The following is a 57671-nucleotide window of genomic DNA, read 5'->3' on the forward strand; positions in this document are numbered from 1 at the left end:
CCCCGCAAGGACGTGGCGGCACTGCCCCCGTGGACGGTGGTGCACCTGCACGGCGCGTTCACCGGCGGCGGCAACGACGGCTGGGCCGAGAACGCGGTGCTGCCCGGCGCCGCGCAGCTCGCCGAATACCCCAACAGGCAGCGGGCGTGCGGTCTTTGGTACCACGACCACGCCATGCACATCACCCACCTCAACGTGGTCGCGGGGCTGGTCGCCGGGTCCTATCTGATCCGTGACGAGGAGGAGGCGGGGCTGGGGCTGCCCTCCGGGGAGCACGAGATCCCCCTGGTCTTCTTCGACCGCAATCTGGACCTGGACGGGGACGGCGCCTTCACCGGCGACCTGCTCTACAAGGGCATCGTCGTGGCCGACGACCCCTACGAGCTGACCCGCCCCTTCACCGGGCCGTTCAACACGGTCAACGGGGTCATCTGGCCGCATCTGGACGTCGAGTCACGCTGGTACCGCTTCCGGGCGCTGAACGCCTCCAACAACCGCCCGTATCTGCTGAAGGTCCTCGACGAGGACGGCGAGGAGCTGCCGCCCGAGGCCTTCGTGCAGATCGGGACCGACTCCGGGCTGCTGCCCCGGCCGGCGCGCATCACCGACGGCCTCCCGCTCACGCCGGGCGAACGCGCCGACGTACTCATCGACTTCTCCCGCGTGCGGGGTCAGCGGCTGCGTCTGGTGAACACCCTCCCCGAACCGGGCGCACGCCCTGACCTGATGCAGTTCCGGGTGGCCTCGCGCGCGGGAGGGGACGGCTTCGACCCGCCGGGAGTCGCCGCCCGGTCCTTCACGCCGCTCACCCGGAAGAAGACCGAGGGGGCCAGGGAACGCCTGGTGATCGTCACTCCGGTCTATCCCAAGGACCCCGAGCTGTGGGAGATGGAGGAGGTGGAGGCCCCGAAGGGCAAGCTGCCCGTCGACGGGATCGTGCAGATCCAGGACGCCGAGGGCACGGTGCGCACGTACAAGCGGGTCGCGGCCGACTTCCAGGACCCGGTGACGTTCACCGTGGCGGCCGGTTCGACCGAGAGGTGGACCTTCCTCAGCCTGGAGAAGTCCGAGGGCGCCTACCCCCACCCCATGCACCTGCACTCGGTCTCCTTCCAGGGGCTCAGCCGCGACGTCTACGACACCAGCGGCTTCGTGGCGTTCGAACTCGACGGCGGCGGCTGGGGCATGGGCACCAGGAAGCCGCTCAAGCTCAAGAAGAAGGGCGAGCTGACCGCGGCCGAGAAGGGTCCCAAGGACGTCATCTCCCTCAAACCCAGCGAGATGGTCACCGTGGCCGCCGAGTTCGACGGCCCGGCAGGGCGGTTCATGCACCACTGCCACATCTACGAACACGAGGACATGATGATGATGCGCCCCTTCCTCGTGCAGCCGAAGGCCGTACTGGACCTCGCACCGCACGACTCCGCGAAGCACAGCGGCCACCACTGACCCTGACGGCACACAGCCACGCCCGCGCGACCCGCCCGGGCGGTACCAGGCATGGCATCCGCATCCCGCCGCCCCTCACCCGGACCGTCTCCGGACTCGGATGAGCCGTTTCGCCAGGAGAACTCCGCATGAGCATCCGCCGTGACCGACTGCCGCTGACCGAGGCGCAGCGCGGGCTGTGGTCCGCGCAGCGACTGGATCCCGCGAGCCCGGCCCATCTCGCCGCCGAGTGCGTGGAGTTGACGGGCCCGCTGCGGCCCGGCGCGTTCACGGAGGCGATCGGGCGCACCGTGGCGGAGACCGACGGGCTCGGGGTGGGCTTCCACAGCGACGGCGAAGAGGTGTGGCAGGTGCCGCACTCCGTGGAGCCCCTGGAGACGGTACGGCTGGACCTCCGCGGCAGCGACGCCCCGCGGGCCGCGGCCGAGCACTGGATGCGCCAGGAGCGTTCCGTACCGGTGGAGTTGGAGGGCGGCAGGCTCTACCAGCACGCGCTGCTGCGCGTCGGGGAGCGGGAGTGGCTGTGGTATCACCGCTGCCACCACATCCTGCTGGACGGCTACGGCTTCCTGCGCTTCGCCGAGCGGGTGGCGGAGAACTACCGGGCCCTGGAAGCCGGAGAGGCGCCGCCCGCACCGCAGTCGGGGTCGATCCGGGACGTGATCGCCGCCGACGAGGAGTACGCGGGCTCGGCACGGGAACGGGCCGACCGGGAGCACTGGAAGGCGCTGCTCGCCGACAGCCCGCACCCGTCGGCCCTCGGCTCCGTGCAGAGCCGAGGCCCCGCGCACGGCTTCCTGCGGCACCGGGAGACGCTGGAGCCCGAAGTAGCCGCCGGGCTGGCCGAGTCGGCGGCCACCGTGAAGGCCACCTGGCCGGAAGCGGTCTGCGCAGCCTGGGCCGTCTATCTCACCCGCCTCACCGGAGCGGACGAGGCCGTCATCGGGATGCCGCTGATGAACCGCACCGGCGTCCTGGCGAGGGTGCCGGCGACCACCGTCAACGTCCTGCCGTTGCGCGTACGCGTCGAGCAGCGCGAGCCGCTGGGCGATCTGGTCCGGCAGGTCGTCAAGGCGCTGCGCGCCCAGCGCCGCCACCAGCGGTACCGGGGCGAGCAACTCCGGCGCGATCTGGGCCTGTTCGGGAAGGGGCGGCGGCTGTACGGGCCGCAGCTCAACATCAAGCCCTTCCCCTCCCGGCTCTCCTTCGGCTCCTGCGAGGGCCGCACGCGCTATCTGGCGGCGGGTGCCGTCGAGGACCTCACCGTGACCGTCAGCGGTCTCGGCGAGCGGGACGGCCTGGAGGTGACGGCCGACGGCAACCCGGAGCTGTACGGCGAGGACGAGGTCGCCGCGCACGGCAGACGCTTCGCACACCTGCTGGAACGCCTCTCCCGGACGGATCCGCGGCAGCCGGCCGGGCGCCTGGTGATACCGGACGAGCCCGAACTGCGCCGCGTACTGCCCGACTTGAGCCACGCCGAGGGAGACGAGGACGGCTGGGGCCCGGAGCTGGACCTGACCCGTGGCTTCGCCGCCCAGGTACGGCGTACTCCCGGGGCCGTCGCCCTGCACAGACCCGGGCGGGAGGTGACCTACGCCCAACTCGACGAGCAAGTCGGGGAGTTGAGCCGGGCACTGGCCGCGCGCGGTGTGGGCCGCGGAACGCTCGTGGCGGTGGCACTGCCCCGCACCGAGGCGCTGCCGGTGACGCTGCTGGCCATCGCGAGGCTGGGCGCGGGCAGCCTCCCGCTGGATCCGGAGCACCCCGAGGAGCGGGTGCGGCAGATGCTCCAGGACAGCTCGCCGCTTCTGATGGTCACCGGTCCGCGACAGGCACGGCGGCTGGAGGTGCCCACGCTGACGGTGGACGCCGAGGGCCGGGCCGAGGGGCCGACGGTGGCCTCCGCCGAAGCCGCAGCGAACGCAGCGGATGTAGTGGACGCAGCGGACGTTCCCGTCGCACCGTCGGCACCGGCCGCAACGGGCACGGCGGGTCCCCGGGACACCTCGCACATCATCTTCACCTCCGGCTCCACCGGCCGCCCCAAGGGCGTGGTGATCCCGCGCGGTGCGATGGCCAATCTGCTGGCCGCCGCCCGGGACACCCTCCGGCTGGGGCCCGGCGACCGGATGCTGGCCGTGACCACGGTCTCCTTCGACATCGCCGCGACGGAGCTGTTCCTGCCGCTGCTCACCGGGGGTTCGGTCGTCCTCGCCGAGTCCGAGGAGGTGCGCGACCCGTTCGCGCTGGGCGCCCTGATCGAGGCGACCGCGCCGACCGTGATGCAGGCGACGCCCTCGCTGTGGCGGGTCCTGCTGGAGGCCGTGCCCGAACGGCTGCGCGGTCTGCGGATGCTGACGGCCGGGGAGGCGCTCACCCCCGAACTGGCCCGGCGGATGGCCGAGTCGGGCACCGAGCTGTTCAACCTCTACGGGCCGAGTGAGACCACCGTCTACTCCACCGGCGCCCGCCTCAGCGGCGAGGACCTGCGCGCGCCGCACGTGGGCGGGCCGCTGCGGCACACCCGCGCCCTCGTGCTGGACCGGGCCGTCACACCCGTACCGGTGGGCGTGACGGGCGAGTTGTATCTCGCGGGTGACGGCGTGGCCGACGGCTACCGGGGACGGCCCGGGCTGACGGCCGAGCGGTTCGTGGCCGACCCGTACGGACCGGCGGGCTCCCGGATGTACCGCACCGGCGACCTCGCTCGGTGGCGGCCGGACGGCACCCTGGAGGTCCTCGGCCGGGCCGACGCACAGGTGAAGATCCGCGGCCACCGCGTCGAGCCCGGCGAGGTGGAGGCCGCGCTGCTGCGTCATCCGAAGGTGCGGGAGGCGGCCGTGGCGGCCCACCCGCTGCCCGACGGGCAGCTCACCCTGGTCGCCTACCACGCCGGGAGCGCCGACGAGACGGAGCTGCGGGACCATCTGGCGGGGCTGCTGGCCCGTCAGCTCCTTCCCGGCCACTACGTCGCGCTGCCGGAGCTGCCGCGTACGCCCAACGGAAAGACCGACCGGAAGGCCCTGCCGGACCCGCGGCCGGCGGGCTCCGGCGCTGCCACGACGCCGGGCCGTACGTCCGCTCGTACGCCCGCCACGGACACCGAGGCGCTGCTGTGCCGGCTGTTCGCCCAGGTGCTGGGCCTGGCCCAAGTGGCCCCGGACGCCGACTTCTTCGCGCTGGGCGGCCACTCTCTGAGCGCGGCGCGGCTGGTGACGGCGCTGCGTGCCGAGGCGGGCGTGGAGGTCGCGGTGCGTGCGCTCTTCGACCGGCCCAGCGCGGCCCGGCTGGCTCCGGTGGTGGAGGAGGCCCGCGGTGCGCGGGAGCCGCTGACCGCGCAGCCGCGTCCGGCGCGGCTGCCGCTCTCCTTCGGGCAGCGGCGGCTGTGGTTCCTCCACCAGGCCGAGGGCGGCGGCTCCTACAACGTGCCGCTTGCTCTCGACGTACACGGCCCGCTGGATCCGGACGCGCTCCGGGCCGCGGCCGGTGATCTGCTGGAGCGGCACGAGGTGCTGCGCACGGTCTTCCCCGCGGACGAGGGCGAGCCGTACCAGCGGATCCTGCACCCCGGCGAGGCCGTCCCGGAGCTGATCAGCCGTCGCGTGGACGAGGGCCGACTGGCCGCCGCCGTACGGGAGTCGGCCGCCGAACCCCTCGATATCGGCGAACGGCTGCCGCTGCGGCTTGCGGTGCTGACCACCGCGCCCGACCGGCACACGCTGCTGGTGGTCCTGCACCACATCGCGGGCGACGAGTGGTCGCTGCCGACGCTGCTGAGGGAGCTGTCCGAGGCGTACACGGCGCGGCTGGCGGGCCGTGCCCCCGGCTGGGAGCCGCTGCCCGTCCAGTACGCCGATTTCACGCTCTGGCAGCGGCGCACGCTCGCCCGCCAGGAGGAGGCGCAGGCCGCGTACTGGCGGGAGCGGCTGGCCGGTGCGCCCGAGCAGCTCGCCCTCCCCTGGGCCGCGCCGAGGCCGCCGCACCCCGGTGGTCCGGCCGCCGAGCTGGACTTCGAGCTGACGCCCGAACTGTACGAGGACGTCAGGAAGTTGGCGCTCGCCACGCGCACCAGCACCTTCATGGTGCTGCACGCCGCGTTCGCTGCCACGCTCTCGCAGCTGGGCTGCGGTGAGGACATCGTGCTGGGCTCGCCCGTCGCCGGACGGGACGACGCGGCGCTGGCCGGCTCCCTCGGCTTCTTCATCAACACCCTTGTCCTGCGCACCGATCTGTCCGGCGCTCCCGGCTTCCGTGAGCTGCTGGAGCGGGTGCGGGAGAGCGACCTGGGCGCGCTCGCCCATCAGGAGCTGCCGTTCGAGCGGATCGTGGAGGAGGTGGCGCCGCCGCGGCTGCCCGGCGTGAGCCCGCTGTTCCAGGCGCTGTTCGCGCTGCGCTCCGAGCTGCCCGCCGAACCGCTCTTCCCCGGGCAGCAGGGCCGTCCACGGCTGGTCAGCACCGGAGAGGCCAAGTTCGACCTCCAGTTGACGGTCAGCGAGGACACCGCCGCCGCGCGGGCCGCCGGACAGCTGGAATACCGCACGCAGTTGCTCGCCGACGAGGACGCGGAACGGCTGGTGACCGCCTTCACCTCCGTGCTCGAACAGGCCGTCCGCGACCCCGAACGTCCCGTGGTCACCCTGGAGCCCCTCCCCCGCGCCGGCGCCGACGACGGCGAGCGCCGCACCCTGCCGCGGCAGGGCCTGGCCGCGCTGTGCGCCCGGCACGCGGCATCGCATCCCGGCCGTACGGCGCTCATCAGCGGCGAAGTGCGGCTCAGCCACGGGGAGTTGGACCAGCGGGCGGCCCGGCTGGCGCGGCTGCTGGCGCAGCGCGGCGCGCGCCCCGGCACCCTCGTCGGCGTCAGCCTGCCCCGCGGCCCGCACCTGCTGGTGACGCTGCTGGCGGTGGCCCGCACCGGGGCGGCCTATCTGCCCGTCGATCCGGGCTTCCCCGCGGAGCGGATCCGGCAGCTCCTGGACGATGCCGCGCCCACGCTGCTGGTGACCGAGGAGGACAGCGCCCCCGGCGAGGAGTACGGCGCCCCCGGCTTCGACGCCGCACGTACGGTGCGCCTCGACGACCCCGCCACGGCACGGGAGTTGGCGGCGCTGGAGCCGCTGCCGCTGCCGGAGCCCCGCCACGGCGGCCACCTCGCCTACGTGATCTACACCTCCGGCTCCACGGGCCGCCCCAAGGGCGTGGCCGTCACCGAGTCGGCGGTCGTCAACTTCCTGCTCAGCATGGCCGATCAGCTCGGCTTCACCGGCGAGGAGCGGCTGCTGGCGGTCACCACCGTCGGCTTCGACATCGCCGTGCTGGAGCTGTTCCTGCCGCTGGTGACCGGCGGCACGGTGCTGCTGGCCGACCGCGAGGAGGTGCGCGACCCGCTGGCCCTGGCCGCGCTGGTGCGCACCGGCGGCGCGACGGTGATGCAGGCGACGCCGTCCCTGTGGCGTGCCCTGACGGAGGCGGCACCCGAGGCGCTGCGGGGACTGCGGGTGCTGGCCGGGGGCGAGGCGCTGCCGCCCGATCTCGCCGTCCGGCTCGCCGAGTCGGGCGCCGGTCTGGTCAATCTCTACGGCCCGACCGAGACCACCGTCTGGTCCACCGTGGCCGCCCTGGACGAGAGTTCCGCCGCCGCCCCGCACATCGGCCGCCCGCTGTGGAACACCCGCGCCCTGGTGCTGGGCCGCGGTCTGCGTCCGCTGCCCGCCGGGGTGGTGGGCGAGCTGTATCTGTCGGGCGACGGGCTGGCACGGGGCTATCTGGGACGGCCCGCGCTGACGGCCGAGCGGTTCGTGGCCGACCCGTACGGACCGGCGGGCTCCCGGATGTACCGCACCGGCGATCTGGCCGTGCGGCGGCCCGACGGCACCCTGGAGATCGTCGGCCGCTCCGACCAGCAACTGAAGATCCGCGGCCACCGCGTCGAGCCCGGCGAGGTGGAGGCCGCGCTGCGCGCCGACGAGCGCGTACGGGACGCGGCCGTGCTCGCCCACACCTCGCCAGAGCATCCCGCGCCTCGGCTGGTGGCGTATCTGGTGGGCCCCGGCACCGAGGACGAGGCGCGGCGGGTGCAGCGGTCGCTGGCCGAGCGGCTGCCCGAGTATCTGGTGCCCGCGCTGTGCCTGCCGCTCGCGGAGCTTCCCCGTACGCCCAACGGCAAGCTGGACCGCGCGGCGCTGCCCGCCCCCCGCTTCACGGGCTCCGCGGGCCGTGCGCCCCGTGGCGAGCGCGAGAGCTTGCTCGCCGGTCTCTTCGCCGAGGTCCTGGGAGCCGAACAGGTCGACGCGGACGCCGACTTCTTCGCACTGGGCGGCCACTCCCTGCTGGCCGCGCGGCTGGCGGGCCGCGCCCGGCGGGTGCTGGGGCCGGGCCTGACCGTACGGCAGATCTTCGAGACCCCCACGGTGGCGGGACTCGCCGCACGCACGGGCGCGACGATCGCCGAGGGTGAGGCGCTGCCGGAGCTGACGGCGCGCGAACTGCCCGCCAGACCGCCGCTGTCGCCCGCCCAGGCACGGCTGTGGTTCCTGGACCAGGCCGGGGGTGGCGCCCGGTCCGCCTACCATCTGCCGTTCGTGCTCGGCCTGCGCGGCCCGGTCGACCTGAGAGCGCTGCGCGCGGCGCTGGAGGATCTGGTGGAGCGGCACGAGGTGCTGCGCACGGTCTTCCCCGCGGACGGGGGCGAGCCGTACCAGCGGATCCTTCCGGCCGGTGCGCCGGTCGCCGAACGCGCCCTGGACGAGGGCGAGTCGGAGCAGGAGGCGCTGGACGAGCTGAGCGCCCGGCCCTTCGCACTCGACCGCGAACCGCCGTTCCGCGTGACCGTGCTGACCCGGGGCGAGCAGTGCACCGTACTGCTGCTGCTCCACCACATCGCCGGTGACGAATGGTCCGTCGAGCCGCTGCTGACGGATCTGCACACCGCCTACGCGGCACGGCTGGAGGGCCACGCCCCTGACTGGGAGCCGCTGCCCGTCGGATACGCCCACTACGCCCTGTGGCAGCGGGAGTTGACCGCGCACCCGAGCCGGCAGCGGGAGCTGGAGCACTGGCGTACGGCGCTGGCCGGTGCGCCCGCCGAGCTGGAGCTGCCCACCGACCGGCCCCGCCCGGCGCGGCCCAGCGGACGCGGCGGCTTCTTCCCCTTCGAACTCTCCGAGGAGACCGCAGGAAGGCTGCGGCAGGTCGCACGGGACGTCGGCGTCACCCCGTTCGTGATCACACAGGCGGCGGTGGCCGCGCTGCTCAAGGCGCTGGGTGCCGGGGACGACATCCCCCTGGGCGTGCCCACGGCGGGCCGCGGCGACGAGCGGACGGAGGCGCTGGTCGGCTTCTTCGTCAACACGCTGGTGCTGCGCTCCGACCTGTCCGGGGATCCCACGTTCCGGGAGCTGCTGGAGCGGGTGCGGGCGGTCACCCTGGACGGCTTCGACCACGCGGGGGTGCCGTTCGAGCAGGTGGTGGAGGAGCTGAACCCGGAGCGCTCCGGCGCCAATCCGCTCTTCCAGGTGATGCTCACCTACCAGAACCGGGCGCCCGTCCCCTTCCACAGCCCCGGCCTGGAGACCGGCTTCGGGCTGCACCCGCAGGACGTGGCCAAGTTCGACCTGATCTTCGGCTTCACCGACCACCGGGACACCGGCCGGCTGGAGGGCGCCGTCAACTACAGCGCCGACCTGTTCGACCGCTCCACCGCCCGGTCGCTGGCCGACCGGCTCGTGCGGCTGCTGGACGCCGCGCTGGCCGACCCCTCGGCGAAGCTCAGCCGCCTTCCCGTACTGGACGAGGCCGAGCGGCGCACCCTGCTCACCGGCTGGAACCCCGCCGGGAGGCACGAGGGGGCCTGGGACGTCGCGGAGCGCTTCGCGGCGCAGGCCGCCGCTCGTCCGGACGCGGTGGCGCTGCGCCACGAGGGCCGTTCGGTCACCTATGGCGAACTGGACGGCGCCGCCGACGCGTTGGCGCGGCGGCTGATCCGGCGGGGCGTGGGCGCGGAGGACCGGGTGGCGCTGCTGCTGTCCCGTACGCCGCGGATGGTGGAGGCCGTCCTCGCCGTCGCCAAGACCGGTGCGGCCTATGTGCCGGTCGATCCCCGCTATCCCGCCGAGCGCATCGCCTGGACCCTGGCGGACGCCGCGCCGCTGCTGGTGCTCGCCGAGGAGGGCGGCACCGTGCCGGGCGACGGAGAGGTGCCGGTACTCCGGCCGGACGGGAACGGGGGCTGGAACGAGCACGAGCACGGGAACGGGGACGGGCACCGGGACGGGGATGGGGCGCGCGAGGCGGGGGCGGTGGCCCGCGAGACCGCGGCGCGTGAGGCCAGGGCGGAGGTCCACGAGGACGGCGACGGCCAAGAGCCCCTGCGCCGCGCGGAGTTGGTGCGCCCCGTACGGCCGGACCACGCCGCGTATGTGATCTACACCTCCGGCTCGACCGGCCGCCCCAAGGGCGTGGTGGTCACCCGGCGCAACCTCGCCCGCCTCTTCGACGCCACCGCCGAGCGCTTCGGCTTCGGGCCCGAGGACACCTGGACCCTCTTCCACTCCTACGCCTTCGACTTCTCCGTCTGGGAGATGTGGGGCGCGCTGCTGCACGGCGGGCGCCTCGTCCTCGTACCGCACGAGACCGCCCGCTCCGCGCCCGACTTCCTGCGGCTGCTGCACGAGGAGCGCGTGAGCGTCCTCAACCAGACGCCCGCCGCCTGCTACCAGTTGACCGAGGCGATGGAGACGCCCGGAAGCAGGGAGGACCCCGCGAGTCACGGCGTGCCCGGCTCGCTGCGCTGGCTCGTCTTCGGCGGCGAGGCGCTGGACCCGGCCAGGGTCGCCCCCTGGCTGCGGGGCACCGACCCGCCCCGGCTGCTCAACATGTACGGGATCACCGAGACCACCGTCCATGTGACCGAGTACGAACTGACCCTCCCACGCGTCCGGATGGCGGAGGAACTGGCCGTCAGTCCCGTCGGGCGGGCCGTCGACGATCTGCGCCTGTACGTGCTCGACGAGGCGCTGCGTCCCGTACCGGCGGGCGCCGCGGGCGAGTTGTACGTGGCGGGCGGCGGACCGGCCCGCGGCTATCTGGGCCAGGCCGCCCTGACCTCGTCCCGTTTCGTCGCCGACCCGTTCGGGCCGCCGGGAGCGCGGATGTACCGCAGCGGCGATCTGGCCCGCTGGTCCCGCGACGGTCAACTGCGCTATCTGGGCCGCGCCGACACCCAGGTCTCCCTGCGCGGCTTCCGCATCGAGACCGCCGAGATCGAGGCGGTGCTGCGCACGCGGGGCGGTGCTGCGGACGCGGCGGTGGTGCTGCGGGAGCTGCCCGCCGGGCCGGTGCTCGTCGCCTGCACCACCGGCGGCGTGCCGGAGGAAACGCTGCGCAGGGCGTGCGCGGACACGCTGCCCGAACACATGGTGCCCTCCGTCTTCATGGACGTGGAGCGGCTGCCGCTGACCGGCAACGGCAAGCTGGACCGGGCGGCGCTGGCCGCGCTGCCGCTGCCGCGACCCCGGGGCGACGGGATGTCACGAGGGCCGCGCGACGCACGCGAACGGCTGCTGTGCCGCCTGTTCGGCGAGGTGCTGGAGCGCGAAGTGACCGGCGTCGACGAGGACTTCTTCGCGCTCGGCGGCCACTCCCTGCTGGTGACCCGGCTCGCCGGACGCATCCGCGGCGAACTGGGCGTACGGGTCGCGGTACGCACCCTCTTCGAGACGCGTACGGTCGCCGGGCTCGCGCGGCGCCTGGCCGCCGAGGAGCAGGCCGTACGCGCCCAACTGCCGCCGCTGGCCAGGGCGGAGTCCCGCCCGGATCCGCTGCCGGTCACACCGGCGCAGGCCCGGCTGTGGTTCCTGCACCGCCTCGCGGGCTCGGGCACCACCTACACCGTGCCGCTGCTGCTGCGTCTGGGAGACGGCCCTGAGGGCGCGGCAGCGGAAGGCCCGGCGGCCGAAGACCTCGTGACGGAACGCCCGTTGAGGGAGGAGACGCTGCGGGACGCCGTGGCCGCGCTGGTGGAGCGGCACGAGATCCTGCGCACCGTCTACCCCGAGGTGGACGGCCGTCCCGTTCAGCGCGTACTGCCCCGGGTGGAGCTGCCCTGGGAGCGCCGCGAGGTGGCCGACGCGGAGGAAATGGCCGCCGCCGCACGGGAATTGGCGGCCGAGGAGTTCGACCTGGAGCGTCTGCCGCCGCTGCGCTGCCGCTGGCTGACCACACCGCGGGGCGAGCGCGGCCTGCTGCTGGTGCTGCACCACATCGCCTACGACGAGGGCACCACCGCACCCCTCCTCGACGACCTGGCCGCCCTCTGCCGTGCCCGCCGCGACGGCGCCCCGGATCCCGCGCCGCCCGCCCTCCAGTACGCGGACTACACGCTGTGGCAACAGCGCGCGCTGGCCGGGCGCGAGGAGGCGCTGCTCGCCCACTGGCGGGAGCGGCTGCGGGGCGCCCCCGCCGAGGTACCGCTGCCGCTGGACAGACCGCGACCGGCGGAGGTGGACCAGCGGGGCGACTCGGTGGAGTTCCCGATAACCGCCGGGGCGCACCGGGCCGCCGCCCGGCTCGCCCACGAAGACGGCGCCACCCTCTTCATGGCGCTGCACGCGACGCTGGCGGCCTGGCTCACCGGTCACGGAGCCGGCACCGACCTGCCGCTGGGCACCGTGCTGGGCGGCCGGGAGGAGGAGCTGCTGGCCGGGATGCCCGGTCTGGTGACCGGCACGGTCGTGCTGCGCACCGACACCTCCGGCGATCCCACCTTCCGTGAACTGCTGCGCCGCGTACGGGAAGTGGACCTGGAGGCCTTCGACCACGGCGAGCTGCCCTTCGAGCGGCTGGTGGACGAGATCAGTCCCGAGCGGTCGCTCTCCCGCCACCCGCTCTTCCAGGTGGCGCTGGTGCACCAGAACGCGCCACGGGCCGAGGTGGACCTGGGCGGCACCCGGGCCGGGGTGGAGCTGCTGGAGACCCGCGGCGCCAAGTTCGACCTGACCCTGGCCGTGGTGGAGGAGGCCGGGCGCGACGGGCTCACGGCCGCGTTCAACTACCGTACGGCGCTCTTCGACCGGGAGTCCGTCGAGGCGTTCGCCCGCCGGCTGGTGGCACTGCTGGAGTGGCTGTGCGCGCACCCCGACGTGCCGCTGAGCCGGGCGCCGGTCATGGACTCCGGCGAGCGGACCCGCGTCCTGGAGGGGTGGGCGGGCGAACCGGTCACCGGGGAGGAGCCCTCCACGCTCTCCGAGCTGGTGCGGCGCCAGGCCGCCCGCACTCCGGAGGCGGAGGCGCTGCGGGACGAGCAACGCTCGTGGAACTACGCCGAGTTCGACGAGGAGGCCGACCGCCTCGCCCGGCGGCTGACCGACCTGGGCGTCGGACGTGGCGATGTGGTGGCCGTGGGGTTGCCGCGCTGCGCCGGACTGGTGCTGGCCGTGCACGCCGTGCAGCGGGCGGGCGCCGCCTACCTGCCGCTGGACCCCGAGCTTCCCCCGGCCCGCGTACGGACGCTGCTGGAGGACTCGGGCGCGGCGGCCGTGCTCACCACCCGCGCTCTCGCCGCGGGCACCAACCCGGACGAGGACCGTCCCACGCTCGCCGTGGACGAGCCGTTTCCGACGGACGAAGTACCGCCCGGCGTAACGGAGTTGGACACGGAGTTGGACACCCCACGGCCCGGGGACCCCGCCTATCTGATCTTCACCTCCGGCTCCACCGGGCGCCCCAAGGGAGTCCTGGTCGAGCACTCCGCCGGGGTGGACCGGCTGCGCTGGGCCCAGCGGACCTATCCGCTGCGCGCCGACGACCGGGTGCTGCTGAAGACCCCGGCGAGCTTCGACGTCTCGGTGTGGGAGCTGTTCTGGCCGCTTACGGCGGGCTCCACGCTGGTCGTCGCCGGGGCCGAGGACCACCGCGACCCCCAGCGCGTCGCCGGTCTGATCCGCCGGCACGCCGTCACCACGGTCTTCTTCGTGCCGTCCATGCTGGCCGCCTTCGCCTCGGTCGCCGCCCCGGAGGACTGCGCTCCGGAGGACTGCGCCGGGCTGCGGCGGATCTTCTCCAGCGGCGAGGCCCTGGCACCGGCCGTCGTGGCCGACGTCCACCGGCTGGCTCCGCATGCCGAGCTGCACAACCTCTACGGGCCCACCGAGGCGGCCGTACATGTCACGTACTGGCACACGCGGGCCGAGGACGCCACGGGCGCCCGGGTGCCCATCGGCCGTCCGGTGGGCGGCAGTCACGCCCTGGTGCTGGACGAGCGGCTGCGGCCGGTGCCGCCCGGCGTGGCCGGTGAACTGTATCTGGCGGGCGGGCAGTTGGCGCTGGGCTATTTGGGACGCGCCGGGCTGACGGCCGAGCGGTTCGTCGCCCACCCCTACGGTCCGCCCGGCTCCCGCCTCTACCGCAGCGGCGACCTCGCCCGCTGGCGCCGCGACGGAGTGCTGGAGCATCTGGGCCGGGTCGACGACCAGCTCAAGCTGCGCGGCCAGCGCGTGGAGCCGGGCGAGATCCAGGCCGTGCTGGACGGCCATCCGCACGTCGCGCACAGCGCGGTCGTGGCGCGCACGGAGGAGGCGACGGGGGCGACCCGGCTGGTGGGCTATCTGGTGCCGCAGGTGCCCGAGCCGGACCTCGCGGCGGTCGAGGAGCATCTGGCCCGCGAACTGCCCGCCCATCTGGTGCCGTCCGCGCTGGTGCCGCTCGATCGACTGCCCGTCACCGCCAACGGAAAGCTGGACCGGTCCGCGCTGCCGCCGCCACCGGCACCGTCGGGGCAGCCGGGCGGCACCGCGCCCCGTGGCGAGGACGAACGCCGCCTCGCCGCGCTCTTCGGCGAACTGCTGCGGCTGGACCCGGCGGCCCCGGTCGGCGTGGAGGACAGCTTCTTCGCCCTGGGCGGCGACAGCATCCTCTCCATCCAACTCGTCGCCGCCGCCCGCGCGTTGGGCCTGCGCTTCACCCCGCAGGACGTCTTCCGGCAGCGCAGCGTGGCAGGGCTGCTGTCGGTCGCCGAACGCGACGACGAGCAGCCGGTCGCGGAGGCCACCGCGGCCGCCCGTAACGCCCCGGCCGAGGGCGAGGCGTGGCCGGTCACCCCGTTGCAGCAGGGCCTGCTCTTCCTCTCCCAGTACGACGAAGGCGCCCTGGACCTCTACCAAGTGCAGGTGGTGCTACGGGTCGGCGGAGCGCTGGATACCGCACGGCTGCGCGAGGCGCTGCGGACCGTGGTGGCGCGGCACGCGCCACTGCGCAGCGCCTTCTCCACCGCGGAGGACGGCACGTGGACGCAGCGTGCGCACCCCGAAGTGGCCGCCGAGGTCGGCGAGTTGGACCTGCGGCGCCGCCCCGCGCGGGAGCGTCCGCGCAGGGCGCAGCGGCGCATCGAGGACGAGCGGCTGCGCCGCTTCGACCTGTCCGCCCCTCCCCTGCTGCGCTGCACGGTCATCCGACTCGGCGACGACAGCGCCGAGTTGGTGCTGACCGGTCACCATCTCGTCCTGGACGGCTGGTCGATGCCGCTGCTCGTACGGGAGCTTGCCCATGCCTACGGGGGCCGGGAGCTGCCCGCGGCGCCGCGCTACTCCGACTATCTGGCCCGCCTCGCCGACCAGGACCGGCCCGCCGCCGAAGTCGCCTGGGCGGAGGCCCTGGAGGGCGTGACCGAGGCGACGCGGCTGGTGCCGGAGGAGTCGCGCGAGGCGGAGGTGCCCGAGGAGCACACCCTCACCCTGGACGCGGAACTCACCGCGCGGCTCGGCGAGTTCGCCCGCCGCCACGAACTGACCCTCGGCACGCTGCTCCAGACCGCCTGGGGCCTGGTGCTCTCGGCACACACCGGCCGCCGCGACGTGGTCTTCGGCACGGTGGTCTCCGGCCGGGACGCCGAAGTGCCCGGCATCGAGAGCATGGTGGGGCTGCTGGTCAACACCGTGCCGGTACGGGTGCGGCTCGATCCGCGGCGGACCCTGCTGGAGCTGGCGCAGCAGGTACGGGACGACTTCGCCGCGCTTCTGCCGCATCAGCACCTGGCGCTGGCCGACATCCAGCGCGCCCTCGGCCGGGGCGTCCTCTTCGACACGCTCACCGCCCTGGAGAACTACCCCGCCGAGCGGCCCTCGGCGCTGGGCGAGGCCGCCGGGCTGGAGCTGGGCGACGTACGCGGCTGGGACGCCACCCACTATCCGCTGACCTTCGTCGCCCTGCCCGGCGAGCAGTTGACGCTGCGGCTGAAGTACCAGCCCTCCGCCCTGGACGAGGGCCTCGTACGGCGCCTGGCGCAGCGCGCGCGGCGGACGCTGGCCGCCCTCGTGGACTCCCCCGGCACCCCGCTCTCCCGCTTCGGCTCCCTGCTGGAGGAGGAACGCGCCGCCATCACCGCCGGCGGTCAGGGCGCCGAGGCCGCCGAACCCGTCACCTGGGCGGGGCTGTTCGAGCGGCAGCGCGACGGGCACCCCGACGCGGTGGCGCTCAGCGCTCCCGGGGGCGAGCTGAGCTACGCCGAACTCGGCGAGCGGGCAGGCGCGTTGGCCGCGCGGCTGGCGGCGCGCGGCGTCAGGCCCGGGGATCTGGTCGCCGTCGCGCTGCCCCGCTCGGTGGACATGGTCACCGCCCAACTGGCCGTGCAGCAGGCGGGAGCGGCCCATCTGCCCGTCGACCCCGACTATCCGCAGGCGCGGATCGCGGGAATGCTGGAGGACGCCGCGCCCGCGCTGGTGCTCACCCACCGTGCCCTGGCCGCCCGCTTCCCCGGCGCGCTGCTGACGGACGAGCCGGAGCGGGCCGGGCACGGGTCCGGGCAGACCGGACACGGACCCGGGAAGGCCGGGCACGGGCCGGAGCGAGCGGAACGTGAGCCGGAGGGGTCCGAACTCCCCCGGCCGCGCCCGGAGTTGACGCCCGAGCATCCCGCGTACGTCATCTACACCTCCGGCTCCACCGGCCGCCCCAAGGGCGTGGTGATCCCCCAGCGCGGCCTCGCCTCGCTGGCCCGCTCCCAGGCGGAGCGGCTGGCCATCGGCCCCGGCAGCCGGGTGCTTCAGCTCGCCTCCCCCTCCTTCGACGCGTCGGTGATGGAGACCCTGATGGCGCTGGCCACCGGAGCGACCCTGGTGGTGCCCGAACCGGGGCCGCTGGCCGGGGAGTTGCTGGGCGAGACGCTGCGCGCCCGCGAGGTCAGCCACGCGCTGATCCCGCCGACCTCGCTGACCGGGCTGGAGCCCGAGGGAGTGGAGGGCTTCTCCACCCTGGTCGTCGGCGGCGAGGCCTGCTCGGCCGCCCTGGCCGGGCGCTGGTCGCCGGGCCGCCGCATGGTCAACGCATACGGCCCGACCGAGGTGACCGCCTGCGTCACCATGTCCGCGCCGCTGACGGGAGCCGGCGCCCCGCCGATCGGCGGCCCGCTGCGCGGTGTGCGGCTGTACGTGCTCGACAGCATGCTGCGTCCGGTGCTGCCCGGCGTGGTGGGCGAGCTCTACGCGGCAGGAACCGGTCTCGCACAGGGCTATCTGCGACGTGCGGCCCTGACCGCCGAACGCTTCCCCGCCGACCCCTTCGGGCCGCCCGGCTCCCGTATGTACCGCACGGGCGACCTGGTCTCCTGGGACGAGGACGGGGTCCTGCGCTACCACGGGCGGGGCGACGGCCAGGTCAAGATCCGCGGCTTCCGGGTGGAACTGGGCGAGGTGCAGGCCGCGTTGACGCGGCTGCCCGGGGTGCGCTCGGCCGCCGTGGTGGTCCGCGAAGAGGCGGGCGGCGGGCCGCGCCGTCTGGTCGGCTACGTGGTGCCGGACATCGAGGGCGCCGAGGGCGCCGAGGGTCCCGAGGACGCGGGCGCGGACGGCCCGGACAGGCCGGGCGGCCTGGGGGGTGACGCCGGCCCGGACACCGAGGTCCTGCGTGCCGCGCTGGCCCGCACACTGCCCGGCCACATGGTGCCCTCGGCACTGGTCACCGTCGCCGCGCTGCCCACCACGCCCAACGGCAAGCTGGACGAGAAGGCCCTGCCCGCGCCCGACTTCGGCTCCGCCGCCGGAGGGGACCTGTGCGAGGGGCCCGAGGAGAAGGCGCTGGCCGAGGCGTTCGCCTCCGTACTGAACCTGCCCTCGGTCGGCGCGGAGGACAGCTTCTTCGCCCTGGGGGGCGACAGCATCCTCTCCATCCGACTCGTCGCCGCCGCCCGCTCGTCGGGCCTGCGCATCACACCCCGCGAGGTCTTCGAAGAGGGCACCGTACGGCGGCTGGCCGCACTGGTCGCCGGACGCGGGGAGAGCGCCGGGGAGACGGGCGGCGAGGCGGAGAGCGGCACCGCTCCGCTCACCCCCATCATGCGCTGGTTCACCGAACGCGGCGGCCCCGTCGGCCGGTTCAGCCAGTCCATGCTGCTGTGCACACCGGACGAGGCGACCGAGGACGGGCTGCGGAGTCTGCTGACGGCGCTGCTGCACGGCCATCCGCTGCTGGGGGCCCGGTTCGACCTGGCGGGCGGCACGTTCGAGGTCTCCCCGGCCGAGGAGCCCGTACTCGCCCTGGACGTACGGGACAAGCCGCCGTCGGAAACCGAACTCGCGGCCGAAACAGATGAGTTGGCGTCCGCGCTGGACCCGGTCGAGGGGCGTCTGCTGCGTGCCCGCTGGTACCGGGGCGGGCGGAGCGGCGCGGGTCGTCTGCTGCTGGTCGTGCACCATCTCGCCGTGGACGGCGTGTCCTGGCGCATCCTCACAGAGGACCTCGCCCAGGGCTGGGAAGAAGTCCGGCAGGACCGCGACCCGCGGCCCCAGGCCCCCTCCACCTCCTTCCGCCGGTGGGCCGCGGCGCTGCCCGCGAGCGCCGCCGCGCGCATGGACGAACTGCCGCTGTGGCAAGGCGTCTTGGATACTCCGGCCGGGCTCCCCCGGGTACGGACGGCAGCGCTGGGCACCGTCGGCGAAGCCCGGCACCGCACCGTGGTGCTGCCGCCCGAGCACACCGGGCTGCTGCTGACCGAAGCCGTGCGGCGGCACGACGCCCCCATCCACCAGCTGCTGCTGGCCGCGCTGGGCAGTGCGGTGGGGGCCTGGAACGGGGCGGGGAGCGGGGCGGACGCCTCCCCGTTCCTGGTGCATGTCGAGGGCCACGGCAGGGAGCAGCACATCCAGCCGGGTGCCGATCTCTCCCGTACGGTCGGCTGGTTCACCAGCCTCTATCCCGTACGGCTGCGTACGGACGCCGAGGTGGCCGAGTCGGTACGCCGGACGCGGGAAGAGCTGGAGCGCATCCCGGACAGCGGCATCGGCTACGGGCTGCTGCGGCATCTGCACCCCGAGGCGGGACGCTCGCTGGCCCAACGGCCGGGCCCGTCCATGGCGTTCAACTATCTGGGCCGGTTCACCGGTACGGACGGGCAGGGCGGGCCGTGGAGCGCAGCGCCGGAGGCCGGGTTGCTGGGCGGGTCGATCGACGCGGAGCTGCCGATGGCGCACGCGGTGGAGATCGACGCCATCACCCGGGACACGCCGCGGGGACCGTCGCTGCACACGCGGCTCACCTGGGCGCCCTCGGCGCTGGACGAGGCGGACGTGGCGGCGCTGGGCGAGTGCTGGCTCGCGGCGCTCATACGGACGGCCGGGGGCACGGGCGCACCGAACGGGGCGGACGGTCCGGACGGGGCGGACCGTATGCACGCCGCGGACCCGGCAGCCGATGCGACCGGCCCCGACGGCGCAGCCGGCCCGGACAGCCGGTCGCCCGCGGCCGGGCGGGCCTCCCGACTCCCCACGGCTGAACGGCCCTTGTCGCCCCTCAGCCCCGAACAGACGGCACAGCTCAAGGCTCGGTGGAGGAACCGGTGAGTGCGGACGACGGCGTGAGTGTGGACGACGGCCTGGACGACATCCTCCCGCTGGCGCCTCTTCAGGAAGGGCTGCTGTTCCACTCCGACTTCGACGCCGGAGCGCGGGACGTCTACACGATGCGGCTGGTCTTCACGCTGCACGGCGAGCTGGACGCCTCCGCCCTGCGGGGCGCGCTGGACGAGGTGCTGCGGCGGCACGCCAACCTGCGGGCGGCCTTCGTCCAGGAGGGCCTGGACCAGGCGGTCCAGGTCATCCCCGCGAGCTGGCAGGTGCCGTGGCGGGAAGTGGACCTGCGCGCTGCCGGGTCCGACGAGCGGGAGACCGAGCAGCGCCGCGTACTGGAGGAGGAGCGGGCGCACCGCTTCGACCTCTCCGATCCGCCGCTGCTGCGGATGGCGCTGCTGCGGCTGGGCGAGAGGGAGCACCGGCTGGTGCTCTCGGCACACCACATCCTCATCGACGGCTGGTCGATGCCGCTGCTGGGCAAGGAGCTGTTCACCTGCTACGCGCGGCTGACCGGCTCCGCCGACGCCGCCGAACTCCCGCCGGTCCGCCCTTATCGCGACTTCCTCGCCCATCTGGCGGGCAAGGACCAGGCCGCGGCCGAGGACGCCTGGCGCACCGCACTGGCCCGGGTCGGCGAGCCGACGCTGCTGACCCCCGGACCGAGCGCCGCCGTCGAAGAGCCGCCGCAGCAACTGGAGTTGGGGCTGCCGCCGCAGACCGCCTCCCGGCTCGCCACCCTCGGCGCGAGCCACGGGCTGACCACCGGCACCGTCTACCAGACCGCGTGGGGAGTGACCCTGGCCCGGCTGACCGGGCGGCACGAGGTGGTCTTCGGCACCACCGTCTCCGGGCGCCCCGCCGATCTGGACGGCGCCGAGACCATGATCGGGCTGCTGATCAACACCCTTCCGGTGGCGCTCCGTTCCACGCCCGGCCGTAGCCTCGCGGAGACGGCGCGGCAGCTCCAGGCGGAGCAGGCCGGTGTGCTCGACCACCAGCACCTGGGTCTGACCCGCATCCAGCAACTCATGGGCATGGGCGAGCTGTTCGACACGCTGCTGGTGGTCGAGAGCTTCGGCGTGGACAGCGAGGGGCTGGCCCAGGCGCAGTCCGCCGGTGGCCTGACCGTCGCCTCCGTACGCGGTGAGGACGCCACCCACTATCCGGTGACCGTGGTGGTGCACCCCGGCGCCGAGCCCCGTATCGCCCTGCGCTACCGGCCCGAGCTGCTGGAGCGGCAGCGGGCCGAGGCGCTGGGCGCGGCGTTCGTACGGGTGCTGGTTGCGCTGGCCGAGAATCCCGAACAGCCCGCCGGCGGCGTGGAGTTGCTGTCGGCGCAGGAGAGGCGGCGGGTGCTGGAGGACGGCACCGCGCTGGAGGAGCCTGGCGAGCCCGGCGCCACGATCCTGGACCTCTTCGACCGGGCGGTGCGCCGCGACCCCGACGCCCCCGCGCTCACCGACGGTGATCTCACGCTCAGCTACCGCAGGCTGGACGAGGACTCCACGCGCCTCGCCCACCTGCTGCGGAAGCGGGGAGCGGCCCCCGGCACGCTCGTGGCGCTGGCCCTGCATCCCTCCGCGCGGCAGATCACCGCCGTGCTGGCGGTCCTCAAGTGTGGCGCCGGCTATCTGCCGCTCCCGGCGGATGCCCCCGCCGAGCGGGTCGCCCGCCAACTGGACTCCGCCCGGCCGGTGCTGGGCGTGACCACGTCCGACGTACTGCCGGGGCTGCCGAACCTGCCCGGCCCGCCCGGGACTTCGGGACACGGGAGCGGGGAGGGGCGGGCGAACGGCAAGGGGCAGGCGGACGTAGACGGGACCGAGACCGGGGACGAGACCGGGGACGAGACCGGGACCGGGGACGAGACCGGGACCGGGGACGAGACCGGGACCGGAGACGAGACCGGGGCCGGGGAGGGCACCCCGTGGACCGTCCTGGACGGCGACGCCGTACGCGAGGAGCTGGAGCGGCTGCCGACCAGAGTCCCCGGCACGGCCGTCGATCCGCTGAGCACCGCCTACGTGATCTACACCTCCGGGTCCACCGGCACCCCCAAGGGCGTGGTGGTCAGCCACCACAACGTGGTGCGGCTGCTGGAGGCCACCCGGGAGACCTTCGCGTTCGGCCACCAGGATGTCTGGACCCTCTTCCACTCCTACGCCTTCGACTTCTCCGTCTGGGAGATCTTCGGATCGCTGCTGCACGGCGGACGGCTGGTGATCGTCCCCAAGGAGACGACGCGCTCCCCGGAGGACTTCGCCCGGCTGCTCCACCGCGAGCGGGTCACCGTGCTCAGCCAGACTCCGTCCGCCTTCCACCAGTTGGCCGAGGCGTATCTGGCGCAGCCGGAGCCGCCCCGGCTCGCTCTGCGTACCGTCGTCTTCGGCGGTGAGGCCCTGGACGCGGCGCGGCTGACCGGCTGGCAGCGCCACCACGGCCCGGACGGCCCCGAGTTGGTCAACATGTACGGCATCACGGAGACCACCGTGCATGTCACGCAGCACCTGCTGGAGCCCGAGCCGCAGGCGGGCGCCGCCGGCACCGTCGGACGGCCGATCGACGACCTGTCGGTGTATCTGCTGGACTCCGCGCTGCGCCCGGTCGCGCCCGGCGCGACCGGCGAACTGTACGTGGCGGGGCCCGGGTTGGCCCACGGCTACCTCGGGCAGCACGCGCTGACGTCGACCCGCTTCGTCGCCGACCCCTTCGGCGCTCCCGGAAGCCGGATGTACCGCAGCGGCGACCTCGCCCGCTGGAGCGAGGACGGCGACCTGGAGTATCTGGGGCGGGCCGACGAGCAGGTGCAGATCCGCGGCCACCGGGTGGAGCCGGGAGAGGCACGTGCCGCCCTCGCCGCCCTGGACGAGGTCGCCGAGGCCGTGGTGCTGGCCCGCCCGGCGCCCGACGGCAGCACCCGCCTGGTGGGCTACTACACCCCGGCGGCCCCGGGCGCCGACCCGCACCGGCTGCGGGAGGCGCTGCGCGGCGGGCTGCCCGAGTATCTGGTGCCCGCCGCCCTGGTGCCGGTGGAGCGCTGGCCGCTGACCGGCAACGGAAAGCTCGACTCGCACGCCCTGCCCGAGCCCGAGGACGCGGACACCGGCGGCGGCCGGGCGCCCGAGGGGCCGCAGGAGGAGCTGGTCGCCCAGCTCTTCGCCGAGGTGCTGGGACGGTCCGAAGTCGACGCGGACACCGACTTCTTCGCCCTGGGCGGGCACTCCCTGCTCGCCACGCGGCTGGCATCCAGGGTCCGCTCCGCGCTGCGCGTACGGCTGTCGGTACGGGACGTCTTCGAAGCGCCCACCGTCGCCGCCCTCGCCCGGCGCGTACGCTCCGCCGACGCCGCGGGCAGGCCGCTGACCGCACGGCCGCGGCCCGAGCGCGTACCGCTGTCACCGGCTCAGCGACGGCTTTGGTTCCTGCACCAGCTGCACGGGCCCGACGCCACGTACACCATCCCCTTCCTCGCCCGGCTCACCGGGCCGCTGGACGTCGCTGCGCTGCGGCGCGCGCTGCGGGACGTGCTGGAGCGGCACGAGAGCCTGCGGACCGTGTTCCCGTCGCAGGACGGCACTCCCTGCCAACACGTGCTGCCCATGGCGGAGTTGGACGATCCGCTGACCGTTCGCGAGATCGGCGGCGGCACGGTCGAGAAGGAGGTGGCCGCACTGCTGGCGGGCGCCTTCGACCTGGAGCGGGAGATCCCGCTGCGGGCCACGGTGCTGCGCCTGGACGAGCGGCAGCATGTGATCGCCCTGCTCGTCCACCACATCGCCGCCGACCAGTGGTCCGCCGGGCCGCTGCTGCGCGACCTGGCCACCGCGTACGGGGCACGCCGTGAGGGACGTGCCCCCGGCTGGGAGCCGCTGCCGGTGAGCTACGCCGACTTCACGCTGTGGCAGCGCGAGAACCTGGGCCTGGACGGCGGCGCCCCGACCCGCACGGGTACGGACACGGACGGCGGCGCGGACGGGGACGAGGCGGAGGAGGGCGGCGAACAGGCCGCGCTGGCCGGGCAGTCGGCGTACTGGCGCGAGCAACTCGCCGGGCTGCCCGAGGAGTTGCCGCTGCCCGCCGACCGGCCCCGGCCCGCTAGGCCCAGCCACCGCGGAGGCTTCGTCCGCTTCACGGTGCCCGCCGAAGTCCACCGGCGGCTGCGGGCGCTGGCGCGGGAGAGCTCCGCCTCGATGTTCATGGTGGGCCACGCCGCGCTGGCGGCGCTGCTGACCAAGACCGGAGCCGGGAGCGACGTGGTGATCGGCAGCCCCGTCGCCGGACGTCAGGACAGCGCCCTGGACGACCTGGTCGGCTTCTTCGTCAACAACCTGGTGCTGCGCGCCGACACCTCCGGCGACCCCGCCTTCCGTGAACTGCTGTGCCGCGTACGGGAGGTGGACCTGGCCGCGTACGCGCACGCCGACGTGCCCTTCGAGCAGTTGGTCGACGAGTTGAGCCCGCACCGGTCCCTGGCGCGGCATCCGCTGTTCCAGACGATGCTGGCCTGGGAGACCCGCGACACCGAACCGGTGGGGCTGCCGGGGCTGACGACCTCGCCGCTGCCCGCCACCGGCGAGGCCGCCAAGTTCGACCTGACCTTCACCCTCGCCGAGCGCCGCGGCGCCGACGGCATCGAGGGCCAACTGGAGTACGCCCGCGACCTGTTCGACCCCGCCACGGCCGAGGCACTGGCCGGGCGTCTCGTACGGCTGATGACCGCAGCGGCCGAGCGCCCCGACGCTCCCCTGCACCGGCTGGACGTGCTCAGTACGGAAGAGCGCCGGGAACTGCTGAGCACCGACCGGCACGCCGGGGACCCGCCCGCCCTGCCCGGCGCGCGGGGCACCCTGCCCGGCCTGTTCGCCGCCCAGGCTGCCGCCCACCCGCAGGCACCGGCGCTGGCCGGACCGTCCTGCCTGGCCGAAGGCGAATCCGGCGGCGACTGGGCCGAGTTGAGCTACCGGGAGCTGGACGAGGCCGCGAACGCGCTCGCCCACCGGCTCCTGGAGCACGGACTGCGCCCCGAGGACCGCGTGGCCGTGGTCCTGCCCCGTACCGTCGAGGCGGTCGTGGCGCTGCTGGCCGTGCAGAAGGCGGGGGCGGTCTATCTGCCGGTCGACCCCGAGTATCCGGCCGAGCGGATCGGCCACATGCTGGACGACGCGGCACCGGCGCTCGCCTTGACCGTGCCGGGCGCGGAGCTTCCGGGCGGCGACATCGTCCAACTGCCGCTCACCGAGGGGATGTTGGGAGCACGCCGGGAGGACCCCGGGAACTGGCGGGCGCTGCGCCCGGAGTCCGCCGCGTACGTCATCTACACCTCCGGCTCCACGGGACGGCCCAAGGGCGTGGTCGTCTCCCACGCCGGGCTGCCCGCCCTCGCCCGTACCCTCGCCGACGGCTTCGGCGCCGGACCCGGCTCCCGGGTCCTCCAGTTCGCCTCCCTCAGCTTCGACACCTCGGTCTGGGAGATCGTGATGGCGCTGCTGTCGGGCGCGGCCCTGGAGATGGTGCCAGCGGAGCGCCGACTGGGCGCCCCGCTGGGCGAGTTCCTGACCGAACGCCGCATCACCCACCTCACCGTGCCCCCGGCGGTGCTGGCCGCAATGCCGCAGGAGGCGGTGGCCGCGGAGACCACCCTGATCGTCGCGGGCGAGGCGTGCTCGCCGGAGCTGGTGCGCCGCTGGGCGCCGCGCAGCCGGATGTTCAACTCCTACGGGCCCACCGAGACCACCGTCGACGCGACCCTGTGGCACTGCGACCCGGAGGGGCTGCGCGGCGGCCCGGTGCCGGTGGGACGTGCGGTGGCCGGGACCGGTACATACGTCCTGGACGCGGCCCTGGAACCGGTGCCGCCGGGCACCCCGGGCGAGCTGTACGTCTCCGGCTCCGGGCTGGCGCGCGGCTACCATCTGCGGCCCGCGCTGACCGCCGAGCGCTTCGTCGCCGATCCATACGGCCCGCCCGGCACGCGGATGTACCGCACCGGCGACCTCGTCCGGCGCCGCTCCGACGGCGAGTTGGAGTATCTGGGGCGTGCCGACCACCAGGTGAAGCTGCGCGGCTTCCGTGTCGAACTGGGCGAGATCGAGAGCGAGTTGGCCGCGCTGCCCGGCGTACGTCAGGCGGTGGCGCTGCTGCGTGAGGACCGTCCGGGACAGCAGCGCCTCGTCGGCTACGTGGTGCCGCGCGAGGCGGAGCCCCTGCCGCTGGAGGAGCTGCGGGAGCGCCTGACGCTCCGGCTGCCGGACTATCTGGTGCCGTCGGTGCTGGTGGAGCTGGACCGGCTGCCGCTGAGCCCCAACGGCAAGGTGGACCGCGACGCGCTGCCCGAACCGGTCGCCGAGTCGCGGGACGCGGCGCCCCCGGAGGGTGCGGCGGCGGTCTTCGCCGGGCTCTTCGCCGACGTGCTCGGCCTGGAGTCGGGCGCCGTCGGCGGAGCCGACAGCTTCTTCGCCCTGGGCGGCGACAGCATCTCCTCGATCCAGCTCGTGGCCCGCGCCCGTGCCGCCGGTCACCGCGTCAGCGCCCGCCAGATCTTCGAGCACCGCACTCCGGACGCGCTCGCGCGGGTGGCCGGGCCGCAGGAGACGGGTGCCGAGGACGGCGCGGACGCGGCGCGTCAAACGGGGGGCACCGGCGCCGACTTGGGCGGTCCCGCGCCCCTGACGCCGATCATGCGCTGGCTCGCGCGGCACCCGGAGCACTGGCGGGGCTTCCACCAGTCGGTGCTGGTCACCACGCCCGCCGGACTGGCCGAGGACGAACTGCGGCGCGGGCTCGCCGAGTTGACGGCCGTGCACCCGTTGCTCGCCTCCGGGGTCGCCGGGGAGGACGGCGAGCCCGTGCTGGCGCCCGGCGGCGATTCCGGGCCGGTGCTCACCGTGGTGGACGCCTCCGATGCGGAAGCCGGGCGGCTGCGTGAACTGATCGCCCTGCACTCGGAGTCGGCCGTCGCCGCACTGGACCCGGACGCCGGTGTGATGCTGCGGGCGGTGTGGTTCCGGCGCGGCGACGAGGCCGCCGGACGGCTGCTGCTGGTGGCGCATCACCTGGTGGTGGATGGGGTGTCCTGGCGGATCCTCCTGCCCGACCTGGCCCTGACCGTCCGCGGCCTGACCCCCGAGCCGCCCGGCACGTCCTTCGCGCACTGGGCACGCGGCATCCTCGCCTCGGCCGCGGACCACGAGGGTGAACGGCCGTACTGGCGCGAGGTGTTGGCGACTCCGGGCACCCCACTGGGGGCCGCTCCCGGCGAGGTCACATCGGCCACGCTCCGCACCGAAATGCCGGTGGAGCTGACCGGGACGCTGCTGACGCGGGTGGCCGCGGCCTTCCACACGGGACCCGACGTGCTGCTGCTGGCCGCGCTGTCCGAGGCGTTGGCGCCCGAACGGGGCCTGCTCGTGGACCTGGAGTCGCACGGGCGGCACGAGGAGCAGGTGCCGGGCGCCGAACTCTCCCGTACGGTCGGCTGGTTCACCACCCAGTACCCGGTCCGGCTGCCCGCGCCCGCGGGCGGCGCGGGCCGCGGCGTGAAAAGCGTCAAGGAAGCCCTGCGGGGCGTGCCCGCGCATGGCACCGGCTACGGGCTGCTGTTCGGGCAGGCCGCCAGCGGCGCCCAGATCGGCTTCAACTACTTGGGCAGGTTCGGCCCGGCGGACGGCACCGGGGACGAGTGGGCCCCAGCGCCGGAGGCGGACGCCGTCACCACCGAGGGCGTGCCCGCACTGCTCGACGGCCATCTGCTGGAGGTCGGCGCCTCCACCTTGGAGGGCCCCGACGGGCCACGGCTGACGCTGCGCTGGACATACGCCCGGCAGGCGCTGGACGCCGGCCGGATGCGGGAGATCGCCGACCGGTTCTCCGCCGTCCTGGAGGAGCTGGTACGCCGCCATGACGAGCCCGGATACGCCGGGCACAGCCCCGGCGACTTCCCGCTGGTGCGGGCGACGGAGAGCGAGATCGCCGAACTGGAGCATGCGCAGCCGGAGTTGACGGACATCTGGCCGCTCTCCCCGCTCCAGCAGGGTCTGGCCTTCCACGCCCTGAGCGGCCCCGAGCGGCAGGACGTCTACGTCGTACAGCTGGAGCTGGAGCTGACCGGGGACCTGGACACGGCACGGCTGCGGCAGGCCGCCCAGAGCGTCGTCGACCGGCACGCCAATCTGCGGGCCGGCTTCCGGCAGCTTGCGACCGGCACGCTGGCGCAGTACGTCACCGGCCACGCCCCCGTGGAGTGGCACGAGGTAGAGGCCACGCCGGAGGAGTGGCGGCGACTGGCCCGGCAGGACCGTGAGCGCCGCTTCGACCTGGACCGCCCACCGCTGCTGCGCTTCACGCTCGCCCGCGACGGCGAGGACACCCACCGGCTGCTGCTGACCAGCCACCATCTGCTGCTGGACGGCTGGTCGGCGCCGCTGCTGCTGACCGACCTCTTCCGTACGTACGCGGGTGAAGTACCGCCGCAGCGGAGGCCGTTCGCCGACTATCTGCACTGGCTGGGCGAGCAGGACCGGCCCGCGGCGCTCCGGGCCTGGCACCGGGCGCTGGACGGGCTGAGCGAGCCGACCCTCGTCGCGCCGCAGGCACTCGACGCACCGGCCCGGATACCGGGCGAGGCCGAGCTGACGCTGGATCCCGCACTGACCAGGGCGCTGGAGGAGCGTGCGCGGGAGCTGGGCGTCACCCTCAACTCCCTTACGCAGACCGGCTGGGGGCTGCTGCTCGGCAGGCTCACCGGACAGACCGACGTCGTCTTCGGCTCCGCCGTCTCCGGGCGCCCCGCGGAGCTGACCGGGGTCGAGACCATGATCGGCCTGCTGGTCAACACCCTGCCCACGCGGGTCAGTTGCCGCCCCGGCGACTCCCTCGGCGAGATCGCCACGGAAACCCATCGGCGTCAGGTCTCCCTGCTGGACCACCAGTACCTGGGCCTGGCCGACATCCAGCAGGCCGTGGGCATGCCCCGACTGCTCGACACGATGACGGTGTTCGAGAACTACCCCTTCGACGAGCAGGCCCTCAGCGACAGCGAACAGGCCGCAGCGCTGCGCGTACGGGGCGTCGGCGGCCGGGACGCCACGCACTATCCGCTGACGCTCTCCTTCACCCTGCTCGACGGACGGCTGCGGCTCGTCCTCAAGCACCGCGAGGACCTCTACGACTCCGCCGCCGCGCAGGACTTGCTGCACGGGCTGCGGCACGCGCTCACGGCGCTGGCCCACGAGCCGGGAACTCCCGCCGGACGGCTGGAAGTCGGCCCCGGGCCGGTGCGGGAGCCGCTGCGCGGGCGCCTACGGAAACCGCTCGGCGCGGCCACCGCGGGCGGCGACGCGAGCACCGGGCAGGTACGGGGCATCGCCGCGGCCTTCGCGGAGACCGCCCGCAGAGCGCCGGACGCCGTCGCCGTCGTGGAGAGCGCCACCGGACGGTCGCTGAGCTACGGCGAACTGATGAGGCGCGCCGCCCATCTCGCGGACCGGCTGCGCGAGTTGGGCGCGGGCACGAGCACTGGTGCGGGCGCGAGCACTGGTGCGGGCGCGGAGACCGTCGTAGGCGTGGCACTGCCCCGCTCCGCCGATTTGGTCGTCGCCCTGCTGGGCGTGGCCTGGAGCGGCGCCGCGTATCTGCCCCTGCACCCTGGCTGGCCCGCGGCACGCTGCCGCGAGGTGCTGGACTCCGCGGGCGCCAAGGTGGTCGTCGCCGATCCCGGGCACGCCGAACTGGCGGGCGGCCTCCCGGTGTTGGAGGTCGGCGACGGAACGAGCGAGAGCGCGCCCGCACCCGTATCGCCCGGGCGGCTGGCCTATGTGATGTACACCTCCGGTTCCACGGGGACGCCCAAGGGCGTCGCGGTCACCCACGACGCCGTCGTGGCGCTCGCCTCCGACTCGCGCTTCGACGGCGAGGCGCACCGCCGGGTGCTGCTGCACTCCCCGCACTCCTTCGACGCCTCCACCTACGAGCTGTGGGTGCCGCTGCTGCGCGGCGGACGGCTGCTGATCGCGCCGGACGGCGAGCTCGACGTGACGGAGTGGCGGCGGCTGCTGTCCGAAGTCGGGGCCACAGCGGCCTGGTTCACCGCCGGTCTGTTCGCACTGCTGGCCCAGGAGGCCCCGGAGGTCTTCCGGCATCTGGAGGAGGTGTGGACCGGCGGCGACGTGGTGCCGCCCGCGGCCGTACGCGCCGCCCTGGAGGCCGCGCCACGGCTGCGGATCGTCAACGGCTACGGCCCGACCGAGACGACCACGTTCGCCACCGCCGGCCCGGTGGACGTGCGCGGCCTGGAAACGGACGCCTCGGTGCCCATCGGGACGCCCCTGGACGGGATGACCGCGCATGTGCTGGACGCCGCACTGCGTCCGGTCGGCCCGGGGGTGCCCGGCGAGCTGTATGTGGCCGGTACCGGGCTGGCGCGCGGCTACCTCGGCGACGGTCCGCGCACCGCCGAGCGATTCGTCGCCGTACCGCACGGCGCGACCGGTGGCGCCGCACCGCACGGCGAGCCCGGCGAGCGGATGTACCGCACCGGCGACCTCGTACGCCGACTGCCGGACGGGCGGCTGGAGTTCCTCGGCCGTGCCGACCAGCAGGTCAAGCTGCGCGGCTACCGCGTCGAGCCGGGCGAGGCCGAGGCGGCGCTGCTCGCGGAGCCCGACGTCGCCGCAGCGGCCGTGCTGGTCCGTGACGACCTGCCGGGCGGGACGGCCCTCGTGGGCTATGTGGTGCCACGCAACGGCGAGTCGGACCTGCCCGGGCTGCGGTCCCGGCTGGCGGCACGGCTGCCGGAGTATCTGGTGCCGGCGGCGCTGACGGAGGTCGAGCGGATACCGCTGACCGACAACGGCAAGGTCGACCGGCGGGCGCTGCCCGCGCCGCGTCCGGCCGAGCGTCCGGTGCGGCAGGCGGCGCAGGGCCAGCGGGAGGAGCTGCTGTGCCGCCTCTTCGCACAGGCCCTGGAGCTGGACGAGATCGGCCCGCAGGAGGACTTCTTCGACGTGGGCGGCCATTCGCTGACCGCGATGCGGCTGGTGGGCACGGTGCGCTCCGCGCTGGAGACGGAGCTGTCGGTACGGGACCTCTTCGAGGCCCGCACCCCGGCCGCGGTCGCCGCTCTGCTGCGGGAGCGAAGCCGGGGCGGCCACGACGGCGGCGGCAGCGGCAGCACACCGCTCACGCGGCGGCCGCGGCCCGGCCAGCTGCCGCTGTCGCCCGCGCAGCAACGGCTGTGGTTCCTGGACCGGTTGGAGGAGAACCCCTCGGCCGCGTACAACGTGCCCATCGCGCTCCGTCTGGACGGCAGGGCCGAGCGTGAACCGCTCCGCGCGGCGCTCGGCGACCTGCTGGAGCGGCACGAGGCACTGCGCACGGTCTTCCCGGAACGCGAGGGCCGGGCGCGCCAGCACATCCTGCCTCCGCACGAGGCCGAGGTGCCGCTCGCCGTGACCGAACTTCCGGCGTGGGCCGTCCCCGACGCGCTGCGTACGGAGGCCGTGCGCCCCTTCGACCTGGCCCGCCACATCCCGCTGCGGGCCACGCTCGTCCGGGGCGACGACGGCCACGACACGCTGCTGCTGGTGCTGCACCACATCGCGGGCGACGAGTGGTCGGTGCGTCCCCTGCTGGAGGACCTCTCCACCGCCTATCTGGCCCGTACGCGGGGCGGGGCGCCCGAGTGGGAGCAACTGCCGGTGCAGTACGCCGACTACACCCTCTGGCAGCGTGAACTGCTGGGCGCCGAGGAGGAGTCGGAGAGCGGCGTCAGCCGGCAGATCCGCTACTGGCGCGAGCGGCTGGCGGGCGCGCCCGCCGAACTGCCCCTGCCCGTGGACCGTCCGCGCGGCACGGGCGCCGGATACGACGGCGACGTCGTGGAGTTCGAGGTGCCCGAGCGGGTACGGGACGGCCTGGACCGGCTGGCCCGTGAGTGCGGGGCCACGCCGTTCATGGTCGCCCAGGCCGCGCTGGCCACCCTGCTGAAGCGCTGGGGCGGCGGAGACGACCTGCCCATCGGCACCCTGATCGCCGGACGTGACGAGGCGGCGCTGCACGACCTGGTGGGGTTCTTCGTCAACACGCTCGTGCTGCGCACCGACACCTCCGGTGACCCCACGCCCGGCGAGCTGGTGCGCCGGGTCAAGGCTGGCGACCTGGCCGACTTCGACCGGTCGCAGGTGCCCTTCGAACGGCTGGTGGACGTGCTGGGCGTGGAGCGCTCGCTCTCCCGGCATCCCCTCTTCCAGGTGATGCTCAACCACCAGACCCGCGCCCCCGGCGGGCCCGTGCTGGGGACGCTGACCGCCGAACCCGTGGCGGTGCACACCCGCACCGCCAAGTTCGACCTGACCTTCACGCTCGTACGGGACGCCGCGCCGGACGGGCCGCTGAACGGCGGCGTCACCTACCGCACCGACCTGTTCGACGCGGCGACCGCGCGGGAGCTGGCCGCCCAGTTCCTGCGCGTACTGGAAGGCTTCGCCCGGCACCCGGGCAGGCCCGTCAGCCGGCTGTCGCTGTGCGGCCCCGGCCAGGAGCGGCTGCTGCTGGAGGAGTGGGGCAGCCCCGAGGCGCCGGTGACCGCGCCCGCGCTGCCGATGGCCTTCGCCGCGCAGGCCGGGCGCACACCCGAGGCCCCGGCCGTCGTCCACGAGAAGGGCTCCCTCAACTACCGCGAGCTGCACGAGACTTCCGACAGCCTCGCCGGATTGCTGCGACAGCGGGGCGTGCGGCCCGGTGACCTGGTGGCCGTGGCGCTGCCGCGCTCGGCCGGACTCGTCGTGGCCGCGCACGCCGTGCACCGGGCGGGCGGCGTCTATATGCCGCTCGACCTGGCACACCCCGCGGGGCGGCTCGCGCGGATGCTGGAGGCGAACCCGCCGCGGCTGACGGTCACCGACCGGGCCTCGCGCGAGTCGCTGCCGGGGGTTCTGCCCGACGATGGGCGAACACTGGTGCTGGACGATCCGGCGACCGCCGCGGAGCGCCAAGCGGCCGCGCCCTGCCCGCCGTTCGAGCCGCATCCGTCCCAGCCCGCGTATGTGCTGCACACCTCCGGGTCCACCGGACGTCCCAAGGCGGTGGCCGTGCCGCACGGCGCGCTCGCCAACCGGCTGGCCTGGACGCAGCGCCGGTATCCGCTCGGTGCGGACGACCGGATGCTGTGCAAGGCCGCGCCCGGGTTCGACGTGTCGGTGTGGGAGATCTTCGGCCCGCTGCTGACCGGTGCCGCCGTGGTGGTCGCGGGTCCGGACGGGCACCGCGACCCGGCGTATCTGGCGAAGCTGATACGCCAACAGCGGGTCACCGCCGTGCACTTCGTGCCGTCGATGCTGGCGCTGTTCGCGGCGGAGCCGGGCGCGGCGCGCTGCACAAGCCTGAAGTGGGTCTTCTCCGGCGGTGAGGCGCTGAGCGATGCGCTGGCGCGCGACTGCGCGAGCGCCTTGGCGGCGCCGGTCGTCAACCAGTACGGGCCGACGGAGGCCGCGGTCGACGTCACCGCCCGTCCCGCCGTGCCCGGGGAGCGTCCGATGGTGCCGCTGGGCACGCCCGGGGCCGGGACCCGTGCGTATGTGCTGGACGAGCGGCTGCGGCCGGTGCCGCCCGGAATCACCGGCGAGCTGCATCTCGCGGGCGCCCAACTCGCCCTGGGCTACCTGGGAGAGACCGCCCGCAGCGCCGAACGCTTCGTCGCCGACCCGTTCGGCGCCCGCTTCGGCGAGCCGGGCTCGCGGATGTACCGCACCGGCGACCTTGCCCGCTGGACCCACGAGGGTGAGCTGGACTTCGCGGGCCGCGCCGACACGCAGCTCAAGCTGCACGGCGTGCGGATCGAACCGGAGGAGATCCAGGCGGCGTTGCTGACCCATCCGCGGGTGCGGGACGCGGCGGTGCTGCTGCGGACGGAGGACGATCCCGCGCTGCTGGTCGCCTACGCGACCGGCGTCACCGTCAGCCTGGGCGGCCCCGACGACGAGAGCGGCGGGGGCAGCCGGGACAGCCAGGAGCCCCTGGACGAGGCGGAGTTGCTGCGCCATCTGCGCGGGCTGCTGCCCGACGCCATGGTCCCGGCCGCCGTGGTGGTGCTGGACGGCTTCCCGCTGACCGCCAACGGCAAGCTGGACCACCGTGCGCTGCCCGCGCCGCCGCGCGCCGAGGCGGGCGAGCAACTGCCGCGGGGCGAGGTGGAGACGCAACTCGCTGAGCTGGTCGCCGAGTTGCTGGGACGTGAGGCAGTGGGCGTGCACGACAGCTTCTTCGCGCTCGGCGGCGACAGCATCTCCTCCATCCAGCTCGTCAGCGCCGCCCGGCGCGAGGGCCTGGTCGTCACCCCGCGGGAGATCTTCGAGCTCCGTACGGTGGCCGCGCTGGCGCGCGTCGCCCGCCGCGTGGACGAGGACGACGCACGGCACGATCCGGGCGCGGGCGAGGCCCCGCTGACACCGGTGATGCACGCCATGCGGGAGCGCGGCGGCGACCACCGCCACTACGGCCAGTCCCTGCTGGTCACGACCCCGGCCGGGATGGACGCGGAGCGACTGGAGCGGGCCCTCGCGACGCTCGTGGGGCACCATCCCGTGCTCGCCTCACGGGTCGACTGGGACGCCGGGGTGCTGCGGATCCCCGCCCAAGTCGCCCCGGACGAGGGCTGGTTCCGCACGGTGACGGTGAACGGCGCGGCGGTGAACAACGCGGCAGCGGACGGTGCGGCCGTGAACAACGCGGCAGCGGACGGCAGTACCGCGGAGGGCGGGGTCCCGGACGCGGTGGGCAGGGTCGCGGACGCGGCCAACGTGGACGGCGAGGCCGCGGACGCAGCGAACGCCGACGCCGCGACCGCAGCCGCCGCGACCGCGGACGGTGCGCTGGAGGAAGCCGTACGGACCCACTCGCGCACCGCGACCCGGGAACTGGACCCGGAGGGCGGCAGGATGCTGCGCGCCGTCTGGTTCGACCGGGGCACGCACCGAGCCGGGCGGCTGCTGCTCGTCGCCCACCACCTGGTGATCGACGCCGTCTCCTGGCGGGTGCTGCTGCCGGATCTGGCGCAGCTCTGCGACCCGGACGGCGGTGAACCGCCCCCGGTCGAGGTCTCCTTCCGGTCCTGGGCACGGGCGCTCAGCGAGCAGGCCGCCGGTCGCCGCGCGGAGCTGCCGTACTGGAGCGGTCTGCTGCGGCAGCCCGAACCACCGCTGGGCGTACGGGAGTTGGACCCCGCCACCGACACCCCCGGCACGGTCGCCGAACTGGCCACCTCCGTCACCGGAGAGCTGGCCGAAGCGGTGCTGGAGGAGGTACCGGCGGCCTTCCACTGCGGCGAGCAGGAGGTGCTGCTGACGGCGCTGGCACTGGCCGTGGCCCGCTGCCGCGGGCAGGAGTGCGACTCCAAGCTGGTGCTGCTGGAGGGGCACGGCCGGGACGCCGGGCTGCTGGAGCGTGAACCGGCTCGCACCGTGGGCTGGTTCACCAGCCTCTACCCGGTGCGGCTGGGGCTGGACGGCGCCGACCCCGAGGCCGCACTGCGCGATCCGGAGCTGGCCGGGCGGGTGCTCAAGCGCATCAAGGAGGAGCTGCGGGCGGTGCCGGATCACGGCGTCGGCTACGGCCAACTGCGGTATCTGGACGGTCAGTCGGGGCCCGGACTGGCGGCCGGTGCCCGCCCCCGCATCGGGTTCAACTACCTGGGCCGCTTTGACGTCGGCGAGCGGGGACCCGAAGCGGCAGCCGACGGGACCACGGAGGACGCGGCCACGACCGCCCGCAGGGACGGCGAGCCCTGGACTCCCGCCCCCGAGTCGGCACACGTGTGGCGCGAGCCCTCGGCCCTGGGCGTCGACCTGGCCGTCGACCTCAACATCACCGCGCTGCGCCGCCCTTCGGGCACGGAGCTGGCGGTCGTCTGGCACCACGCGACCGGGCCCGTGCCCACCTCGTGGATCACCGAGCTGGACCGCCGCTGGCGCGGCGCGCTGGAGACGCTGCTGGCCGGCGCCCGCGGCTCGGCCGCGGGCCACACCCCGTCCGATCTGGGCCTGCTGTCCCTGAGCCAGGACGAAATCGACGAGTTCGAAGACGAGTGGAGAAGCCAGTGACCAGCGCCCCCCGCACAGGACTCCAGGACATTCTCCCGCTGTCCCCGTTGCAGCAAGGGCTCTACTTCCTCTCCTCGTACGACGAGGGCGCGCTCGACGTCTACAACGTCCAGATCGGCTTCGAACTCGAAGGCCCGCTGGACCCGGCGCGGCTGCGCCGGGCCGGCGAGGCGCTGCTGCGCCGCCACCCGAACCTCAAGGGCGCCTTCCGTCAGCGCAAGAACGGCGAGCCGGTCACCCTCATCCCCCGCCAAGTGCCGCTCCCCTGGACGGACATCGACCTGTCCCGACTCACCGCGGACGAACGGGCCCTCAGGGTGCGGCAGTTGGCCGACGCCGACCGCGAGGCCCGCTTCGACCTGGCCACGCCGCCGCTGCTCCGCTTCACCGCCCTCCGCCTGGGCGAGGAGCGCCACCGGCTGCTCCTCACCCACCACCATCTGCTGCTCGACGGCTGGTCCACGGCCCGGGTCGTACAGGAGCTGTTCGCTCTCTACGAGGCGGACGGGGACGAACACGCCCTGCCACCCGCCCGCCCCTACCGCGACTATCTGGAGTGGGCCGCGGCGCGGGACACCGGCGCCGACCGCCGGGCGTGGCGCGCCGCTCTGGACGGTCTGGACGGCCCCACCGTCGTCGCCCCCGCGCTGGCGCAGCAGCCCGCCGCCGAACCGGCCACGCTGGACGTGGAGTTGGGCGCCGGTGCGGGCGAGGCCCTGACCGAGGGCGCGCGCGCCCTGGAGGTGACACCGCCCGTCGTCGTACAGACCCTGTGGGCGCTGGCCGTGGGCGAGCTGACGGGACGCACGGATGTGGTGCTGGGCACCACCGTCTCCGGGCGGCCCGCCGAACTGGCGGGCGTGGAGTCCATGGTGGGCCTGTTCATCAACACCCTGCCGGTACGGGTGCGTACCCGCCCGGAGGAGAGCCTGGCCGCGCTGGTGCGCAGGGTCGGCGCCGAGCAGGCCGCGCTGCTGCCGCACCACCACACGGCGCTGACCGACATCCAGAAGGACGCCGGTACGGGCGGGCCACTCTTCGACACGCTGTGCGTCTTCGAGAACTACCTCGTCGACCAGGCCGCGTCGCCGCCCCAACACACCGGAGGACAGCAGGAGTTCGCGGGGCTGCGGGTCAGCGCCGTCAGCGGAAGGGACTCCACCCACTATCCGCTCACCCTGGTCGCCGCCCCGGACGCCGACGGCGGGATCGGTCTCAGGCTGCGCTACCGGCTCGACGCCTTCAGCCCGGAACAGGCCGCACGGATCGCCGCCCGACTGCGGCGCGCCGTCGAGGAGTTCACCGCCGATCCGCACCGACGGCTCGCCGCACTGGATCTGCTCACGGGCGGCGAACGGCGGCTGGTGCAGGAGACCTTCAACTCAGACCGGCGGGACCTCACCCCCGATACGCTGCCGCGGCTCTTCGAGCAGCAGGCCGGACGGCACCCGGAGGAGACCGCCGTCGTGGACGGAGAGGTGCGGCTGACGTACGCCGAACTCAACGTCTGCGCCAACCGGTTGGCGCACCGGCTGATCGCCGCCGGCATCGGGCCGGAGGACGTGGTGGGCGTCGCGCTGCGCCGGGGCGCGCAGGTGTACGTGGCGCAGCTCGCCGTGGGCAAGGCGGGCGGGATCTTCGCGCCGCTCAACCCCGACTATCCGGCCGCCCGGCTCTCGGACCTCGTGGCGGACTGCCGTCCGCGGGTGCTCCTCGCCGAGCCCGGCACGGACACCGGGGCCTGGGCCGGTAACACACCGGTGGTCGCGACGGAGAGCCTCACGGACCCCGCTCCCGCCGACGGGCTGCCCGAGCACGATCCCACCGACGGCGACCGCAGGGCTCCGCTGCGGCTGGAGAACGGCGCCTATCTGATCTACACCTCCGGCTCCACCGGGCGCCCCAAGGGCGTACTGGTCGGACACCGGCCGCTGGCCGACCTGATCGCCTGGGCGAACGCCTGCTTCGGCACCGGCCCCGGGGACCGGGTCACCCAGTTCGCCTCGCCCAGCTTCGACGTCACCTTCTGCGAACTCGCCAACTCCCTCTTCTCCGGCGCCACTCTGGTCGTCGTCCCCGAGGAGGCGCGGGCCGGGCGGCCGCTGGCCGAGTTCCTGACCGCGTCAGGCATCACGCTGGCCGTCATCCCGCCGACGGTGGTGGCGTCGCTGCCCCTCGATGCCGAACTGCCCGGCGATATGGGCATGATCGTCGGTACGGAGGCGCTGCCCGCCGAGGTGATCCGCGCCTGGGCGAGCCGCCACCGGCTCTTCAACGCCTACGGGCCCACCGAGGCCGTGGTCAACTCCGCCACCTGGCGCGTGCCCGCAGATTGGACGGTCGGCCCGGTGCCCATCGGCCCGCCGGACGTCAACAAGCGGGCCTATGTGCTGGACGAGGCGCTGCGGCCCGTCGCCCCCGGCGTGCTCGGCGAGCTGTACATCGCCGGAGTCGGCCTGGCCCGGGGCTACTTGGGCCGCGAGGCGCTGACCGCCGAGCGGTTCGTCGCCGACCCCTTCGGAGGCCTCTTCGGCGAGCAGGGCTCACGGATGTACCGCACGGGCGACCTCGCGCGCTGGAACGAGAAGGGAGAGCTGGAGTACGCGGGCCGCAGCGACCACCAGCTGAAGATCCGCGGCTTCCGCGTGGAGCCCGGCGAGGTGGAGGCCCGGCTGACCGGGCACCCGCGGATCCGTCAGGCCGTCGTCACCGGCCACGCCGACGACCGGGGCAACAGACGGCTCGTCGCCTACACCGTCGCCGACGGTGAGGCGGAGCCGCCGAGCGCCGCCGAACTCGCCGCCCACGTGGGCGAGTCGATGCCGGAGCACATGGTGCCGGCCGCCTTCGTCGCCCTGGACGCCCTGCCGCTGACGGGCGCCAACAAGATCGACCGCAGCGCGCTGCCCGCACCCGACTTCGCCACCCGTGCCACGGGCGGCACCCCGCCCCGTACGGACGCGGAGAAGGAGCTGGCGGCGCTCTTCTGCGAGGTGCTGGGCCTGCCCGAAGTCGGCGTGGAGGACGGCTTCTTCGCCCTGGGCGGCGACAGCATCTCCTCCATCCAGCTCGTCGGCGCCGCCAAGCGCCGCGGGCTGCTGATGCGGCCCCGTGACGTCTTCGAGCGGCGCACCGTCGAGGGACTGGCCCAACTGGCCGCCGAGACACGGCAGTCGGAACAGCCGGAGCCGTCCACGTCCCGGGACGGCAGCGGCAGCGCCCCGCTCACGCCGATACTGCGCTGGCTGGTGGAGCGCGGCGGCCCCCTGGCCGACTACCACCAGTCGACGGTGCTGCACACACCGCCCGGCACCCGCCTGGAGACGCTCGTGGCCGGTTTTGCCCAGGTCGTCGACCATCACGACGTGCTGCGCGCGACCCTCACAGGGCAGACGCTGGAGGTCCCCGGGCCCGGAGCCGTCGACGCCGCCACGCTCATCACCCGCGTGGACGCCGTCACCGCTCCCGAGGCCGAACTGGCCCCGACGCTGCGCGAGCACGCCCGGCGGGCCGCCGCCCGACTGGACCCGTACGGCGGCGTGATGCTGCGCGCCGTATGGCTGGACGCCGGGCCGGACCGCGGCGGGCTGCTGGCGCTGCTCGTCCACCACGCCGTCGTGGACGGGGTCTCCTGGCGGGTGCTCGGCGAGGACCTGGCGACGGCCTTCGAGGCGGCACGTACGGGACGGCCCGCCGCACTGCCCGGCGTCGGGACGCCCTTCCGGGTCTGGGCGGAGGGGCTGCGCGCGGCCGCCGGGGCACGCGAGGAGGAGGCCGGGCACTGGCTCTCCCTCGGCGGGGCCGCGCCCATCGCACCCGAACTCGACCCGGAACGCGACACGTTGGGCACGCTCGCCACCGTCCCCGTACGGCTGGAGCCCTCCGTCGCAGGCCCGCTGCTGTCCAAGCTGACCGAGCGCTACCACGCCGGTCCCGACGAGGTGCTGCTGACCGCACTGGCCATGGCGCTGACCGCCTGGCGCGGCGTCAGCGACCCCGTGCTGGTCGACGTCGAAGGGCACGGACGCGTCGAGGAGGCCGTGCCGGGCGCCGAACTGACGCGTACGGTCGGCTGGTTCACCAGCGTCCACCCCGTGCGGCTGCGGGTGGACGGAGCGGACGTGGGCGAGCAACGGCGCGCGGGCGCCGCCCTCAAGCAGATCAAGGAAGCGCTGCGGGCGGCCCCGGACCAGGGCATCGGCCACGGTCTGCTGCGCCGGCTGCACCCCGGCATCGGCCCGCGCCTGGCCCGACTGCCCACCGCCCAGATCGGCTACAACTACCTCGGCCGCTTCGGCGCTCCCGCCGCGGGCGACGAACGGCCGCGCCCGTGGAGCCCTGCCGTGACCGGCTCCCTGGGCGGCGGCGCCGACGAGAGGCTGCCGGTCTCCCACGCCCTCCAGCTCACCGCCTCCACCGTGGAGAGCGCCGAAGGGCCCGTGCTCCAGGCGGCGTTCAGCTTCCCAGGACGTCTCTGGCCGCGCCCCGACGTGGAGCGGCTCGCGGAGCTATGGCTCGCCGCGCTGCGTACGCTGCGCCGCCATCTGGACGAGCCGGACGCCGGAGGCCACAGCCCCTCCGACTTCCCGCTGGTACGCGTACAGCAGCGGGAGATCGAGCAACTGGAGGAGCAGCACGGCGAGTTGACCGACCTGCTGCCGCTCTCACCGCTCCAGCAGGGCCTGTATTTCCTCGCGGACCTGGGCGCCGCGTCCGGCACCGGGCTCGACGTCTACACCACACAGCTCGCCCTGGAGATCGAAGGGCCCCTGGACTCCGGGCAGTTGCGGCAGGCCGCGCAGAGGCTGCTGGAGCGTCACCCCAATCTGCGGGCCGCCTTCCACGGCCGCGGAGAGGACGAGCCGCTCCAGGCCGTCCCGGCGCATCCGCCGCTGCCGTGGCGGGAGGCCGACCTCAGCGGCTCCGGCGACGCCCGGGCCGAAGCCGAGGAGTTGCTGCGTGCGGAGCGCTCCGAGCGCTTCGACCTCACCAGGCCGCCGCTGATCCGCTTCACCCTGCTGCGCCTGGGCGAGGGCCGCAGTCTCGTCGCCGTCACCTCACATCACATCCTGCTCGACGGCTGGTCCGGGCCGCTGCTCATCCAGGACCTGCTGGCCCTCTACCGGGGCACGCCGCAGCCCACGCCGCGCCCCTACCGCGACTATCTGGTGTGGCTGGCGGGCCGCGACCGGGCGGAGACCGAGGAGCTGTGGCGGCGCGCGCTGTCCGGCATCGACGGCCCCACCCGGCTGGTGCCCGCCGCCGCCGACATGCCCGCCGGAGTGCCGGAACGCCTCCAAGTCCCCCTGGACGAAGACCTGGTGGCGCGGATCTTCGACTTCGCCCGCGCCGAGCAGGTGACCGTCGGCGCCGTGCTCCAGGCCGCCTGGGGGCTGCTGCTTGGCCGCCTCACCGCACGCCAGGACGTGGTCTTCGGAGTCACCGTCTCCGGGCGGCCCGCCGACCTGGACGGCGCACAGCGCATGATCGGGCTGTTCATCAACACCGTGCCCACGCGCGTCACTCCACTCCCCGGCCAGTCCGGCGCCGAACTCGTCGCGCGGGTCTCCGCGCGGCAGGCCGAGCTGATGGACCACCAGTACGCCTCCCTGGCCGAGCTCCAGCGGATCGCCGGACACCGCGAACTCTTCGACACACTGCTGCTGTTCGAGAACTTCCCTGTGGACGCAGAGCAGTTGCGCCGCACCGAGCAGCGCGCCGGGCTGGCCGTCACCGGTGCGAGGGGCCACGACGCCACCCACTACCCGCTGGTGCTCGTCGCCTTCCCCGGCGACCGGCGCCTCTCCCTGGCGCTGGACCACCGTCCGGAACTCCTCGACGCCGAGCGCGCCCGGGACATCGGCGCACAGCTCGTACGCACCCTTGAGGACCTGGTCGAGCGGCCGCAGCGGGCGGTGCGCGAGGTGGCCGCCGCCGCGCACGGACAGCCCGAACTCGACGGCGAGCGGCGCGAGATCACCCCGCTCGGCCTCGCCGAGCGCTTCGAGCGGCAGGCCCTCGCCACCCCCGACGCCGTGGCGCTGGTGGCGGGCGATGAGGAGTGGACGTACGCGCGGCTGCTGGAGCGTGTGCACACCCTCGCCGCGCGGCTGTCCGAACAGGGGGCCGGACCCGAGACGTTGGTCGGCGTCGCTCTCCCCCGCGGGGCCGACCTCGTCGCCGCGCTGCTCGCGGTCTCGGCCACCGGCGCCGGATACGTGCCCGTCGACCCGGCCTTCCCCGCCGAGCGGATCGCCTACCTCAAGCAGGACGCGGCCCCGCTGCTCTTCGTCGAGGAGGGCTCGCCCCTGCTGGAGGACGGGGAGGAAGGCGGGCCCGCCTTCCGGCGCGCGCCCGCGAACGTGACCCGACCCGACGGAGTCGCGTACGTCATCCACACCTCCGGCTCCACCGGCGACCCCAAGGGGGTGATCGTCAGCCACCGCAATCTGGCGAACCTGCTGGACGACATCGCCGCACGGCTGGAGTCCGGCCCGGGGCACCGGCTGCTGGCCGTCACCACCGTCAGCTTCGACATCGCCGCGCTGGAGCTGTTCGTGCCGCTGGTCACCGGCGCCACCGTCGTACTGGCCGACCGGGACCAGGCACGGGACCCGGGTCTGCTGAGCGAGCTGGCGCAGCGCAGCGCGGCCACCCATCTCCAGGCCACCCCGTCCCTGTGGCAGGGCGTGGTGGAGACGGCGCCGCGGATGCTCGACGGGCTGACCGTGCTGAGCGGCGGAGAGCCGCTGCCCGCCGACCTCGCCGGCCAACTCGCCGAGCGCGGCGCCCGGTTGCTCAATCTGTACGGCCCGACGGAGACCACCGTGTGGTCCACCGCCGCCGACCTGGAACCGCACGAGGTCCCGCATGCGGGGCACGCCCTGCGCAACACCACGCTGCGGGTGCTGGACGCCTGGCTGCGGCCCGTACCGGTGGGCGTGCCGGGCGAGCTGTATATCGGCGGCGCCGGAGTCGCCCGCGGCTATCTCGGCCGCCCCGGCCTGACGGCCGCCCGCTTCGTCGCCGATCCGGAATGCGGCGGTGAGCGGCTCTACCGCACCGGCGACCTGGCCCGCCTCCAACCGGACGGCACCGTCGTGATCCTGGGCCGTACGGACCACCAGCTGAAGGTGCGCGGGCACCGGGTGGAGCCGGGCGAGATCGAGACCGCGCTGCGCTCGCACCCGCAGGTGGGCGAGGCGGTCGTGGTGGGTCTGCCGGACGGCGCGGGTTCGCTGCGGCTGGTCGCATATGTCACCGGCGGCGCCCGGGAGTTGCGCGACGATCTCCGCAGTCATCTGCGCGACCGGCTCCCGGAGCATCTGGTGCCGTCGGTGGTGATCCCGCTGCCGTCGATGCCGCTCACGCCGAACGGCAAGATCGACCGGGCGGCGCTGCCCGCCCCCGAGCAGCAGCAGAACACCCCGTCCGGCGCCGGGAGTTCGCGCGATCCACGAGAGGCCGTGCTGGCCGGTCAGTTCGCCCATGTGCTGGGGCTGGAGAACGTCGGCCCCGACGAGGACTTCTTCAGCCTGGGCGGCCACTCGCTGCTCGCCATGCGGCTGGCCAACCGGCTGCGTTCCGTCCTGGGCACCGATGTCGCCATACGGGACCTCTTCGACCACCCCACACCGGCCGCGCTGGCGCGAGCGGTGCTGCCGCGCGCGGAGTCCCGGGCTCCGCTGACGCCGCGCACACCACGCGAAGGCGAGCGGCTGCCGCTGTCCTTCGCGCAGCGGCGGCTGTGGTTCCTGCACCGGCTGGAGGGGCCGTCCGCCACGTACAACCTGTTCTTCGCGCTCCGGCTCTCCGGCGACCTCGACGTACCGGCCCTGCGGGCGGCCATCGGCGATGTGGCGGCACGCCACGAGAGTCTGCGCACGGTCTTCCCGGACGCCGACGGGCTGCCGTACCAGCACATCGTGGACGAGGAGAACGCACGGGCGTCCCTCGATGCGGAGCCCGAGGACATCGTCACGGCTGAGCTGGCGGAGCGGCTGCGCCGGGAGGCTACGGCCGCGATCGACATCACCAGCGAACTGCCGCTTCGCGTACGGCTGTTGCGCCTCCCGGAGGACGGCGACGAGGCGGGCGGCGGTGACGGCGGCAGCGCGGACACGGCAAGCGGTACCGGCACGGGCACGGCCACCGAGAGCGCGGACATGGCCACCGGCACCGGCACCGGCACCGGCACCGGCACGGACAGCAGCACCGTCACCCGCCCGGACCACGTCCTCACCGTCACCCTCCACCACATCGCCGGCGACGAGTGGTCGATGCGCCCCCTGACCGAGGACCTGCGCACCGCCTACACGGCCCGCCGCGCGGGAGTCCGCCCCGACTGGGCGCCGCTTGCGGTGAGTTACGCCGACTACTCGGTGTGGCAGCAGGAGGTGCTCGGCGACGAGGACGACCCGGAGAGCCTGCTCGCCCGGCAGGCCGGCCACTGGCGCCGCACCCTCGCCGAAGCACCGGAGGAACTGACCCTGCCGCTGGACAGGCCACGGCCCGCCACCGAGGACCATCGCGGCGCGACCGTCACCTTCGACATCCCCGCCGAGGCGCACGCCCGGCTGCGTGAGCTGACCGCGCGGACCGGCACCAGCGCGTTCATGGCCGCCCAGTCCGCGCTGGCCGTGCTGCTCGCCGCGCACGGCGCCGGTGACGACCTGCCCATCGGCACTCCCGTGGCGGGACGCAACGACGCGGCGCTGGACGACCTGGTCGGCTTCTTCGTCAACACACTGGTGCTGCGCACCGACCTGTCGGGAGACCCGACCTTCCGCGAACTCCTCGCCCGTACAAGGGAGGTGGACCTCGCGGCCTTCGACCAGGCCGACCTGCCCTTCGAGCGGCTGGTGGAACTGCTGGCCCCGCAACGGTCTTTGACCCGCCATCCGTTGTTCCAGGTGATGCTGGTCTTCCAGAACATCTCCGAGCAGGCGCTGACCCTGCCCGGACTGGAGGTCACCCCGCTCGGCTCCGACCCGGGCGTGGCCAAGTTCGACCTGTCCTTCACGCTGGCCGAACGGCCCGGCGCGGCAGGCATCTCGGGCATGCTCACCTACCGCACGAGCCTGTTCGACCAGGCCACCGTGCAGGCGCTGGCCGAGCGGTACGTCCGGCTGCTGGAGGACCTGGTCGCATCGCCCGACGTGCCCTTCCACCGGATGCGCGTACTGCCCGAGGGCGACCGTGCGCGTTCGCTGGAGCAGGGCACCGGAGAGCGCCGCCCGCTGCCGGAGACGACGCTGCCCGCGCTGCTCGCCGCACGTGAACACCCCGCATCGCCCGCCCTGTTGGCGGACGGGCGCGGCGTGGGCCACGCCGAGTTCGACCGCAGAGTGGGACAGCTCGCCGGGCTGCTGCGCCGCCACGGCGTCGGCCCCGAGAGCCGCGTCGCGGTGCTCCTGCCCCGGTCGGCGGAGCTGGTGGTGGCCCTGCACGCGGTGCTCCGGGCCGGAGGCGCCTATGTGCCCCTCGACCCCGGCCACCCCGCGCACCGCATCGCGCACATGCTCGCCGACAGTGCACCCGCCGTGGTCCTCACCACCGCCGAACTGTCGAGCGAACTGTCCGGCGAACCGTCCGGCCTGCTGACCACCGAGGCGGCCGTACTGGAGCTGGACGCCCTGGAGGAGGAGCTGGCCAGGAGTGAACCGGCCGCCCCGCACGAGGAGTTGACCAGCGAGCACGCCGCCTACGTGCTCTACACCTCCGGCTCCACGGGCCGCCCCAAGGGCGTCGTCGTCTCCCACGCGGCGCTGCTCAACCGCCTGCTGTGGATGGCCGACGCCTACCCGGCAGACGGGGACGACCGCGTGCTCCAGAAGACCCCGGCCACGTTCGACGTGTCGGTGTGGGAGTTCTTCCTGCCCCTGCTGAGCGGCGTGCCGCTGGTCGTCCTGCCGGACGGCCTGCACCGCGACCCGGCCGCGGTCGCCGAGCACATCCGCCGGTACGAGGTGACCACCGTCCACTTCGTCCCGTCGATGCTGGCGGCCTTCGCCGCGGAACCGTCGGCCGCCGACTGCCGTACCTTGCGCCAGGTCTTCGCCAGCGGCGAGGCGCTGACCGCCGCCACCGCCCGTGCGCTCCACCAGGCCCTGCCCCAGGCGGAGTTGCACAACCTGTACGGGCCCACCGAGGCCACCGTCGACGTCACCGCCCGGCACGTCACCGGCCGGGACCGGGACGGGGACCAGGACGCGCGCGGCGTGCCCATCGGGCTGCCCGTGTGGAACACCGGCGCCCAGGTGCTGGACGCCTGGCTGCGTCCCGTGCCCGACCAGGTCGTCGGCGAGCTGTATCTGTCGGGTGCGCAACTGGCGCGCGGCTATCTGGGACGCCGCGGCCTGACGGCCGAGCGCTTCGTCGCGGACCCGTACGGCCCGCCCGGCTCCCGCATGTACCGCACGGGCGACCTGGTACGGCGCCGCCCCGACGGCGCGCTGGTCTTCGTCGGACGCGCCGACGGCCAGGTCAAACTGCGCGGTCTGCGCGTGGAGTTGGGCGAGATCGAGGCCGTGCTCGCCGAGCATCCCGAGGTCGCCTCCGGCGCGGTGCTGGTACGGGCGGACCAGCCGGACATGCGGCTTCTCGTCGGCTACGCGGTGCCCGCCACAGGCTCCCGCCCTGACGAGGAGGAGCTGCGCGCGCATCTCGCCCGCGGACTGCCGGAACACATGGTGCCCGCGGCGGTGCTCACTGTGGACGCCCTGCCGCTCACGCCGAGCGGCAAGCTGGACCGCGCCGCGCTGCCCGCACCGGATCTGGCCGCCCGTACGACAGGTGTCGGCCCCCGCGACGTCCGTGAGGCCCTGCTGACGGAGCTGTTCGCCGAGCTGCTCCACCACCCCGGCGTCGGCGTCGAGGACGGCTTCTTCGCGCTGGGCGGCGACAGCATCCTGTCCATCCAACTCGTCGCCCGCGCCCGCAAGTCGGGGCTGCGACTGACCCCGCGGGACGTCTTCGAGTACCGTACGCCCGCCGCGCTGGCCCGGGTCGCCACCGTGGAGGACACCTCGGCGCCGCCGTCCGTACCCGCCACCGGCGCGGTGCCGCTCACGCCCGTCATGCGCTGGGCGCTGGAGAGGGGCGCCGAAGACGGTGCCCATCAGTATGTGCATGTGACGACGCCGCCGGACGCCTCGCGGGAGGCCCTGTCGGCGGCGCTGGAGACGCTGCTGCGGTGGCATCCGATGCTGCGTGCCCGGCTGTCCGGCGAGGGCGGGAACGCCGTCCTGGACGTGCCGCGGGAGAGCCCCGTACCGGCGTCCGCCCTGGTGACCAGGGTGGATCTGAGCGGCGCGGCGGACGAGGACGTCCCCGGGCTGCTGGCCGAAGCCGCCTCGGAGGCCATCACCTCCCTTGCCCCGCGGCAGGGGCGGATGGTGTGCGCGGTGTGGGGCGAGCGGGGAGCGGGCCGGGACGGCAGGCTCGTGCTGGCCGCACACCATCTGGTCGTCGACGGCGTCTCCTGGAACGTGCTGCTGCCCGATCTGGTCTCGGCGTACGAGGCGGCGGCCGGCTCACCCGGCGGCGCCCCTCCCGCTGAGGGCCCCGATGGAGCTCCCGGTGAACGTCCCGGTGGACCTACCGGTGAACGCGCCCCGCACGGCAGCCCGTTCCGCCAATGGGCCCTCGGCCTGCGCGACGCCGCCGCCGATCCGGACCGCGCGCGGGAGGCGGCGCACTGGACGGACCGCGCCGAGCGCATACGCCCCCTGCTGGACCGCGACTCCCCCGTGGCGACCGAACCCGGCGGACACGGCGGCGAACCGTGGCAGGTGGACGTCCGCGTGGACGCGGCGACGACACGGAAGCTGCTCACCCAACTGCCCGCCGCCGTGCACGGTTCCGTGCAGGACGTCCTGCTCGCCGCGCTCACCCGCGCCTTCGCCGACTGGCGCGAGCAACGCGGCGAGACCGTGCGCGACGCCGAAGTGATCGCCGTCGAAGGGCACGGGCGGGAGGAGGCCGTGGTGCCCGGCGCCCAACTCTCCGGCACCGTCGGCTGGTTCACCACCTGGTATCCGGTGCTGCTCGACACGGCCGACGTACGCCCGGGCCGCCCGCTGGACGCCGGGTCCGCACAGCGGCTGCTGAGGTCGGCCAAGGAGGAGCTGCGGCGGTCCGCGGACAGCGGCATCGGCTACGGCCTGCTGACACGGCTGGCGGAGACCGTGCCCGAGCGCACCCCCGACATGGTCTTCAACTACCTGGGCCGACAAGGGAGAACGGGCGGCGGAGCGGCGACCGAAGAGGAAGAGCCCGCCTTCTGGACGACCGCACCCGAAGCGCTGCCTCCGCTGCGCCCGGGCGGCAGGCCCACGCCCGCGCTCTTCCCACTGGAGGTCAACGCCTCCACGGTCGAGGGCGCCGACGGCCCCACGGTGGTGGCCCGTTGGTCGGGGTCGCCGGAGCTGCTGTCCGCCGACGAGGCGGAGGACCTGGCCCGGCTGTGGGTGGCCGCGCTGGAGGAGCTGGCCGCCGCCGGGCCCCAACCCGCCCACACACCCTCGGACTTCGCGCTGACCGCCCTCGTCCAGGAGGAGGTCGACGCGCTGGAGCACGAGCTGCCCGGCACGGTGGACGTATGGCCGCTGACGCCGCTCCAGGAGGGCCTGTTCTTCCTGACCCGGTTCGCCGACGGTGAACCGGACGTCTACACCATGCAGTTGGCGCTGCGCCTGGAGGGACAGGTGGACGCCGCCGCGATGCGGGCGGCCGCCTCGGACCTGCTGGAGCGCAACGACAACCTCCGTACGGCCTTCGTCACCACCACCCGGCAGACCGCCATGCAGGTGCTGCTGGACCACGTCGAACCGGACTGGACCGTCACCGACCTCTCGGCCTCGCCCGAGGCCGAACGGGAGCGGCTGCTGCGGGAGTTGAGCGAGGAGGACCGCTTCCGGCCCTTCGACACCGCACGGCCGCCGCTGCTGCGGCTCCGCCTGGTCCGGCTGGAGACGGACGCGTGCGTGCTGGTGGTCACCAACCACCACATGGTGCTTGACGGCTGGTCGGTGCCGCTGCTGATGCAGGAGCTGTTCCAGCTCTACGCGGCCCGTACGGAGAGCGCCGCCGTGCCCGCGCCGCGCCGCCCCTTCCGCGACTATCTGCGCTGGCTGCACTCCCAGGACTCCGGCGCCGCCGAGGCGGCGTGGGCCGAAGCCATGGACGGCGTCACCGAACCGACGCTGATGGCGCCCGCCGACCCGGCGCGCGCCCCGGTGCTCTCCCGGCGGCTGCCCGCGGCACTGGAGCCCGAACTCCTCGACGGGCTCAGGGAATTGGCCCGTGCCGGCGAGGTCACCCTCAACACCGTCACGCAGCTCGCCTGGGGCCTGCTGCTCGCCCGGCACACCGGCCGCGACGACGTCGTCTTCGGCGCCACCGTCTCCGGACGGCCGCCGGAGTTCGACGAAGTGGAGAGCATGGTGGGGCTGTTCATCAACACCCTGCCCGTACGCGTCGGCCTGGACGAGCGCCACACCGTCCGCTCCGCACTGGAGCGGCTCCAGGAGGAGCAGGCACGCCTTCTGCCGTATGCGCACCTGGGCCTCTCCCAGGTGCAGCGGCTGGCCGGCGTGGGCGACCTCTTCGACACCCTCGTGGTGTACGAGAGCTACCCGGTGGACGCCGACGGCCTCCAGCGGGCGGAGCGCTCCGGCGACCTCCAGGTCACCGGCGGCAGCAGCGCCGACGCCACGCACTATCCGCTCACGCTCGCCGTCGAACCGGCCGGGGGACGCCTGACCCTGGAGTACCGCCCCGACCTGTTCACCGACGAGGAGGCGTCGGACCTGCTGGAGCGGCTGCTGCACCTGCTGCGGCAGCTCGCCGGCGGCCACGACGCCCCGCTTCGCGGGCTGGAGGCGCTGCGACCCTCCGAGCGCGACCGCGTACTGGAGGAGTGGAACGCCACGCGGCAGCCGCACCCGGACGGCACCCTGCCCGGTCTGCTGGCCGAGCGGATCGCCGAGGACCCCACGGCACCGGCCGTCGTCAGCGGCGAAGTGACCCTGACATTCGACGAGTTGGGGCAGCGCTCGGCGCGGCTGGCACACGCCCTGATCGGTCGCGGCATCGGTCCCGAGGACGTCGTGGCGCTGATGCTGCCGCGCACTGAGGAGTTCCTCGTCGCGCTGCTGGCCGTCCATCAGGCCGGGGCGGCCTATCTGCCGCTGGACCCGGACTATCCGGCGGAGCGCGTCGCGTTCATGGCCGCGGACGCCGCCCCCCGGCTGCTGCTGACCACCCGCGCCCTCACAGGCCGCGCTCCGGGCGTACCGGCCCTGGCGCTGGACGACGAGGCGGCTGCCGCCGGGATCGCCCGGCATCCCGGCACGGCGCCCACCGACGCGGAGCGGGTGCGCCCGCTGCGCCCGGAGCACCCCGCGTACCTCATCTACACCTCGGGATCGACCGGCACGCCCAAGGGCGTCGTCATCCCGCACCGCGGCGTGGTGAACCTCTTCCACAGCCACCGGCGCTCCCTGTACGAGCCGGTGATCGAGCGGACCGGCAGGCGCCGGCTGCGGGTCGGGCACGCCTGGTCGTTCGCCTTCGACGCCTCCTGGCAGCCGCAGTTGTGGCTCTTCCACGGGCACTGCGTCCACGTCCTGTCCGAGGAGATCCAGCGCGACCCGGTCTCGTTGGAGGCGTATCTGCGCCGGGAGTCGATCGACTTCATCGAGGTCGCGCCGTCGGTGCTGGCACAGCTGGAGGAGGCGGGCCTCACCCGGGACGGCGACTGCCCGCTGCCGCTGCTGGGCGTCGGCGGCGAGGCCGTGCCGGACGCCCAGTGGGCGCGGTTGCGGCGGCTGCCGCACACCGAGACCGTCAACCTGTACGGGCCCACCGAGGCCACCGTCGACTCGATGCTGGCCCGGGTCGGCGACACCGAACGGCAGGTCATCGGGCACCCCGTGGACAACGCCCGCGTCCATCTGCTGGACGGCGGGCTGCGGCCGGTGCCGCCGGGAGTGCCGGGAGAGATGTACCTCGCGGGCGCCGGGCTGGCCCGCGGCTATCTGGGCAGGCCCGGGCTGACGGCCGAGCGCTTCGTGGCCGACCCGTTCGACTCGGGCGGCGGGCGGCTCTACCGGACCGGCGATCTGGCGCGCCGGCACGCCGACGGCTCGGTGGAGTTCCTGGGCCGGGTCGACGACCAGGTCAAGATCCGTGGGTTCCGCGTGGAGTTGGGCGAGATCGAGACGGCCGTCTCCGCGCTGGAGAGCGTCGCGCAATCGGCCGTGGTGGCCCGCGAGGACAAGGGCGTACGGCGTCTGGTGGCCTATGTGGTGCCGCGCGAGGGGAAGGCACCGCAGCCGCTGGAGCTGCGTGCCGGGCTCGCCGAGCGGCTGCCCGACCATCTGGTGCCCGCTGCCTTCGTCCTGCTGGACGCGCTGCCCATGACCGCCAACTCCAAGCTGGACAAGGACCGGCTGCCCGCACCGGACTTCGGCGCCCAGGCCACCGGACGCGAGCCCGAAGGCCCTCGCGAGAATGCCCTGTGCGGGGCCATGGCGGACGTGCTGGGGCTGCCGCGGGTCGGCGCGGACGACGACTTCTTCTCGCTCGGCGGCGACAGCATCGTATCCATCCAGCTCGTCAGCCGGCTGCGGTCGCGTGGTTGGACCCTCTCACCGCGGCAGATCTTCCGGCTGCGTACGCCCGCGGCGCTGGCGGACCGCCTGGAGGGCGTCGGCGAACTCGTCGTGGAGGACGAGGAGTCGGGCTGGGGCAGCGTCCCGGCGACGCCCATCCTGGAGTGGCTGCGGGAGCTGGGCGGGCCGCTTGGCGAGTACTCGCAGTCGACGGTGCTTCAGGTGCCCGCCGCGATGCGGTGGGAGCAACTCCTCGTCGCCGTACAGGCGTTGGTGGACCGTCACCAGCTGCTGCGGTCACGTCTGGACCGTACGGGCGACGGCGGGGACGGCCCCTGGCGGCTGGAGGTCCCCGAACCGGGCGCGCTGCGGGCGGCCGACGTGGTCGAGCGGGTCGACGCCTCCGGAACCCCGCAGGGGCGTCCGCTGGCGGAGACCATGGGCGCCAGGCTGATGTCCCTGGTGCGCGAACTCGACCCGGACGCCGGGCGGATGTTCAAGGCGGTCTGGTTCGACGCCGGACCGGATCGGCCCGGGAGGCTGCTGCTGCTCGCCCACCATCTCGTCGTGGACGGAGTGACCTGGCGCATCCTCCACCCCGACCTGCGCCAGGCGTGGGAGGCCGCCGCCGGGGGACGTGCTCCGGAGCTGCCCGCCGTACCGACGTCCTTCCGCACCTGGGCCCGCGGCCTCCTCAAGGCGGCCGCGGAGCCGTCCCGTGAGGCGGAGGAGGCGCACTGGACGCGCACGCTGGCGGGGGCGGACGTGCCGCTGGCCGGGCGCGCCCTGGACCCGTCGGTGGACACGGTGCGCACGCTGGAGCATCTGCGGGTCGAACTGCCCGCCGAGTACACCGAGTTGCTGCTGAGCACCGTGGTGGCGCGCACCGGGGCGCCGGTGGACGCGCTGCTGCTGGGCGCGCTCTCGCGGGCGTTCGCCGACTGGCGCGGATCGCGTACGGGAGGCGGCGGCGAGGCGCGGGAACGGGACGGCGCCGCACGCGGGGGTGGCCACACCGTCGTCGCCATGGAGGGGCACGGCCGCGAGCAGCAGGTGGTGCCGGGCGCCGATCTCTCCCGTACGGCGGGCTGGTTCACCTCGGTACGTCCGGTCGCCCTGGACGCCTCGGGGGTGCCCGGCGGGCAGGAGGGCCTGCCCGAGCTGGTGCGCCGCGCGGCCCGGGAGCTGGCGGCCGTGCCGGACGGCGGCATCGGCTACGGAATGCTGCGGTATCTCAACCCCCGCACCGGTCCGCGGCTGGCCGAAGTGGGCGTGCCGGAGACCCAGTTCAACTATCTGGGCCGGTACACAGGTCCCCCGGCGCCGGACGGAGGTCCGGACGGGCCCGCCGGAAGCGGCGACTGGGCGCCCGCTCCGGAGGCCGGAGTGCTGGGCGGCGGCCGCGACCTGGACATGCCGGTCGGCTACGTGCTGGACGTCACCGCCTCGGCCGTCGACGGCCCGGACGGACGGCCCGTCCTGGGGGCCGGCTGGGTGTGGGCCGGCCGCCTGCTGACCGAGCCGGAGGTGCGCGAGCTGGCCGAGGGCTGGGTGGCGGCGCTGCGCCGGCTGGTCGAGGAGGTCACCGGCGGGCGGTGACGGCGAACCCGGGTGCCGCCGGCCCCGGGCGAGCACCCGGCCTCGCACGCGGCGGGGCGGCGGCACGGATCTCTGGCCGCCGCCCCGAGTCCCCCTCAACCGGCAAGTGGTGTGCGCCGGGTGGCGACTTCCGGCGCACACCACGTCTCTCACGCCTTCTTCAGCATGTCCTCGATCTCGTCGAGGGCGCCGAGGGCGAAGCGGTAGGTGCACATCGTGTAGTGCTTGATGGGGAAGGCCTTGTCGTCCTTGACGGCGGGCACGCTCTTCCAGAGCTTGCTGTCCAGCAGATCCTGGGTGGGCGGCGGGGGCTTGCCGTCGAACTGCGTCGGGTAGATCAGCGCGGTGCAGTCGTCCAGGACGTCCATCTGCTCATAGCTCTTCGGCTGGAAGTCCGCACCGCCCTTGATGCCGGCGCCGATCTTCAGGCCCAGGTCACGCATCACGGTGAGCAGCGGGCCGCCGAGCTGGAACTGGCTGTTCTGACCGCCGCTGAGAATGGCCCACTTGGTGCCGGCGATCTGCTTGCGGTAGGTGGACTTCAGCTCCTTGAGCCGGGCTTCGTACTTCTTCCTCTCGGCGTTCAGCCTCTCCTCGCGGTTGACCGCCTTGGCGACCTTGGCGAGCTGCTCGTGCCACAGGGCTCCGCTGTGTGCCCAGTCGTAGTAGACGACCGGAGCGATCTTCCGCAGGGCCTTGGTCTTATCCCAGGAGAACTGGTCGATGATCAGGTCCGGCTTGGCGGCGGCCACGGCCTGCGCGTTGGGTGTGCCGGGTGCGCCGGTGGTCTTGACGCCTTCGAGCTTGTCGAAGATGTCCCGGGGCATCAGTTGTCTGCTGGCGGTGCCGTCGGGCACGGCTACGGGGACGAGGCCCAGCTCCAGCAGCATGAGGGCGTCGTAATTCCAGCTGGCGGCAACCCTCTTGGGGTGCTGCGGGACCTTGACGACGCCCTTGTCCGTCTTGAGGGAGCGCTCCTCGGAGGAGGCCTCCTTCTCGTCGTCGCCGGACTCGCTCACGCCACAGGCGGACAGCGTCAGCAGCGCCGCCGCGCTGGTGAGTCCTCCCAGGAATCTTCTCCGTCCCAAGGGATCGGACGTGCCACGTGAACGGGCCATGTTCACTCTCCTTCGCCGGGATTCCGTCTCGGAGCCCGTGTATCACCACCACAGGCAGATAGGTAAGGCTTGCCTAACCTACAGCTTCCGAGCAGGATCTAGGGAGTAGGAAGTCACAACGGCGGTTGAGGAGTTCATCATGAGCGGGGCGCCGGCCCACGAGCACCGTCACAGAGCCCAGCGGCCCGGGCGGCTCCACGTGACGCGGGTGCGGCGCGTGCACCGCGTGACACCGCGCATGGCCCGGATCACCTTCGCCAGCGAGGACTTGACGAGGTTCCTCAGCAACGGCACGGACCAGCACGTCGCCATGTACTTCTACGAGCCCTGGGTGGTGCTCCCCAGGCCGTTCACCACCGAAGCCGCCAGGGAACTGCTGTCGCGGGCCCGCCCCCGGCTGCGCCGCTACACGATCCGCTCCCACCGCCCCGAAATGGGCGAGGTGGACATGGACTTCGTGCTGCACGGCGGCGATCAGCTCGCCTCGGGCTGGGCCGAGAAGGCCGCGCCGGACGACGAGGCCATCTGGTTCGGGCCGTCGCCCGCCTATCCGCTGGACCAGGAGCAGGACTGGACGGTGCTGATCGGCGACGAGACGGCGCTGCCGGCGATCGCGGTGATGCTCGAACAGCTCCCCGGCAACCATCCCGTGCAGGCACTGATCGAAGTCGCCGACGCCGACGAGGAGTTGCCCCTGACCACCGGGATCGACGCCCGCGTCACCTGGCTCCACCGCGGCCGCCGCCCCCACGGCAGACTGCTGCTGGAGCACGCGACGCGGTTGAAGCTCCCCGGCGGATCGGGCCGCGTGTGGGGAGCCGCCGAGCGCTCCGTGGTACGGGAGCTGCGGCGCCACTTCGTAAGGGACAGGGGGCTCGACCGCGCCGCGACGCATCTGACCGCGTACTGGACCAAGGGCGAGACCCAGGACAGCGAGGTCTGAACCGATGCCCACCGCCAGACTCGACGGCATCGCCCTCGACTACGAGGACCACGGCAGCGGCGACCCCGTCGTCCTCGTCATGGGCACCGGCTCCTACGGCCGGTCATGGCGCCTGTACCAGGTGCCCGCACTGGTATCCGCGGGCTACCGCGTGATCACCTTCGACAACCGGGGCATGCCGCCCAACGACTCGCCGCCCGGCGGGGTCTCCCTGGCCGCCATGGCCGAGGACACGGGCCGGCTCATCGAGCATCTGGAACTCGGGCCCGCCCGCGTCGTGGGGTTCTCGATGGGCGTCAACGTCGTCGCCCGACTCCTGCTGGAGCGGCCGGAGTCGGCGACGCAAGCGGTCCTGATGGCCGGACGTGCGCAGGTCGACCCCTTCGGGGCCGCGCTCAACAGGGCGGACCGCGACCTGAGCGACAGCGGGATCCGGCTCCCCGACAGCTACCGGGCGATGGTCACCGCGATGCGCCACCTGTCGCCGAGGACCCTCCGCGACCCCGAAGCCGTGCAGAACTGGCTGGAGGTCTTCGAATTCTCCCCGCAGCCGACGGGACCCGGGGTCCGGGCACAACTCGACCTCGACGACCACGGGGACCTGCGCCCCGAGTACGAGAAGATCACCACTCCCGTGCTGTGCATCGGCTTCACCGACGATCTGGTCGTCCCGCCCGAGGCCACCCGCCGTATCGCCGAAGCAGTCCCCGGAGCGCGCTACACGGAGATCGGTGACTGCGGCCATTACGGATATCTGGAACGGCCCACGGAGGTCAACGCCGCCATGCTCGACTTCTTCGCCGGACGTGAGGCATGAAGAGCAGACGCATCCCCTTCCCCTCCTCGGCCCCTCCCCCCGTACGGCTCCGGAGCACCGCGTACGAACCCGGCACCCGGGACGCGCTGCGCCTGCTGCGCTCCTGCCTGAGCGGCAACGCGGGACGCGTCACGCTCGCCGTGCTGGGCGGGGTGTGCTACCAACTCGCGCTGATATCCCTGCCGAAGTGCATCGAGTGGGCCGTGGACCAGGGCATCGCGGGCGACGACGACGCGGCCGTGCGCACCTGGGCCCTGGTGATCGTCGCGCTCGGCGTGGCCGCTCTCACCGGTGAGATCGTGCTGGGCTGGTTCTCCACCACGTCGGCCACCCTCCAGGGCAACCGGCTCTACATCGCACTGGCCGACCGCGTATCGCAGTCGGGTGCACGGGAGTTGGACCGCTTCGGCGAGGGCGACCTCAGTCTGCGCGGCACACGCGACGTCGATCTGATCCGCACCTGGCTGATGGGCTTCGCGTCCTTCGTCACAGGAGTGTTCGGCTTCGCCGTGATGATCGTCGCCATCGTGCTGCTCGATCCGCTGCTGGCCGTGGTGGGAGTGGCGTGCGTCCCGCCCCTGGTGTGGATCAACACCTTCTTGTTCCCCAGGCGGTTCGGCAAGGTCAACACCGCTCTGTCGGCCGCCCACGGCAGCCGCGCCGACGCGGTGGAGGAGCTGCTGTCCGCCAGCGCCGCCGTACGCGGACTGGGCGGCGAGCCCGCCCTGGTGAGCCGGCATCACCGCCGCAGCGAGGAGGTCACCGAGCACACCCTGCGCACCGCCCGGGTCTCCGCGGACTGGGCCGCCCTCTCCCCGTTCGTGCCCGCCCTCGCCATCGGAGCCGGGCTGGGCTTCGGGGGCCTGGCGGTGCTGCGGGGGACCATGCAGGTCGGCGGCATCGTCGCGTTCACGAGCTGGATGACGATGCTCGTCCTGTGGGTCGGCGTGCTCACCATGCGGCTGAGTCAGCTCAGCCAGGCCACGACCGCCGCCCGCAGGCTCCAGGAGATCCTGATGCCGGCCGGTGGCGCGGCACCGGCCGGGACCCGACCGCTGCCCGGGAGCGGCGAGTTGGCCGCCGACGGCGTGGCCGTACGGGCGGACGGGCGCGACGTGCTGCCGCCCACGAGCCTGGCCGCACTACCCGGCCGCATCCTGGCCGTCACCGGCCCCATGGGCAGCGGGAAGACCACGCTGCTGCGGGTGCTGGCCGGTCTCGTACTCCCGGACCGTGGCACGGTCCGCTTCGCGGGCGTCCCCCTGGAGGAGGCCGAGCCCCAACTGCTCCGCCGAAGCCTCGCCTTCGTACCCCAGCGTCCCGTCACGCTGAGCGGGACCCTCGCCGACAACCTGCGCCTCGGCGGCGACTTCACGGACGATCAGCTGCGCGAGGCCTGCCGGCTCGCCGCCCTGGACGGCCATCTCGGCTCCCTGCCCGATGGGTTGGAGACCGAGGTCGGCGAGAAGGGCAGCACCCTCTCCGGCGGCCAGCTTCAACGCCTCGCGCTCGCCCGGGCGTTGCTCCGCCGTCCCGCGGTGCTGCTCCTGGACGACATCACCTCCGCGGTGGACGCGGCGACCGAGAGGACCATCGTGGAACGACTGCGGCAATGGTGCGGAGAGGAGACCGCCGTCGTATGGGCCACGCACCGGCAAGCCGTGGCGGACGCCGCGGACCAGGTGCTCGCCCTGGAGGCGGGGACTGCCAGGGTCCGGACCGAAGAGGGGGCCGGCGCAGGTGGCTGAACAGCGAAGACTCAGCACGTCCCCGGACCAGCAGGCGATCCTGCGCCGGGCCTGGCCGTACATGCGTCCCCAACGGCGGGGCATCGCCGGGGCGTTGGCGCTCAGCGCCCTGGCCACCGCCACCACCGTGGCCGTGCCCGCCGTCATCGGAACGGCCGTCGACCAGCTGCTCGCCCGCGACCGGACCGGGCTGGCGGTGGCCGTCGCGGCCGTGTGCGCACTGGCCGTGCTGCGGCTGGTGATCTTCCGTCAGTCCGAGGTCCTGCTGACCACCGTCGGCGAACGCGTCGTGCGCCACCTGCGGGACCTGGCGGTGACCCGGCTCTCCCGGGCACCGCTGCGGCTCGTGGAGGCCCAGCCCTCCGGCGATCTGCTGCGGCGCACCACGACCGAGATCGCCGACCTGGCCAACTTCGTGCGCAGCCAGCTGCCGGAAGTGCTGACCGTCGGCG

9 protein-coding genes (2 of these 9 cut by a window edge) are annotated in these 57671 nt (G+C 74.1%); 8 read left to right on the forward strand and 1 reads right to left on the reverse strand.

Annotated elements, in window-relative coordinates:
- The 4 genes from HCC61_RS11960 to HCC61_RS30660 form a co-directional block, all read left to right on the forward strand.
- Positions 1-1449, forward strand: partial view of a multicopper oxidase domain-containing protein gene (locus tag HCC61_RS11960; RefSeq protein ID WP_169135369.1) — the 3' portion only. It extends 582 nt beyond the left edge of the window; 1449 of the gene's 2031 nt are visible here — the last part of the coding sequence; its start codon lies beyond the left edge, outside the window; it ends in the stop codon at positions 1447-1449.
- A 128-nt stretch (positions 1450-1577) separates the two neighbouring features.
- On the forward strand, positions 1578-19277 hold the full coding sequence (locus HCC61_RS11965) for a non-ribosomal peptide synthetase (protein ID WP_169135370.1): 17700 nt from the start codon (positions 1578-1580) through the stop codon (positions 19275-19277).
- Positions 19274-35377 (forward strand): amino acid adenylation domain-containing protein, encoded by a 16104-nt coding sequence (locus HCC61_RS11970; RefSeq protein ID WP_346777149.1) that lies wholly within the window; start codon positions 19274-19276, stop codon positions 35375-35377. The genes HCC61_RS11965 and HCC61_RS11970 overlap by 4 nt, the downstream gene beginning before the upstream one ends.
- Positions 35374-52593, forward strand: a complete 17220-nt coding sequence (locus HCC61_RS30660; protein WP_346777150.1) for an amino acid adenylation domain-containing protein — start codon at positions 35374-35376, stop codon at positions 52591-52593. The genes HCC61_RS11970 and HCC61_RS30660 overlap by 4 nt, the downstream gene beginning before the upstream one ends.
- Before the next feature lie 149 nt (positions 52594-52742).
- On the opposite strand, the gene HCC61_RS11990 is transcribed toward HCC61_RS30660, so the two are convergent.
- Positions 52743-53711, reverse strand: a complete 969-nt coding sequence (locus tag HCC61_RS11990) for an ABC transporter substrate-binding protein (protein WP_169135371.1) — start codon at positions 53709-53711, stop codon at positions 52743-52745.
- A 139-nt stretch (positions 53712-53850) separates the two neighbouring features.
- Between HCC61_RS11990 and HCC61_RS11995 the strand changes: the two genes are divergently transcribed.
- The 4 genes in view from HCC61_RS11995 to HCC61_RS12010 are tightly spaced (at most 4 nt apart) and all read left to right on the forward strand, a layout consistent with a single transcriptional unit that may run on beyond the window.
- Positions 53851-54654 carry a siderophore-interacting protein gene (locus HCC61_RS11995; protein WP_169135372.1) on the forward strand — a complete coding sequence of 268 codons (804 nt, stop codon included), beginning with the start codon at positions 53851-53853 and terminating at the stop codon, positions 54652-54654.
- Positions 54655-54658: 4 nt separating this feature from the next.
- Positions 54659-55471, forward strand: a complete 813-nt coding sequence (locus tag HCC61_RS12000) for an alpha/beta hydrolase (RefSeq protein WP_169135373.1) — start codon at positions 54659-54661, stop codon at positions 55469-55471.
- Positions 55468-57219: an ABC transporter ATP-binding protein gene (locus HCC61_RS12005; RefSeq protein WP_169135374.1), complete on the forward strand. Its 1752-nt coding sequence runs from the start codon at positions 55468-55470 to the stop codon at positions 57217-57219. The genes HCC61_RS12000 and HCC61_RS12005 overlap by 4 nt, the downstream gene beginning before the upstream one ends.
- A protein-coding gene (locus tag HCC61_RS12010; RefSeq protein ID WP_169135375.1) for an ABC transporter ATP-binding protein crosses the window boundary here: on the forward strand, positions 57212-57671 show its 5' portion. Its footprint extends 1265 nt past the window's final position; the window shows 460 of its 1725 coding nt (coding positions 1-460); its start codon is at positions 57212-57214; the stop codon falls past the right edge of the window. Before HCC61_RS12005 ends, HCC61_RS12010 begins: the two co-directional genes overlap by 8 nt.

Origin of the sequence: Streptomyces sp. HNM0575 (assembly GCF_012726265.1) — a bacterium.
GTDB lineage: Bacteria > Actinomycetota > Actinomycetes > Streptomycetales > Streptomycetaceae > Streptomyces.

Excerpts from the sequence above, each read along its gene's own strand:
- HCC61_RS11965 (WP_169135370.1), top strand. The coding sequence starts at position 1,578 with ATGAGCATCCGCCGTGACCGACTGCCGCTGACCGAGGCGCAGCGCGGG.
- HCC61_RS11990 (WP_169135371.1), bottom strand. The coding sequence starts at position 53,711 with ATGGCCCGTTCACGTGGCACGTCCGATCCCTTGGGACGGAGAAGATTC.
- HCC61_RS11995 (WP_169135372.1), top strand. The coding sequence starts at position 53,851 with ATGAGCGGGGCGCCGGCCCACGAGCACCGTCACAGAGCCCAGCGGCCC.
- HCC61_RS12000 (WP_169135373.1), top strand. The coding sequence starts at position 54,659 with ATGCCCACCGCCAGACTCGACGGCATCGCCCTCGACTACGAGGACCAC.
- HCC61_RS12005 (WP_169135374.1), top strand. The coding sequence starts at position 55,468 with ATGAAGAGCAGACGCATCCCCTTCCCCTCCTCGGCCCCTCCCCCCGTA.